Origin of the sequence: Streptomyces sp. NPDC026092 (genome assembly GCF_040638605.1) — a bacterium.
Lineage (GTDB): Bacteria > Actinomycetota > Actinomycetes > Streptomycetales > Streptomycetaceae > Streptomyces.
The window spans coordinates 57,672-113,887 of sequence record NZ_JBEZYN010000023.1 but is presented as its reverse complement, the minus strand read 5'-3'; the positions used below and the strand labels follow the sequence as shown (position 1 = coordinate 113,887).

Annotated in this window: 54 protein-coding genes and 1 tRNA gene (2 of these 55 cut by a window edge); 29 read left to right on the top strand and 26 right to left on the bottom strand. The window is 70.1% G+C overall.

Annotated elements, in window-relative coordinates; translation table 11 throughout:
• On the bottom strand, window positions 1-1,928 hold the 5' portion of the coding sequence (locus tag AB0F56_RS30335) for an MFS transporter (RefSeq protein WP_362015367.1). 52 nt of this gene lie to the left of the window's left edge; only the first 1,928 of its 1,980 coding nucleotides appear in the window; the start codon lies at window positions 1,926-1,928; the stop codon falls past the left edge of the window.
• Window positions 1,929-2,376: 448 nt separating this feature from the next.
• Between AB0F56_RS30335 and AB0F56_RS30330 the strand changes: the two genes are divergently transcribed.
• Window positions 2,377-3,252, top strand: a complete 876-nt coding sequence (locus AB0F56_RS30330; protein ID WP_362015310.1) for a peptidoglycan-binding protein — start codon at window positions 2,377-2,379, stop codon at window positions 3,250-3,252.
• Between the two features lie 192 nt (window positions 3,253-3,444).
• Window positions 3,445-4,095 (top strand): HAD-IA family hydrolase, encoded by a 651-nt coding sequence (locus AB0F56_RS30325; protein ID WP_362015307.1) that lies wholly within the window; start codon window positions 3,445-3,447, stop codon window positions 4,093-4,095.
• A 54-nt stretch (window positions 4,096-4,149) separates the two neighbouring features.
• Here the strand turns inward: AB0F56_RS30325 and AB0F56_RS30320 are convergent, their stop codons facing one another.
• Window positions 4,150-4,926 carry an ABC transporter permease gene (locus tag AB0F56_RS30320; RefSeq protein WP_362015304.1) on the bottom strand — a complete coding sequence of 259 codons (777 nt, stop codon included), beginning with the start codon at window positions 4,924-4,926 and terminating at the stop codon, window positions 4,150-4,152.
• Between the two features lie 255 nt (window positions 4,927-5,181).
• Between AB0F56_RS30320 and AB0F56_RS30315 the strand changes: the two genes are divergently transcribed.
• The 4 genes from AB0F56_RS30315 (at window position 5,182) to AB0F56_RS30300 (ending at window position 9,073) form a co-directional block, all read left to right on the top strand.
• Complete coding sequence (locus AB0F56_RS30315; RefSeq protein WP_362015301.1) at window positions 5,182-5,880, top strand: HNH endonuclease family protein; 699 nt, start codon at window positions 5,182-5,184, stop codon at window positions 5,878-5,880.
• A 133-nt stretch (window positions 5,881-6,013) separates the two neighbouring features.
• Window positions 6,014-7,738, top strand: a complete 1,725-nt coding sequence (locus AB0F56_RS30310) for an alkaline phosphatase D family protein (protein ID WP_362015299.1) — start codon at window positions 6,014-6,016, stop codon at window positions 7,736-7,738.
• 143 nt (window positions 7,739-7,881) lie between these two features.
• Window positions 7,882-8,352, top strand: coding sequence for a DoxX family protein (locus AB0F56_RS30305; protein WP_362015296.1), 471 nt, complete (start codon window positions 7,882-7,884; stop codon window positions 8,350-8,352).
• A gap of 91 nt (window positions 8,353-8,443) precedes the next feature.
• Complete coding sequence (locus AB0F56_RS30300; RefSeq protein ID WP_362015365.1) at window positions 8,444-9,073, top strand: VTT domain-containing protein; 630 nt, start codon at window positions 8,444-8,446, stop codon at window positions 9,071-9,073.
• Here the strand turns inward: AB0F56_RS30300 and AB0F56_RS30295 are convergent.
• Together AB0F56_RS30295 and AB0F56_RS30290 are read right to left on the bottom strand one after the other, a co-directional pair.
• Complete coding sequence (locus AB0F56_RS30295) at window positions 9,027-9,281, bottom strand: DUF2277 domain-containing protein (RefSeq protein ID WP_362015293.1); 255 nt, start codon at window positions 9,279-9,281, stop codon at window positions 9,027-9,029. The two genes, AB0F56_RS30300 and AB0F56_RS30295, sit on opposite strands and share 47 nt — an antisense overlap.
• A 63-nt stretch (window positions 9,282-9,344) precedes the next feature.
• Window positions 9,345-9,569 (bottom strand): hypothetical protein, encoded by a 225-nt coding sequence (locus tag AB0F56_RS30290; protein ID WP_362015290.1) that lies wholly within the window; start codon window positions 9,567-9,569, stop codon window positions 9,345-9,347.
• Window positions 9,570-9,760: 191 nt separating this feature from the next.
• Here AB0F56_RS30290 and AB0F56_RS30285 point away from each other — a divergent pair, with 191 nt between their 5' ends.
• Complete coding sequence (locus tag AB0F56_RS30285; protein ID WP_362015287.1) at window positions 9,761-10,519, top strand: GntR family transcriptional regulator; 759 nt, start codon at window positions 9,761-9,763, stop codon at window positions 10,517-10,519.
• On the opposite strand, the gene AB0F56_RS30280 is transcribed toward AB0F56_RS30285, so the two are convergent.
• Entirely contained in the window at window positions 10,516-11,046 is a 531-nt protein-coding gene (locus AB0F56_RS30280; protein ID WP_362015284.1) for a DUF4231 domain-containing protein, read from the bottom strand. The genes AB0F56_RS30285 and AB0F56_RS30280 overlap by 4 nt on opposite strands.
• A 96-nt stretch (window positions 11,047-11,142) precedes the next feature.
• Between AB0F56_RS30280 and AB0F56_RS30275 the strand changes: the two genes are divergently transcribed.
• A complete protein-coding gene (locus AB0F56_RS30275) occupies window positions 11,143-11,619 on the top strand; it encodes a hypothetical protein (RefSeq protein WP_362015281.1) in 477 nt (158 codons plus the stop codon).
• A 118-nt stretch (window positions 11,620-11,737) separates the two neighbouring features.
• Here the strand turns inward: AB0F56_RS30275 and AB0F56_RS30270 are convergent, their stop codons facing one another.
• Window positions 11,738-12,028 carry a hypothetical protein gene (locus tag AB0F56_RS30270; protein ID WP_362015278.1) on the bottom strand — a complete coding sequence of 97 codons (291 nt, stop codon included), beginning with the start codon at window positions 12,026-12,028 and terminating at the stop codon, window positions 11,738-11,740.
• Window positions 12,029-12,990: 962 nt separating this feature from the next.
• Between AB0F56_RS30270 and AB0F56_RS30265 the strand changes: the two genes are divergently transcribed.
• The 7 genes from AB0F56_RS30265 (at window position 12,991) to AB0F56_RS30235 (ending at window position 21,583) form a co-directional block, all read left to right on the top strand.
• Window positions 12,991-13,542: a hypothetical protein gene (locus tag AB0F56_RS30265; RefSeq protein ID WP_362015275.1), complete on the top strand. Its 552-nt coding sequence runs from the start codon at window positions 12,991-12,993 to the stop codon at window positions 13,540-13,542.
• 378 nt (window positions 13,543-13,920) lie between these two features.
• Entirely contained in the window at window positions 13,921-14,241 is a 321-nt protein-coding gene (locus tag AB0F56_RS30260; RefSeq protein WP_362015272.1) for a hypothetical protein, read from the top strand.
• A 614-nt stretch (window positions 14,242-14,855) separates the two neighbouring features.
• Window positions 14,856-15,632 (top strand): hypothetical protein, encoded by a 777-nt coding sequence (locus AB0F56_RS30255; RefSeq protein WP_362015269.1) that lies wholly within the window; start codon window positions 14,856-14,858, stop codon window positions 15,630-15,632.
• 520 nt (window positions 15,633-16,152) lie between these two features.
• Window positions 16,153-18,786, top strand: a complete 2,634-nt coding sequence (locus tag AB0F56_RS30250; protein WP_362015266.1) for a hypothetical protein — start codon at window positions 16,153-16,155, stop codon at window positions 18,784-18,786.
• 382 nt (window positions 18,787-19,168) lie between these two features.
• Window positions 19,169-19,792, top strand: coding sequence for a hypothetical protein (locus tag AB0F56_RS30245; protein WP_362015263.1), 624 nt, complete (start codon window positions 19,169-19,171; stop codon window positions 19,790-19,792).
• A 163-nt stretch (window positions 19,793-19,955) separates the two neighbouring features.
• Complete coding sequence (locus AB0F56_RS30240) at window positions 19,956-20,462, top strand: hypothetical protein (protein WP_362015260.1); 507 nt, start codon at window positions 19,956-19,958, stop codon at window positions 20,460-20,462.
• 290 nt (window positions 20,463-20,752) lie between these two features.
• Complete coding sequence (locus AB0F56_RS30235; protein WP_362015257.1) at window positions 20,753-21,583, top strand: hypothetical protein; 831 nt, start codon at window positions 20,753-20,755, stop codon at window positions 21,581-21,583.
• A 114-nt stretch (window positions 21,584-21,697) separates the two neighbouring features.
• On the opposite strand, the gene AB0F56_RS30230 is transcribed toward AB0F56_RS30235, so the two are convergent.
• From AB0F56_RS30230 to AB0F56_RS30220, 3 genes are all read right to left on the bottom strand, one after another.
• Window positions 21,698-21,808, bottom strand: a complete 111-nt coding sequence (locus AB0F56_RS30230) for a DUF6104 family protein (protein WP_362015362.1) — start codon at window positions 21,806-21,808, stop codon at window positions 21,698-21,700.
• A gap of 564 nt (window positions 21,809-22,372) precedes the next feature.
• Window positions 22,373-23,065 carry an ATP-binding protein gene (locus AB0F56_RS30225; protein ID WP_362015255.1) on the bottom strand — a complete coding sequence of 231 codons (693 nt, stop codon included), beginning with the start codon at window positions 23,063-23,065 and terminating at the stop codon, window positions 22,373-22,375.
• 290 nt (window positions 23,066-23,355) lie between these two features.
• Window positions 23,356-23,430: transfer RNA gene (locus AB0F56_RS30220), tRNA-Val, on the bottom strand.
• A 316-nt stretch (window positions 23,431-23,746) separates the two neighbouring features.
• Between AB0F56_RS30220 and AB0F56_RS30215 the strand changes: the two genes are divergently transcribed.
• From AB0F56_RS30215 to AB0F56_RS30205, 3 genes are all read left to right on the top strand, one after another.
• Window positions 23,747-24,337: a DUF4097 family beta strand repeat-containing protein gene (locus AB0F56_RS30215; protein WP_362015252.1), complete on the top strand. Its 591-nt coding sequence runs from the start codon at window positions 23,747-23,749 to the stop codon at window positions 24,335-24,337.
• A 213-nt stretch (window positions 24,338-24,550) separates the two neighbouring features.
• Window positions 24,551-25,864, top strand: a complete 1,314-nt coding sequence (locus AB0F56_RS30210) for a hypothetical protein (protein WP_362015249.1) — start codon at window positions 24,551-24,553, stop codon at window positions 25,862-25,864.
• A gap of 74 nt (window positions 25,865-25,938) precedes the next feature.
• On the top strand, window positions 25,939-26,148 hold the full coding sequence (locus AB0F56_RS30205; protein ID WP_362015246.1) for a zinc ribbon domain-containing protein: 210 nt from the start codon (window positions 25,939-25,941) through the stop codon (window positions 26,146-26,148).
• Window positions 26,149-26,166: 18 nt separating this feature from the next.
• Here AB0F56_RS30205 and AB0F56_RS30200 read toward each other — a convergent pair whose 3' ends face one another.
• The 5 genes from AB0F56_RS30200 to AB0F56_RS30180 form a co-directional block, all read right to left on the bottom strand.
• Window positions 26,167-26,814 (bottom strand): response regulator transcription factor, encoded by a 648-nt coding sequence (locus AB0F56_RS30200; RefSeq protein ID WP_362015244.1) that lies wholly within the window; start codon window positions 26,812-26,814, stop codon window positions 26,167-26,169.
• Complete coding sequence (locus tag AB0F56_RS30195) at window positions 26,805-28,007, bottom strand: sensor histidine kinase (protein ID WP_362015241.1); 1,203 nt, start codon at window positions 28,005-28,007, stop codon at window positions 26,805-26,807. Before AB0F56_RS30195 ends, AB0F56_RS30200 begins: the two co-directional genes overlap by 10 nt.
• Window positions 28,008-28,145: 138 nt before the next feature.
• Entirely contained in the window at window positions 28,146-29,003 is an 858-nt protein-coding gene (locus AB0F56_RS30190; protein ID WP_362015360.1) for an HAD family hydrolase, read from the bottom strand.
• A gap of 20 nt (window positions 29,004-29,023) precedes the next feature.
• Complete coding sequence (locus tag AB0F56_RS30185; protein ID WP_362015238.1) at window positions 29,024-31,498, bottom strand: phosphoribosyltransferase; 2,475 nt, start codon at window positions 31,496-31,498, stop codon at window positions 29,024-29,026.
• A gap of 18 nt (window positions 31,499-31,516) precedes the next feature.
• Window positions 31,517-32,698, bottom strand: coding sequence for an HpcH/HpaI aldolase/citrate lyase family protein (locus AB0F56_RS30180; protein ID WP_362015235.1), 1,182 nt, complete (start codon window positions 32,696-32,698; stop codon window positions 31,517-31,519).
• 201 nt (window positions 32,699-32,899) lie between these two features.
• Between AB0F56_RS30180 and AB0F56_RS30175 the strand changes: the two genes are divergently transcribed.
• Complete coding sequence (locus AB0F56_RS30175; RefSeq protein WP_362015232.1) at window positions 32,900-33,769, top strand: TerD family protein; 870 nt, start codon at window positions 32,900-32,902, stop codon at window positions 33,767-33,769.
• A gap of 9 nt (window positions 33,770-33,778) precedes the next feature.
• Here the strand turns inward: AB0F56_RS30175 and AB0F56_RS30170 are convergent, their stop codons facing one another.
• From AB0F56_RS30170 to AB0F56_RS30145, 6 genes are all read right to left on the bottom strand, one after another.
• Window positions 33,779-34,519 carry a Tellurium resistance gene (locus AB0F56_RS30170; RefSeq protein WP_362015229.1) on the bottom strand — a complete coding sequence of 247 codons (741 nt, stop codon included), beginning with the start codon at window positions 34,517-34,519 and terminating at the stop codon, window positions 33,779-33,781.
• 96 nt (window positions 34,520-34,615) lie between these two features.
• Window positions 34,616-35,758, bottom strand: coding sequence for a DUF475 domain-containing protein (locus tag AB0F56_RS30165; RefSeq protein ID WP_362015227.1), 1,143 nt, complete (start codon window positions 35,756-35,758; stop codon window positions 34,616-34,618).
• A 29-nt stretch (window positions 35,759-35,787) separates the two neighbouring features.
• Window positions 35,788-36,363, bottom strand: coding sequence for a TerD family protein (locus tag AB0F56_RS30160; RefSeq protein ID WP_362015224.1), 576 nt, complete (start codon window positions 36,361-36,363; stop codon window positions 35,788-35,790).
• 185 nt (window positions 36,364-36,548) lie between these two features.
• Window positions 36,549-37,124, bottom strand: a complete 576-nt coding sequence (locus AB0F56_RS30155) for a TerD family protein (protein ID WP_260226644.1) — start codon at window positions 37,122-37,124, stop codon at window positions 36,549-36,551.
• A gap of 113 nt (window positions 37,125-37,237) precedes the next feature.
• Window positions 37,238-37,696, bottom strand: coding sequence for a peroxiredoxin (locus AB0F56_RS30150; RefSeq protein WP_362015221.1), 459 nt, complete (start codon window positions 37,694-37,696; stop codon window positions 37,238-37,240).
• A gap of 101 nt (window positions 37,697-37,797) precedes the next feature.
• Window positions 37,798-38,220, bottom strand: coding sequence for a DUF3052 domain-containing protein (locus AB0F56_RS30145; protein ID WP_362015218.1), 423 nt, complete (start codon window positions 38,218-38,220; stop codon window positions 37,798-37,800).
• A 409-nt stretch (window positions 38,221-38,629) separates the two neighbouring features.
• Here AB0F56_RS30145 and aceE point away from each other — a divergent pair, with 409 nt between their 5' ends.
• Together aceE and AB0F56_RS30135 are read left to right on the top strand one after the other, a co-directional pair.
• Window positions 38,630-41,362 (top strand): pyruvate dehydrogenase (acetyl-transferring), homodimeric type, encoded by a 2,733-nt coding sequence (aceE, locus tag AB0F56_RS30140; RefSeq protein ID WP_362015215.1) that lies wholly within the window; start codon window positions 38,630-38,632, stop codon window positions 41,360-41,362.
• Window positions 41,363-41,428: 66 nt separating this feature from the next.
• Window positions 41,429-42,217: an ion channel gene (locus AB0F56_RS30135; protein WP_362015212.1), complete on the top strand. Its 789-nt coding sequence runs from the start codon at window positions 41,429-41,431 to the stop codon at window positions 42,215-42,217.
• Here the strand turns inward: AB0F56_RS30135 and AB0F56_RS30130 are convergent.
• Together AB0F56_RS30130 and AB0F56_RS30125 are read right to left on the bottom strand one after the other, a co-directional pair.
• On the bottom strand, window positions 42,198-42,593 hold the full coding sequence (locus AB0F56_RS30130) for a peptidase inhibitor family I36 protein (protein WP_362015210.1): 396 nt from the start codon (window positions 42,591-42,593) through the stop codon (window positions 42,198-42,200). The genes AB0F56_RS30135 and AB0F56_RS30130 overlap by 20 nt on opposite strands.
• Before the next feature lie 184 nt (window positions 42,594-42,777).
• Entirely contained in the window at window positions 42,778-44,400 is a 1,623-nt protein-coding gene (locus AB0F56_RS30125; protein ID WP_362015207.1) for an MFS transporter, read from the bottom strand.
• 126 nt (window positions 44,401-44,526) lie between these two features.
• On the opposite strand from AB0F56_RS30125, the gene AB0F56_RS30120 reads away from it, so the two are divergent.
• The 7 genes from AB0F56_RS30120 to AB0F56_RS30090 all read left to right on the top strand — a co-directional run bounded on the left by AB0F56_RS30120 (window position 44,527) and on the right by AB0F56_RS30090 (window position 52,116).
• Window positions 44,527-45,156, top strand: a complete 630-nt coding sequence (locus AB0F56_RS30120; RefSeq protein WP_362015205.1) for a TetR family transcriptional regulator — start codon at window positions 44,527-44,529, stop codon at window positions 45,154-45,156.
• Window positions 45,157-45,357: 201 nt separating this feature from the next.
• Window positions 45,358-46,569 carry an alpha/beta hydrolase gene (locus tag AB0F56_RS30115; protein ID WP_362015202.1) on the top strand — a complete coding sequence of 404 codons (1,212 nt, stop codon included), beginning with the start codon at window positions 45,358-45,360 and terminating at the stop codon, window positions 46,567-46,569.
• A 120-nt stretch (window positions 46,570-46,689) separates the two neighbouring features.
• On the top strand, window positions 46,690-47,565 hold the full coding sequence (locus tag AB0F56_RS30110; RefSeq protein WP_362015200.1) for a DUF4429 domain-containing protein: 876 nt from the start codon (window positions 46,690-46,692) through the stop codon (window positions 47,563-47,565).
• 156 nt (window positions 47,566-47,721) lie between these two features.
• Window positions 47,722-49,017 carry a sensor histidine kinase gene (locus AB0F56_RS30105; RefSeq protein WP_362015197.1) on the top strand — a complete coding sequence of 432 codons (1,296 nt, stop codon included), beginning with the start codon at window positions 47,722-47,724 and terminating at the stop codon, window positions 49,015-49,017.
• Window positions 49,014-49,700, top strand: a complete 687-nt coding sequence (locus AB0F56_RS30100; protein WP_362015195.1) for a response regulator transcription factor — start codon at window positions 49,014-49,016, stop codon at window positions 49,698-49,700. The genes AB0F56_RS30105 and AB0F56_RS30100 overlap by 4 nt, the downstream gene beginning before the upstream one ends.
• 233 nt (window positions 49,701-49,933) lie before the next feature.
• Window positions 49,934-50,914, top strand: a complete 981-nt coding sequence (locus AB0F56_RS30095; RefSeq protein WP_362015193.1) for an alpha/beta hydrolase — start codon at window positions 49,934-49,936, stop codon at window positions 50,912-50,914.
• Window positions 50,911-52,116 carry an acyltransferase gene (locus AB0F56_RS30090; RefSeq protein ID WP_362015191.1) on the top strand — a complete coding sequence of 402 codons (1,206 nt, stop codon included), beginning with the start codon at window positions 50,911-50,913 and terminating at the stop codon, window positions 52,114-52,116. Before AB0F56_RS30095 ends, AB0F56_RS30090 begins: the two co-directional genes overlap by 4 nt.
• A gap of 32 nt (window positions 52,117-52,148) precedes the next feature.
• Here the strand turns inward: AB0F56_RS30090 and AB0F56_RS30085 are convergent, their stop codons facing one another.
• A complete protein-coding gene (locus tag AB0F56_RS30085; RefSeq protein WP_362015188.1) occupies window positions 52,149-53,162 on the bottom strand; it encodes an aldo/keto reductase in 1,014 nt (337 codons plus the stop codon).
• Complete coding sequence (locus AB0F56_RS30080) at window positions 53,159-53,590, bottom strand: MerR family transcriptional regulator (RefSeq protein WP_362015185.1); 432 nt, start codon at window positions 53,588-53,590, stop codon at window positions 53,159-53,161. The genes AB0F56_RS30085 and AB0F56_RS30080 overlap by 4 nt, the downstream gene beginning before the upstream one ends.
• Window positions 53,591-53,642: 52 nt before the next feature.
• On the opposite strand from AB0F56_RS30080, the gene AB0F56_RS30075 reads away from it, so the two are divergent.
• Window positions 53,643-54,470 (top strand): serine hydrolase domain-containing protein, encoded by an 828-nt coding sequence (locus AB0F56_RS30075; RefSeq protein ID WP_362015184.1) that lies wholly within the window; start codon window positions 53,643-53,645, stop codon window positions 54,468-54,470.
• A gap of 21 nt (window positions 54,471-54,491) precedes the next feature.
• On the opposite strand, the gene AB0F56_RS30070 is transcribed toward AB0F56_RS30075, so the two are convergent.
• Window positions 54,492-55,106, bottom strand: coding sequence for a hypothetical protein (locus AB0F56_RS30070; protein WP_362015182.1), 615 nt, complete (start codon window positions 55,104-55,106; stop codon window positions 54,492-54,494).
• Window positions 55,103-56,216, bottom strand: partial view of a HAMP domain-containing sensor histidine kinase gene (locus AB0F56_RS30065; protein WP_362015179.1) — the 3' portion only. Its footprint extends 314 nt past the window's final position; only the last 1,114 of its 1,428 coding nucleotides appear in the window; its start codon lies off the right edge, out of view; its stop codon occupies window positions 55,103-55,105. Before AB0F56_RS30065 ends, AB0F56_RS30070 begins: the two co-directional genes overlap by 4 nt.

Here is a 56,216-nt window from a genome sequence, read left to right as displayed (position 1 = left end):
GAGCCGCTCAGTTCGGCCGTCAGCTCCTCCACCAACTGCACCAGGTCCGTGGGCCGGTCCGGCCCCCACCAGTCGCCGAGCAGTTCGGCGAGCGACTCCTCGCGCGCCTTCGCCAGCTTGATCGCCGTCGCGAGTCCCTCCTCGGTGAGGATCAGCTGCAGCCCCTCCCGGCGCGCCAGATGGCACTCCTCGACCTGCCGGGACGCCTCCGTGATGGCCCGCAGCGGTACGGGCGTGGTCTCAGCGAGCCGGGCGGGTTCCACGGTCCCGTGGCGGCGAATCCGCAACACCAGCCAACTCGCGGCAGGGAGCAGATCGAGCCCCGCCTTCGCGGTGATCTTCTCGTAGATCGCCTTGCGGCCCTCGCGCGAGCCGAGCACGGACAGGGCCCGTGCGCACTCTTCGTACGAGGAGCGCTCCACCGGGTTGGAGGCCAGGGTCTGGCTGGTGTCGGGCGCGGTGACGGAGCCGCGCAGCTTGTCCTCCTTGAGGAACCAGGCGACGACGAAGGCGACGAGGACGACCGGCGCCGCGTAGAGGAAGACGTCGGTGATGGACGTCGAGTACGCGTGCACGACGGACTGCTGGAGGTCGGGCGGGAGGGCGTCGATGGCGCGCGGGTCGGCGGCGATCTGCTCGGGTCCGGTCCCCGGCGGGAGCGTCTGCCCGGCGAGGGCGTCGTCGAGTTTGGTGCGGAGCCGGTTGGTGAAGATCGTGCCGAAGACGGCGACGCCGAAGGAGGCTCCGATGGACCGGAAGAAGGTCGCGCCGGAGGTGGCGACGCCCAGGTCCTGGTACGAGACGGCGTTCTGCACGACGAGGACGAGGACCTGCATGACGAGGCCGAGACCGGCGCCGAAGACGAAGAAGTAGAAGCTCATCTCCCAGGTGGAGCTGGTCTCCGTCAACTCGTTGAGCAGCAGAAGGCCGAGGGCCGTGATGCCGGTGCCGGCGATCGGGAAGACCTTCCAGCGGCCGGTGCGCGAGACGATCTGGCCTGAGGCGGTGGAGGTGATGAGCAGGCCGAGGACCATCGGCAGCATGTGCACGCCGGACATGGTCGGGGTGACGCCCTGGACGACCTGGAGGAAGGTCGGCAGATAGGTCATCGCGCCGAACATCGCGAAGCCCACGATGAAGCTGATGACCGAGACGAGGCTGAACGTCCGGATCCGGAAGAGCTTCAGCGGCAGCACGGGCTCGGCCGCGCGCCCCTCCACGTACACGAACCACACCAGGAGTACGGCTCCGAGGACGGCGAGCCCGATGATCTGCGGGGAGCCCCAGGCCCAGGTGGTGCCGCCGAGGGAGGCCACGAGGACCAGGCAGGTGGCGACCGAGGCGATGAGGAACGTACCGAGGTAGTCGATGCGGTGCTTGGTGCCGTGCACCGGGATGTGCAGGACGGCGGCGATCACGAAGAGGGCGACGACGCCGATGGGCAGGTTGATGTAGAAGACCCAGCGCCAGGAGAGGTGTTCGGTGAACAGCCCGCCGAGCAGCGGTCCGAGGACGCTGGTGGCACCGAAGACGGCGCCGAAGAGCCCCTGGTACTTTCCGCGTTCCCGGGGCGAGACGAGGTCGCCGACGATCGCCATGGACAGCACCATGAGCCCGCCGCCGCCGAGGCCCTGGACGGCGCGGAAGGCGATGAGCTGCGGCATGTTCTGCGCGATGCCGCAGAGGGCCGAGCCGACGAGGAAGATGACGATGGCGGCCTGGAAGAGCTTCTTGCGGCCGTACTGGTCGCCGAGCTTGCCCCAGAGCGGGGTCGCGGCGGTCGACGCGAGCATGTAGGCCGTGACCACCCAGGAGAGGTGCTCCATGCCGCCGAGCTCGCTGACGATCGTCGGGAGGGCGGTGGAGACGATGGTCTGGTCGAGCGCGGCGAGCAGCATGCCGAGCAGCAGGGCCCCGATCGCCACCATCACCGAGCGGTGGCTCCCGCCCTCCCCTGGTACCGGGCCGCCACCGCCGAGGTTCGCCGTGCGTTCGTCCTGGGCCATGGGCATTCCTCGCTTCCGTTCCCTGCGACTGCCTCCACTGCCTCCGCTGCCTCCATCCTGAGCGGAATGTCCGATTACGGCCTGCGGAGGGGCACGGCTGTTCGCCTCGCCCACGTGGGCGGGCTGCATAATCGCTGCCAGTTGAACTGGGGAACTGGGGAGGGGACCCGCGATGACCGGACACATATGTCCTGAATGCGGTGGACAGAGACCGGGCTGCGCCTGCTACCAGGCGGAGGTCGCGGCGGCGGAGGACTTCGATCCGCTACGGATCCGTCCGTACGTGACGCTGGAGGAGCCGGGGGCGGGTGGGGCTCCTGGGGCGCCTGAGGCTCCTGGGGCGCCTCAGGCCGGGCCTGGCGAACCGCCGGTGCCGGTGCCGCTGCCGACGGCGGCCGGGCAGGACCCGGCGGAGACGATGCCGCTGCTTCTGCCGGGGATCGCGGATGCGCCGAAGGATGGGGAGGGTCCGGAGGCTTCGGGTCCGGGGCAGAGCCCGGGTCCGGGGCAGAGCCCGGGTTCGGGGCAGAGCCCGGGTTCGGGGCAGAGCCCGGGTTCGGGTCCAGGCCTGGGGGAGCCGTACGACCCGTACGACACCGATCTGTACGGCGAGGAGGGCTACGGCGACGAGCCGTACGAGCCCGAGCGCCCCGTCACGCGGCGGCGCGGCGCCCTCGTGGCGCTGGCGGCGGCGGTCGCGGTCGCCGTGGTCGCCACGGCGGCGATCGCGACGGGGCTGCTCGGCGACGACGGGACGGACGACCGGGCGGCCGTGCCCACGCCCACGGTCAGCGCGTCGGAGAACGTCGTCGTGTCGGAGGCCCCGTCCTCCCCTTCGTCGTCACCCCCGTCGTCCCCCACGGCCTCCGCCTCGCGCTCGGCGTCCCCCTCCGCCTCGCCGACGGCCACCCGGTCGCCGGTGCCCACCTCCACGGCCACCACGCCGACCGGACGGCCGACGCCCTCGGCCACCCGGACGACGACGGCGCCCACACCGACCCGTCCCCCCACCCAGGCCGCACCGGGCCCGACCCTGCGCTACGGGGACACGGGCGCCGAGGTCGAGGAGTTGCAGCGGCGGCTCACGCAGGTGTACGCGTACGACGGCGACATCGACGGCAGGTACTCCCGGCAGGTGCGGCGGGCGGTGGAGTGGTTCCAGTCGTACCAGTACATCGAAGAGGACGAGGAGGGCGTGTACGGCCCGGAGACGCGCCGCGCACTGGAGGCGCAGACGACGGGCTGAGGCCGGCCCGAGGTCACGGGCCGAGGCCGCCCCGGAGGCCGACCGAGGCCGGCCCGAGGTCCGCGATGCGGGACGGATTGGCGGAGAGGGGCCCTCGTTTTGTATCGTCGAGGAACAAAGTGGCCCCGCCCGCACCCCCTGACCGGCGGGCGGGACCGCTCTGCTCTCCCCCCACCCCTCCGGAGAACCCTGATGCCCACGCTCACGACGCACGCCCTCCTCCTCGACATGGACGGCACCCTCGTCAACTCGGACGCCGTCGTCGAACGCTGCTGGCGGCGCTGGGCGGAGCGGCACGGGCTCGACGCGGACGAGGCGCTCAAGGTCGTCCACGGCCGCCAGGGGTACGCGACGATGGCCGTCCTCCTGCCGGACCGGCCCATGGAGCAGAACTACGCGGACAACCGGGTGATGCTCGCGGAGGAGACCGCGGACCTCGACGGCGTGGTGCCCGTACCGGGCGCCCCGGCCTTCATGGCCGCCATCGACGACCTCCCGCACGCCCTCGTGACCTCGGCGAACGAGGCCCTCGCCCAGGCCCGGATGGGCGCGGCGGGGCTGCGGATGCCGGGGATCCGGGTGACGGCGGAGCACGTCGGCGCGAGCAAGCCGGACCCGGAGGGCTTCCTCAAGGGCGCGGCGGAACTGGGCTTCGACCCGGCGGAATGCGTGGTCTTCGAGGACTCCGAGGCCGGCATCCAGGCGGGCCGCGCGGCGGGCATGCGCGTGGTGGGCGTGGGCCCGAGGGCGGCGGCCTTCGCCCCGGACGTCCACGTCATGGACCTCACGGAGGTCACGGTCGAGGCCACGGAGAACGGCATCCGCCTGACGTTCGCGGAGTAACCCCAGAGGCCCACCCTCCAACCTCCGGGGGCCCACCCTCTGCCTCTCCGAGGCTCACCGGGCCCCCATCCCCGCACCACCCGCCGGCCCCCGCTCCCGCACGAAGGCCCCCCGGGCGACCAGCTCCAGCACCGCCGCGACGGCCACTGCCTGCACCACCATCAGTGCCACCAGCACGAACAGCTGCACCGCGCCCGCCTCCCACGGCGACGCGCCGCCCAGCAGCATGCCCACGAACGCGCCCGGCAGCGTCACGAGTCCGACCGTCCGCGTCTGGTCGAGCCCCGGCAGCAGCGCGTCCGACGCGGCCCTCCGCGCCACCTCCAGGCGCGCCTCCCGCTCCGGCAGCCCGAGCGCGAGCCCCGCCTCCACCTCGCCCCACCGCGTCTCCAGCTCGTCCAGCGCCCGCCGCCCGCCCAGGACGGTCGCGGTCAGCGCGCCGCCGATGAGGATGCCGGTGACCGGGATGAGCGCCACGCCCCGTACCGGTACGAGCCCGGTGAGCAGCAGCACCCCGACGACCGGCCCGACGCCCGCCGCGATCGGCACCGCGGCCCACCAGCGGCCGTGCCCCGCGCCGGGGACGACGCGCCGTCCGGCGGTCCAGACTGCGACTCCGTACATCACCACCAGGAAGCCGAGCAGCAGCGGCAGATACCGCATGACCCAGCCGATCACGAGCGACACCGCGATCAGTTGGACGGCCGCGCGCCCGCCCGCGACCAGGGAGTCGCGGGCGCGGCCGAGTTGGGCGAACGCGACGACGCCCGCGGCCACGAGCAGCAGAACGGCGAGAACCACCGCAAAGGTGACGTTCACTTCCAGAAGCACACGCCAACCCTAGGGCCAGGAAACGGAACTGTCGTTCCGTCACACCCCTTGATGTGACGTGCCCATGTCGCCACCCTGTTACCTGGCGCACCCCCCACCGAAACCTGGCGCCGCCACGATGACCGGGCGCCGGGCGCACCCGCCCGCGCAGGCACCCGCCCGCACAGGCACTCGCCCGCACAGGCACCCGGACCGCACCACCAAGGAACCGGCAACCCCCCACACACCCGCACCCCCACCTCCCAGGGAGTCCGCATGCCCGCCGCAAGCGCAACCAGCACCCCCACGATCATCGTCTACGCGCGTGGAACGGCCCGCCGAATAGCCCGCCGCGCGACCGTTCTCGCCGCCACCGCCGCCCTCTCCGTCACCGGTCTCCTCGCCACCGCGCCGAGCGCCCAGGCGGCCATGCCGACGCCGGTCAGCGCGGCCACGGCCCGTACGTACCTCGCCTCGCTCACGGTCAAGGCGGAAGGTTCCTCCTCCGGCTACAGCCGGGATCTCTTCCCGCACTGGATCACCCAGTCCGGCGCCTGCAACACCCGGGAGGTCGTCCTCAAGCGCGACGGCTCCGGCGTCGTCCAGGACTCCAGCTGCGCGGCCGTCAGCGGCACTTGGTTCTCCGAGTACGACGGCGCGACCTGGACGGTCGCCTCCGACCTCGACATCGACCACATGGTGCCGCTCGCCGAGGCCTGGCGCTCGGGCGCGAGCTCCTGGACCACCGCCAAGCGCCAGCAGTTCGCGAACGACCTGACCCGCCCGCAGCTCATCGCCGTCACGGACAACGTGAACCAGTCCAAGGGCGACCAGGACCCCGCCGAGTGGCTGCCGTCGCGCACCTCGTACCGCTGCACGTACGTCCGCGCGTGGGTGCACACGAAGTACTACTGGGGCCTGAGCGTCGACTCCGCCGAGAAGAGCGCCCTCCAGTCCGTCCTGAACGGCTGCTGAGACGGCGGCTGGGACGGTAGCCGAGACGGCAGCCGAGGCCGCCGGCCGAGACGGCGCCCGAGATCGCTTCCGCCACCCCTCTGTCGTTCCGTACGGTACGGGCTTGGAACGACAGAGGGGGACGGGAAGAACGATGGCGGCCGGACTGAGGCTCGGACCACTGCTGCGGTACGTCGACGGGGTCACGGGCGACTCCGCGACGATCTGGGTCGAGACGGACCGCCCGTGCACGGCGGAGGTACGCGGCATCACCAGCACCTCCGGCTCCTTCGGGGCCGGCGGCTCCTCCGGTATCTCCGGGGCCGGTGGCTCCACCCGCACCTTCCAGGTGGCGGGCCACCACTACGCCCTGATACCGGTGACGGGTCTGACCCCCGGCACGACGACGGAGTACGAGGTACGGCTCGACGGCCGCACGGTCTGGCCGCAGCCGGACTCCCACTTCCCCCCGAGCACCATCCGCACCCCCTCCCTCTCCCCCTCGGGTGCTGAGGGCGAGGTCAAGGTGGCGTTCGGCTCGTGCCGCTGGGCGGCTAAGCCCGCCAAGGGCAGGGACCCGGTCGGCCCGGACGCCCTCGACACGCTCGCGACGCACCTCGCAGCCGACCCCGAGGCGGCCGAACGCCCGGACCTGCTGGTCCTGTTGGGCGACCAGGTGTACGCGGACGAGACCTCGGCCGACACCCGCCGCTGGCTCGCGGCCCGCCGGGACCCGCGCGACCCGCCGGGTTCGGAGGTCGGGGAGTACGAGGAGTACACCCGGCTCTACGACGAGTCCTGGGGCGACCCCGAGGTGCGCTGGCTGCTCTCCACCGTCCCCAGCTGCATGATCTTCGACGACCACGACGTCATAGACGACTGGAACACCAGCGCCGCCTGGCTCGCGCGGATGCGGGCCACCCACTGGTGGGGCGAGCGGGTGCTGAGCGGACTGATGTCGTACTGGGTGTACCAGCACCTGGGCAACCTCTCCCCCGCCGAGCTCGACGCCGACCCGCTGTACGCGGAGATCCGCTCCGTACCCGACGGCACGGACCGGCTGCGGCGGTTCGCGGCGGAGGCGGACGCCGATCCGGCGTGCGTGCGCTGGAGTTACCGCAGGGACCTCGGGCGGACCCGGCTGCTGATGATCGACACCCGGGCGGCCCGCCTCCTGACGGAGGGCGCGCGGGCGATGCTGGACCCGGCGGAGGCGGCCTGGGTGCGCGAACAGGCGCTCGTGGACCGGGGCTCGTACGACCATCTCCTCGTCGGCACCTCGCTGCCCTGGCTCATGCCGCCCCTGATCCACGACGCGGAGGCCTGGAACGCGGCCCTGTGCCGGGGCGAGCGCGGCGGCCCCGGGGGCCGCTGGGCGCGGTTCGCCGAGGATCTGCGGCAGCGGGCGGACCTGGAGCACTGGGCGGCGTTCCCGTCCTCGTTCGAGGCCCTGACGCGGCTGCTCACGGAGGCGGGCAGCGGCCCGGAGGCGCCGGCGACGGTGTGCGTCCTGTCCGGAGACGTGCACCACGCGTACGTGGCGGAACCCGACTGGACGGAGGGGGCGGTCGAAGCGCCGCCCGAGGCGCGGGTGGTGCAACTGACCTGCTCGCCCCTGCACAACGCGATCCCGCGCTCGGTACGTCTGGGCTTCCGCTTCGGCTGGAGCCGCGCGGGCCGCGCCCTGGGACGCGCGCTGGCCCGGCACGGCCGAGCGGGCCGCCCGCTGATCGACTGGCGCCGGACGGGGGGCCCGTGGTTCGGCAACCAGCTCATGACGCTGACCCTGCGCGCCCGTTCGGCCCGGCTGACGCTCACCCAGGCGCGGGGGAACGGACGGCTGGAGAAGATCGACGAGCGGAGTCTCGAAAGGAGTTGAGCGGTCGGGGGTGCTCCCCGGGCGACAGGACCGAATGTTGAAGTTGCAAGTACTAGTCAGGCATGCCTAACCTGTCGACCTCATCGGTTCCGTCCCCCCGCGTCCCGACCCCTCGGGACCGACTCGACCGAAGGAGTCTCCCCATGAGCCCCAGCCCCAACTCCCATCCCCATCCCCACTCCCACCCCCTGGGCGACCGACTGACCCAGGCCCAGCCGTACGCACTCGCCGGGTTCCGCATCGTCATAGGCCTGCTCTTCGCCTGCCACGGCGCCGCCACGCTCTTCGGCGTCCTCGGTGACGGGCCGACGGCCACGGCCGGCACCTGGCCGGGCTGGTACGCGGCGGTGATCCAGCTGGTCGCGGGCGTCCTGGTGCTCGTCGGCCTGGGCACCCGTACCGCCGCCTTCCTCGCCTCCGGCTCGATGGCGTACGCGTACTTCTCGGTCCACCAGCCGGAGGGGCTCTTCCCGCTGGAGAACAGCGGCGAGAGCTCGGCGCTGTTCTGCTGGGCGTTCCTGCTGCTCGTCTTCACCGGGCCGGGCGCCCTCGCGCTCGACCGGGTCTTCGGCGGAGCCCGCGAGGAGCGGCGGAGCGAGCCGGTCGCGGCGTAGCGGCGAGGACGGACGTCATCCCTACATGAGCGGATTCCGGCCCCTGCCGGAATCCGACCCCCACCGCCGCGTACGCTTCTGCGCTGTGAACGTGCTCGACAGCATCGGGTCACTGCGGTCGCTGACCGCGGGCCCCTGGATCTACGCGGCGGTGGCCACGTCGGTACTGCTCGACGTCTTCCTGCCGGTGCTGCCGAGCGGAATCCTGGTGATCACGGCCGCGACGGCGGCGGCGACCGCCACCGCGGCCTCCCCGGACGTACCGTCCGTCGTCCCGCTCCTCCTGGTCGCGGCCACGGCCTCGGTGCTCGGCGACTTCGTCGCGTACCGGCTGGCGTGGCGCGGCGGGGCCCGGCTCGACCGGGCGATCTCCCGCTCCCGCAGGCTGACGCGCGCGCAGGAACGTCTCGGCACCGCCCTCGCGCGCGGCGGCGGCCTGTTGGTGGTGATCGCGCGGTTCGCCCCGGCGGGCCGCTCGGTGGTCTCCCTGGGCGCGGGCGCGGCGAAGCGCCGGATCGTCGACTTCCTGCCCTGGTCGGCCCTCGCGGGGGTGGCCTGGGCGAGCTACAGCGTGGCGCTCGGCTGGTTCGGCGGGCTGTGGCTGGGCGCGACCTGGGTGGGCGTGGGCGTCTCCGTCCTCGCCCTGTTCCTGGCGGGGGCGCTGGCGGCCTACGTCATACGGCGTCCGGCTGCGGCTCCCGCACCGGCTCCGGCTTCTTGAGCCCGCGCACTTCGAGCCGGCCGAGGAGCCGGGCGGTCGCGTCGGCGATCTCGTCGACGGCCTGATCGAACACCTCGCGGTTGTGCGCGGCGGGTCTGTGGAATCCGGACACCTTGCGGACGTACTGCAGGGCGGCGGCGCGAATGTCGTCCTCGGTGGCCTCGTCGGGGAGGACCGGGGGCCGAAGGGTCTTGATGCTGCGGCACATGCCTCCAGTGTCGCGCAAGCCACTGACAGCAGCCCGGGGCTACGACGTACGTGTCCGCGGGGGCTACGACGTAAGCCCGCGCCGACTCCTGGCATTGATCTCGGCGGCCCGGGCCCGGAGCTCACGCATGGGAGTGGCGAGCTGGACGTCCCGGGGATCGGCCTCCCACTCACGGCCGCCGTTGACGGGCCGGATGAGGTAGCGGCCGGCGACGCTGTCGACGTAGAAGCCGACAAGCCCGGTGGCAGTGTCGCGTACGAGGTCACCGACCTCGGGAGTTGCCTGCACGAATGCCTCCGTCCCGTAGCGAGGGATCTCTAGAGATACACCCAGAGAAGCCCGATGACTCCCCCCTGTCAACGTATCTCTAGAGATGTCCCCCGATGGATGGATCACTCGCACACGTCGGCGCAGACGCGTGCACCAGGTCGCCGGAGTGCGCCGTAGGGTGTCCCGCAGACGAAGGGAGTGGTCCACCCATGACTGACCAGGACAGCGGTCGTCGGCCCAAGTACCAGCGCATCGCCGACGAGTTGAGAACCGCCATCCAGTCAGGCGCCTTCGCCCCCGGCGACCGGCTCCCCGGTGAGAACGATCTGATGACCACGTACGAGGTGGCGAGGATGACGGCCCGACAGGCGCTCTCGGTCCTGCGCAACGAGGGCCTGGCGGAGGCCCGCAAGGGCGCCGGCGTCTTCGTGCGCACGTTCCGCCCGCTGCGCAGGCGGGGCATCCCCCGGCTGGCGCAGGACCACTGGGGCACGGGCCGCTCGGTGTGGTCGGCGGACATCGAGGACCGCGCACTGGTGGTGGACCAGATCGAGGTGGCCGGAACGACGGCGGACTCCCGGATCGCCGGGGCCCTGGGCCTCCCGACCGGCGCACCCCTGTGCATCCGAAGCCGCCGCTTCGTCCTGGACGACAAGCCGGTCCTGCTGTCGGTCTCGTACCTCCCGGCGACCCTGGCTCAGGACACACCGATCGCGACTCCGGACACGGGCCCGGGCGGCACGTACGCACGACTGGCCGAACTGGGCCACCAGCCGGTCCACTTCCGCGAGGAGATCCGCTGCCGCATGCCGACGGCGGACGAATCGGAGCGACTGGCACTGGAGTTCGGAACCCCGGTGATCCTGATCGCCCGTACGGCGTTCACGGAGAAGGGGGTCGCGGTGGAGCTCAACGAGATGACACTGGACTCGGCGTCATACGTACTGGAATACGACTTCGACGCTTAACCCTGACTGCGAGACCGAGCCCCAGGCACTCCGGTGTTCTGCTGCACATCGGCATTGACCTGCCCGCCAAGCGTCATAACATTCAGGGTCGCCGAATTCTCACTGGCGATGGCCTTCTCGACACGAGCGACAAGAAGGGTGAAGCATTCCCGCTCGGAGAGCCCGTGATAGGGCCCGACGCGCGCCGCGAAATACACCCGTTCATGCCCGAGAAGCTGCTCGGTGGACCGATAGTTCTTCCACTGCTCGCGATACCGATACACGCTCTCCAACGACACGGAGGCGACGACGACAAGGCTGAGCACGGTGGCGGTGACCTTGGCGAACCCAAGATCCAGATTGACGAGCACAGGCACGAGCGCACCACCGACAACAGCCAGCGTGCGCATGCGCAGATGCATGGCCTTCATCTTGGTGGCCTTGACGTCGTACCACTCCTGATACTGCGTCAACCGACTCTCGACATACCGCTCGGCCGTCATCACGCCGCCCACCTCAGCATCCGGCGCATCCCCCACATCAACCATGCCCGGAGTACACCGCCACCCACCTACCGGAGTCAACCGACCCCCGGCCCAAATACCCCATGGCAGCCGCAGGGACGTCAGGACTAACGTGCCCGCATGGACCGCCTACGCCGTGCAGCCCTGAAGCAGGCCCTCGGGGAACAGCCCACCGAGGACCTGCCGATGCTCGCGGCCCTGACGCTGGCCGACGGGGTGGACACCCCGGCCCTGGTCGAACTGGCAGGACTCTCCCGACGCGACCCGCCGGCCGGCATCCGCGACCTCTTCGAGCAGACCTTCGCAGAACTGGGGCTCCCACTGCCGGAAGCCGAGGAAGCGTGGCGCGAACGCATGCTCGACGCCGCGAAAGGCATGCTCAGCGGCTCCCTTTCACCCTACGAGGCGAGCAACGAGATCTACTGGTGCGCCTGCCACCTGGAACGGACGGAGACCACGACCGAGCTAGTGGCCCAGTTCGTAGGGCTGTGGAGCACCTGGGAAGACCACCCGAACAAACGCGGCTCCATAGAACACTCCATGCGCCAGGCCGCCGCCAACCTCCTGCACAGCCACGGCAGCCAGACACCCGCCTGAGCAAGCGACGCGGGCGCCCCGCAGGGCCCCGCGCCAGGTCCAGCCAGCTTGCCCGCGACCGCACGGCACAGCCCTAGTTCACCGCCGTTGCAACGCTGGCGACGCCCGAGGGGCCCACTCACTCTCCGTCGCTGCGCTCAAGGACCAAGGCGACAGACCCGTCCTCCAACCCGTTGCTGTCTTCGAGGTGCAGATGGGCCCCATCGGAAACTCCTTCACCGGCCAGCACCAGAAGATGCCCTGCGAGCGTCCTGAGCCCCGCGGCGTTCGCCTCGATGACGACCTCGTCACCGAGGTTCCGCACCTCGATCCGTGCATCGGCATCCCATGTGAAGTGGAGCCCTGTGCCCTCGAAGGCGGCAGTGACATGCGTACTCTCGCTTGACGCTGAGCCGGTTCCGGAAGTCATGGAACTCATGATGCCGCTACACAGAAAGCCCCCAAGAGACCGGGAGGCACCGACGGAAGCTCAGGGGGCCGTGACCGTGATCTCGGCACGGACCTCTCCTCACGGCAAGCGCGGCCACGTCCCTGCGGATCTCTACCCGATCCCTTGGGGGAAATTCAGGGGCAGACTCCGTAGTGAGACCGTTTGGGAGCGTAGCCGGGCTGTACCCATACCGCAGGCGCACGGCGAAGGCCCAGGTCGAGCAATGCTCTGACCTGGGCCTTCGGTGACCTTTGGCAAGGTCAGCGCGGTGGGCGCGGACGGTTTCGAACCGCCGACATCTGCTTTGTAAGTTCGCCCAACCAGGCAGCCGGCCTCTCGACCACCCTCGTGGTCGAGATTACTCCGGGCGTTATAGGGGGCCCACGACCGCTCACGTCCACCGACGTTGCCGTCACAGACTGCCGTCAGTCACCTCAGGGCCAGGCGCTTAGCGCCACAGATAGCAGGGACAGCCCGAGACTCCGCAGCGGGTCGGCGTGCTCAGTTGAACCGACCAACCCCTTGGGCCCAGCGGCCTCCTCGCCCGCCGGGCTAGCCGAGCCGAGGGTGGGGCACGTCCTCGACATCGGCGTACTCCCAGCTCTCCACAGCATCGTTCCCGCTCGCCGGTCACGACCGGACGGGCGGCGGACGTTCCGTCCCGCACCTGGTGCCCGTCTGCGACGTCCTCCCCACCCCTCTGATCCGGAAGGGGCACCACCAGGACCGCAGGCATACGTACCACTTCGGCCCCAACTACCTCATCGCTCTCCCTGGTTCTTCCCCAACCGGCTCCGTGTCGAGGAGAGTTGCGGCAGGATGCTGCCATGACCGCAGAATCAGCCGCCCTTTGGGCTGCAGTCATCGGGGCGAGCGCAGCAACGCTCGTGGGCGGACTCGCTTTTTGGGCTGCGATGCGAACTGTGAGTAGAACAGCGCTCGTGCAGCGAGAGCAGTCCTTCTGGGCGTCTCGTCGAGACACCTACGCGAAGATGATGACCTCACTTCAATCTCTCGACCGGGCGGGTTGGGAATGTCGTGACGCTTTCAAGAGTGGCGACTTCAGTGATGCGCACCTCAAGAAAATACAGGATGCCGGGCACGCCTTTGAGCAGGTGCGGTTCGTGATGTCGCTAGAAGCTCCTCACGACCCCTTCATCGCAACAGCCCTGAAGACTGCCGCGGGAAGAGTTCTGCGCCTGGTTACGGGAGTCATTGCTTGGCATCAAGATAACGCCAGTTCGACGCCGATGGCCACGGCCGATGAATGGTTCGACGACATTCGTCGCGAGCTAAAGAAGCTCGGGGCCGCCAGGGATTCGCTTTTTCAGACAATGAGAAACGATTTGCATCGAGAGGTCGGCGGCGACCCCGAGCATTTTGGAGTGCGAGTGCGAGTGCGCCGACGGCGGACCCGGCAGCGACGCATCGATCGCCTGCTCATCGACAACGACCTCGTGCCTGTGTCATCTGAAGGCCAGGGCGACGGGTAGGTCGCCACGAGGTCGCGGTAGGCGGAGCCTGTCTCTCGGCGAGGATCGCAACTGGAAGCCTGGAGTGCCACCCAGGCCCCGGCCGCGGTTTGCCGGTCTAGTAGAGAGGGAGTCGAAATGGATGCTGGTGTAGCCGCTGTTCTGGGTGCTGCAGTGGGAACGGCCGGCACAATTGTGACGACCCTGGCTTCGCGGTCACTGGCTAAGACCCAGATGCGCGTTGACTCTGTGAGAGCGCGTAGGGAGCCCAGAAGGTCGTCCTACGAGTCATTCTCATCGGCAGCCACCGCGCTCCACGACCATCTCCAGCCCTGGATCACCTTCGGTCCTCTGCTTCAGTCGACGCAGCTGCCTGAGGCGAGGACAGGTGTGGTCGCGGTGAAGGAGGACGAATTCAAAGAAGGCTACATAACGCGCGCGATCGAGTTGGCTGACGAGGTCAGCCGCTGCGGACGTCGCGTCACGCTAGACGGGCCATCTGATTTGGAATCCTCTGTCAACGCTGTGGCCGGCCTGTCCAGCGACCTGGTTTCTCTGTTCAGGTTCTTCCACAACGTGGGCCACATTGCTGACGCAGGGTCGACCGTAGTTGCCTACGACACATCAAGTCTTCCCGATCAGCTGAAGCAGCTGGAGCAAGGTGTCCGAGACTTCCTGGCCCGTGCCAGTGAGGCCCTGGAACGCGATCCCCTCGCTTGATACGCCTGCAAGTGGGCTGTGTCTCCCAGCCAGGGATTGGGCGGGGTTGATCGGAGAGCCCCACCAATCGGCAAGGCCCGTCCTGCACTCCACACGCTGGGACGACGGGGCACGTGACCCTACCGAGCTTGCCTCAGGCGCCGTGGAGCTGACTGACAAGGAGCTCGTCGAGACCAAAGCTCTCCTGGAGGCCCTCTCCGTCGATCGGCCCGACGAGCCAGAGTTCACCGCAGTTTGTTTCAACGAGTTCTTGATTAATCGCGACTCAAGCGACTCAACGCTCCTCAACGCAGGTCAGAATGGGTGCCTCTGAGAGGCCTGGAACAGCTACGTGCGTCTCAGATCGCGACTCAGACGGTGGCGGTGGCGGTGAAGAGGCCAGCCACCGCCGAGGCGACGGTGGTCTCTTCCGCTATCGCGCATGTGTGTGGCGAGGGCCGTCAGCTCCCTACCCGAGGCCCCACTGTTCGAATGCCAGGAAGAGGCGCGCGGTAGCGCGGCTGCGGCTAACGAGCGAGCAGACCAAGGACGGCCAGGCGCTATCGGTCGCGGCCTGAGCGTCCGGGGGGCTGCCGGGCCTCCCGGAGAGGGCGTTGTACGGGGAGGATCTGCGTGTGATTGATTTCCTCAAGGAGCACCAGACGCTGATACTCGTGTTCCTCCCCATCGCGGTCGGCTTCGCCGGCGCCTGTCTCGGCGCTTGGCTCCAGGCCCGCGGAGGCGTTGCGCAGGCCAAAGCCGCAGAGGCGGCAGCGAAAACGGCTGCGACAGCGACCCTCCAAGCAGTCCGGGAGCAGGCCGACCACGCCGCCACCGCGGCCCACGCCGCTGCTCTGCGCGAGCAGCGAATCAGTGCAGCGACGAACGTGATCCGCGCCGACAGGGCGTTAGGTCGAGTTCTGCACACGATGTTCCGAGAGCCCGACACGGACTCCACCCCCGCCTACGACGAACTTCTCCATGCCTGGGGGGCGGTTCAGCTTGTCGCTCCAACATCTCTCACCACCGCATCGACGCGCGTTCTGAACGCGTCGCAAGACGTCCAGCGCCTCGCTCGCCAACGAGGTGAGGCGTACCGGCTCTACCGGCAGTTGAAGGGCGTCCGGGTTTGGGCTCCCGAGTACGAGGATGCCCGCCGGGCTGTTGAGGCCCTGGATGCCTTCCGCACCGCGTATGCAGGCGAAGCTGCGAACATGATGGAGGTGCACGATGCGGCATCTGCGGCTCTCGACCGGCTACCGGCCCTGAATTCTGAGCAGGCGTCGGCTCTGCTCAACGACTGCTTGGAACCGGAGATCGGTCCCCTGCTCGCCCAGTCCGGGCGGGAGCACAACGAGGCCATGGACGCCTTTGTCAGCTGTGCGCGCGCTGTCCTGGGCATCGACGACTAGGACGAGAGGCCCAGCCTGGGGCAGAGGGGGTCTCTTCCGTATCGGCCGGATCTGGGGGAGGGCCGTCAGCTGCTTCATGTGTTGTGGCTGTGGGCCGCATGGGGGTGTCCGCTCCATGCTCCAGCGTTCGGAGCCGCTCTGATATCGGTGCCCCAGATTCAACGTTGTTGTACCAGCGTACTCAGCGGCTGTTGCTGCGCATGGCCCATCAGAGCGCGGCGAGGGCTGCGGAGCACGCTGCAGCAAGAGTGAGGACAGCCGCGAACGTCGCGCCGGCACGAAGCAGGGCGCTCGGGTATGTAGCTCCATCGAGTCGAGCAAGGACTCCAGCGGCAACCGCAGACAGGATTGCGAACAAGACAGTGACGGCGATGGCGATGGCGAGCAGGACGAGAGCAAGGTGGGGCACTGCAGTCTCCTTGAGGTGTCGAACTGATGCGACCGACGTTCTCGAACTCGCTGTTCGCCGGGGTCCTGTCGAACGAAGATGAACACCGGTGAACACCGGGAGGCGGGGCGCATGAGTGCTGGGCAGATGCGCGTTGGCGAGCAGAGCTCGCGCGATTCGGCATTGGCGGAGCTGCACGACAGGTTGGGTGACGCGTTGGCGCGCCAGCGGCTGAACAAGTCGCAGCTCGCTGCCAGGGCTGGGCTTGGGCGAACTACCGTGTCAGAGGCGTTCCGTGTCGTGCCGTCGGCTGAGACCGTGGCTGCGCTGGCTGGGCCGTTGCGACTGCCGGTAGACGAGTTGCTGATGCTGCGTCGCACGGCAGCCGACGACGATGGGGACGGCCCAAGCGCTGGTACGTGGCTGGGTCGGCCGATCGAAGAGTGGGATCCGCACGCCCTGGAGGTACATCCGGCTGGGTCCGCCGCCGGAGCGCAGGCGATGCCCAGCTATGTTCGCCGCGCGCACGACCAGGAGCTCGCAGCAGCTGTCCGGGAGGCCCGCCATGGGATTAGCCGCATGATGGTGCTGGTCGGCTCATCCTCTACGGGGAAGACGAGGGCGTGCTGGGAGGCAGTACAGCCGCTGGCGGAGGTTGGGTGGCGATTGTGGCATCCCTTCGATCCAACCCGGGCCGCTGCAGCCATGGAGGACCTGCATCAGGTTGAGCCTCGTACCGTGGTGTGGTTGAACGAGGCCCAGCACTACTTCGGTGACAACCGGCTGGGTGAGGAGATCGCAGCCGCGGTGCACGCGCTGCTCACGCAGCCGGAGCGGGGGCCGGTGCTGGTGCTGGGAACCCTGTGGCCCGAATACGCCCGCCAGTACCAGAACCTGCCAGCCGCTGGTGGTTCCGATCCTCACAGCCGGGTCCGTGAACTCCTGGCTGGACGAACGACCACTGTGCCACCCAACTTTGATGCAGAGGCGCTGCGTTGTGCGGCCGGCCTAGCAAGGGATGGCGATCGGCTGCTGGCGGATGCCCTCACCCGAGCTGCCATCCACGGTCAAGTCACCCAGGACTTGGCAGGCGCTCCCCAACTCCTCCAGGCCTACGACCACGGAAGCCCGGCCGCCCGAGCCGTCCTAGAAGCGGCGATGGACGCCCGACGTCTGGGCGTCGGCCTCTACTTACCTCAAAGCTTCCTCATCGATGCAGCCCTCGACTACCTTGCCGAGGCCGACTATGACCACCTTGCCGACGACTGGGCCGAGGCGGCATTTGCCGAACTTGCCCGGCCTGTCCACGGCCGACAGGCACCGTTACGTCGAGCCTCCCCTCGGCCCGTCAGGCGCCCGCCCGGAACGCCGTCATCCAGCTCGCCAAGCCAGACGGCGGGGCCGGCCTTCCGGCTCTCTGACTATCTCGAGCAGCACGGTCGTGACACCCGGATGAAACTCTGTCCGCCCGTCTCCTTTTGGGCTGCCGCGCACGCACACCTCACCCACCCCGAGGACCTTGGAAATCTCGCCGATGCTGCCGCGCGTAGGCATCGCCTGCAATGGGCTCATCACCTATGGCTCGGCGCCGCCGAGGCAGGCAGTATCGCAGCGCTCAGCTACGTGGTCAGAGTCCGGGAAGGGGCAGGAGACCACCAGGGTGCCGAAGAGCTCGCACGTCGGGCCGCAAGGGATGGCAACCCCCGAGCACTAGCTCGGCTGGCCGAGCTTCGGAAGGCAGCAGGGGATCACCAGGGGGCACAGGACCTCGACCGGCAGGCCGCTGACTCGGGCGATGTCTTTGCGCTTGCGCGACTAGCGGAGCTCCACGAGGCGGCTGGGGATCACCTGGGCGCCGAAGCGGCGGCCCGCCGGGGCGCCGCGATCGGCAACACTGACGGCCTCGCGCGCGTGGCACACCTCCGCAGGACCAACGGAGATCACAAGGACGCCGAGCCTCTCTACCAGCAAGCCGTTGCTGCCGGCGACGTCGAGGCACTCTTCTTCCTGGTGGAACTGAAGGAGAAGGCCGGTGACTACAGGCAAGCAGAAGCTTTCGCCTTGCAAGCGGCAGAAGCTGGCGAGAGCCTGCCACTGGAGCACCTAGTTTCGATTCGAGAGTGGAAGGGGCGCCACAGGGATGCCGAAGCCTTGGCCAAACGGGTCGTCTACACCCACACCAGTGAGGCCTTGTTCAGGCTTGCCCGGTTGCGGGAGCGTGGCGGCTACAACAAGAGCGCAGAACGCCTCTATCGGCAGGCTGCTAGCGCCGGCAACGCCCGAGCGCTCGCCCACTGGGCGTGGATTCGGGAGCGGCGTTCCCGACACGGCGAGGACGCCGAATCCTTCGTCCAGCAGGCCGCAGACGCCGGCAACCCCTACGCGTTCTACTACCTGGCTCATCTGCGGCAGGAACAGGACGGGGATCAAAAAGGCGCCGATCACCTCTACAACCAGGCCATCATTGCCGGGGATGACCGAGCGCTTTATCCCTTAGTGCAGATGCGAGAGGAGGACGAAGACCACGTTGGCGCTGAAGCTCTAGCTGACAAGGCCCTCGGTCACGCTTACGTCCTGGTCCTCATCGAGTTGGCCGCAATTCGCGAACGCGCCGGACACGAAAGCGCAGACAGCATCTACCGGCGCATCGCCGATGCAGGGATTCCATTCCACGACCACGAAGCCGACAATCCATTCCTTGACTTCAACGCGCGGTGGCCTCACGGCCTCGATCCAGATGGATCACCGACACCTTCCTGGCGCTGAGGGCCTGGGAGCAGGATCTCTGGTCTTCGCGACTCAGTGCGTCTCACTTCCCGGCTCAGGTTGCCGAGAGACCACCCGCCGCGCCGCGGAACCTCAGCGTCCCGCGCTGTCGCGCCGGGCGGGATCACGCCGACACCCAGTTGTGGACGACTTGGTGGCCATGCCGTCGGTCAAACTGGCCGGCCTGAGGCAGCCCGCACGCGTCTGTGAGAGAACCGAGGGCCCGTCTCTTCCCTTTTGCTGGCGGCCGTACAGCAGCTCCGTTTGGACGGTGGGGACCCCTCTGTAGCTGGGCAATCGATCCACTCCTTCGGGTCCCACGGGTGGCGGCCCGCATACAACGGGCGTGAACTCATGCCTAGGAACAGCTAGCGGAGGCCTCGTGAATATCGTCTCAGAACTGCTTGCCAGCCCCGAATTCGTCAATCGACTGAGGGTAGATCGAAACGCGGCGAACCTCAAGGAATGCCTCACACTTCTGGGAATCTCGAACTCAGAGCGTATGGAATTTACGCCGGAGGGGATTACTTCTGAATTCGAGCCAATCCCTCTTCCGCAGGCACTAGAGGCCCAATTGATCATCATGTCAGTCAATGCATTCTCCGAGGCAGAGCGCAGGGAACTGCCTACGGACACTCACCACGGCGATCCGCTGTGGTTGCAGGCCAAACCCATCGACCCGGACGCGAAAGAGTTCGCTACTTATCCGGATGAGTATGACCGCACGCCACGACTGATGCTTTATCGATACGGAGAGCAGACCCCTACAGGGGTTGCACTGGATGTCATCAGTGCAGAAATCGAGGAGACCAGAAAAGGAGGGAAACCGCTCCGGCGCCTCCGGGGCCTGTTCCGTCGCCACCAAAAGTGCCCGGCGGGATTGACTGATCATCGAGACGAATTCATCTGCCCTCAGGGTCGATGTCCATTGGGCGGTGTTTGCAAACCCGTCACAGTCCTTGATGATTCCGGAGGGCTTCGTCAAGTATGCGAATGCCAGCACTAGGCTAGGGAGGGATGATCACCCCTAGCCGCGGCGAATGCTGACCACACAAAGTCCGGAGGCGGCAGTGCTAAACGTAGATCCGGGACCTCCATGCCCGCTTGCAGCGCAAAGCACTCTGCCATTTTGGATGCAGGTTGTAAGCGCCATCGCATCATGGGTTGCTTTGATCACCGTCGTAATCGCTGCACTGACGTTCTATAAAGCTCAGTCCCGCCTGAGATTGAGAGGGGTAATCGATGCCGACCGCAAAATTCGAGTGATCGTAGAGAATCGGGGCAGAATCGCAGGTGAGATTACGAATCTTGCAGTAGGGGTGCCGTTTCGAACCTCATGGAAGAAACTGAGGCGTGACTATTGCATCTTGCCAACCCCGCCCATCAAGTTCGTCCCCGGCGAGAAAGTTGGGGAGATGGGACTTCTCGAGCCGGTAGAAGTAGCACCCGGAGGGGCAAGGGATTGGGAAGCGAAATGGCCCGATGAGGAGGTGCACGCCTATGTGCGTGGCTACTGGGGAAGGAAGAAGTCGAAATCCGTCAGCTACAGCGATTTGCGGATTTGCGGTAAATTCAACGGAAAATTCAGAAGCGGGCCCATCAAGAGAGTGGATGGCAGTTTCCTGAAAGCGCAAGACGAGGAGGCCAGGCGTCGAGCGGGGGAAAAAGGTCTTTAGACGCCGCGCGCTCTATCCTGGTCTGCTGGGGCTCCGTCCCAGCCCCGGCTGCGCCACAGGCACCACCCCAGCTTCGGAGCCGAGGTGTACGTCAGCCACACCATGAACAGACCGACATCCCGGCCGGCCGCTGTCCACTCGAGGCCAGTCGCCCGGCACGGCGGGCAGAGTGCGACACCCCTGGCGTAGACCTTGTTGCTCAGCTACGCGCGTCCCGTCCGAGCCGAAGGTTCCGAAATCACGTGAAAACCGGCTGCGCGTGAGGCGTCAGCAAGCGGACCATTGCACCCATGGACATGGCTGCCGCACAGCGGAACGAGACGGCTCGCCAAGGCCTCACGGAACTCGACAACCTCTTGAGTCGTGATGCATCGGGGCACGCACCTAGCCCGTCGGAAGATCGGCGCCCGTTCATCGTCGGCTGGGGGCTGATCGCCGCACTGCACCGGCAGGCGCACGCCGTTGTCGCTCTGCACAAACTGGGGCTAGGGCACGAGGCCGCCCCCAATCGTCGGCTGATGATCGAGTACATGGCCCAGCTCCACTGGCTTGCAGAAGACAGCGGAAGCGCGGTGGATTCCATGAACAAGAAGTTCCAGAAGGACCATGGCAACCTGCGCCAAGCCGTCGATTCGGGAGGGGTGTTCGCGTACGACGCTGACGTGGCTGCACTGGCTGACGAGGTCAGGAACGCAGAGATCGCTCCCGATCCCGCCAACACCTATAACGGCACCAGTCATCTTCTCAATCGTCTCGGTAGCGGTCTCAATGAGATCTGGCGCAGCGAAACGCAGCACTCGCACTCCGGCATCGCCGCCGCACGGGTGTTCTTCGATAACGCTGATGAGTCTTCGGTGCAGCTCTACGCCAATCCCCACTATGGCGAGCAGCAGAACCCTCGGCCTTCATGGCCTTCATGCTCTTGTTCTGCGGTATCGAGGCATTCAACAAGCTCTTGGTCGACTCTCCCTGGTCCAACGACCTTCGGAAGATCGGGATCAGCGCGGGTCTCATCGACCCGACGGATGAGCCAGTTTGAGCACGAGGCAAAGCTCCTGGCCGCAGGAGGCTCATCCCGACGACTGATGCCTGCCCCATGTCCGACTTCGGGTGGCGTATGAACGTCTCGCGTTGTATCGCAGGTGTCGTCGCAATGTTGCGGTGCCCCTCGGAGGGCGGTGGCACCGTCCTGGCGGTTAACGAAGCCCGCGTTGGTCGACGAACATACACACGAGCTATTCAGAGGCAACCTCCTCCTCGCCACGCCGCTTCTCCAGCTCCTCGATGCCACGGCCGGTGAGGTACAAGGTGAGCCCCCGATGAGGTGAGGGAGCTGTGAGGCGCACGGAGAAGAAGCGGGGCCAGCCTGAATCTTCCAGTTCGACCTGCCCCAACGCCCACTACTGAGGCACTGGCTTCTTCATCGCCCCCCGGCTGGGTCCTGACATGCGCAAGGGAATCACCCCCGCCTCGAACTGAGGAGAAGCAGCCGTGACTTCACATGCCCACACCGTATCCGACTCTCAGCCCCATGCCCGGATTCTTGGCTGGGTGACAACCGTGAATGGACTGGTGTCCATATTGCCGTGGTCATCCTGGCTCTGACCGGCCACGGCACCGCGGCCGCCACTGCCGGAGTCATCGGCGGCGGAATGAGTGCTGCCGGTGGCATCCAGATAACCGTCCGCATCCGACGCTGAAGCATTGACATTCTGCTACGCCGTAGCGGGTCGTCTAGCGCAGGGTGCGGCGTAGCAGTCCACGCCTTGGTCCTTCAACAAGGCCGGGGAGAAGCAGAGATCCTCGCCGACGCTCCACGCCGTCGACTCGACGGGGGTCGCGGGGGCCAGTACGCCGAACTTGAGCGCGCGGTCCCGCCAGCGCCCCACCTCACCCGGGCGCCGCCTGGGTTAACGCACCGATTCCAAGGTGCCGCCATAGCCGAGTGTCCTGAGCACTGTCACCGGGCGTCCGTCGTAGATCAGGTGCGGCTCGTCTGCGCTGGGTGGCTCGAAGCGGTTGGCGTGGCGCTGTAGGTCATCTCTGCTGAAGTACATGGAGTTCGGGTCGGCGTAGGTCTGCTGGTTGCGTTCCTCGATGCGCTCCCACAGCTCGTCGTGGGTGGCAGGCAGGTAGACCAGCGTCACGGCTGCGCCGGCCTGTTCGCCGATACGGCGCCACTGCTGGCGCTCGTCCGCGGTCCAGAAGCCGTGGTCCATGACCACGTCACGGCTGGCGGCGAGGGCGGTGCGCAGTTCGGTGGCGATCTCTTCGAGGATGGGGCGCTCCCTGACCTTGTACTCGCCGCGGGGGAAGTCCCGGCCATAGTGCCCGTGCGCGCGCCAGACCCGTTCGTCAGGGCAGAGGCGCAGGAACTGGCGGGCTTCCAGCTCACGGGCGAGCGTGGTCTTTCCCGAGCCGGGGAGGCCAGCCATCAAGACCAGTCGGGCAGGGCCGGGCCGTCCTGCGAGTGTGCGCATGATGCGCGTGATCTCGACCTTGCCGTCGGGAGGCAGGGTGCCGAGACGCTCGGCTGCCAGGAGAGCGTCCAGGCGCCCCTCGGCTACGTGGACGAGGCTGTCGTCGAGGTACGGGGCGGTCATTCGACGGACTCTGCTCTAGCCCAGCGGCAGCCGGGTCCACCCACGTCGACGCCGTACTCGATCGTCATTCCGCTGGTGTCGACGACCCGCACGGTCATCACGATGACGGCGGGCCGTCGCTGCTGGAGTCGGGGGAGATCTGGATGCGGGCTCGGGATTCGGATGGAGTCCGACGCGGACCTGATGAAGGTCTCCGGCAAGGACCTGATCCGGGCGCCGGTGTCAACGCGCTCTGCAGTGCAATCCTAGGAAAGTGGCCCCCGCAGCATGAGCTGCGGGGGCCTTTGCACTGGTGGGCGCGGACGGTTTCGAACCGCCGACATCTGCTTTGTAAGAGCAGCGCTCTACCCCTGAGCTACGCACCCGTGGAGTGAGGCAACAGCGTACATGGCCCATGGGTGGGTCCCGCAAACCGGTTCTTCACGGGGGATAGCCCCACCATCGAGGGGGTGGTCGCCGGATCGTCCCGGGTGGGGGGCGTGCGTAGGTTGGGGGCGTCCGTTTGTGGGGTTGGGGGTTGTTGTGCGTCGTGGTCGTGCGTTGGTCGTTGCCGGGGTGGTCTTGCTGGGGGGTGCTGGGTGTGGGAGTGGTGATGTCGGGCGGGCTCCCGTTGAGGAGAAGAGCTTCGGCTTCTCCGGGGACACGCTCGTCGTTGATTCCGACGACTCCGAGCTGGTGATCGTGCCCGCCGACGTCAAGGACGTGCGGGTCAGTCGGCAGGTCGACGGGTGGGTGTTCCTGGGTAATGGGCCCGATGCCTCCTGGGGGCTCAAGGACGGGCGGCTCACTCTGCGGGTCGAGTGCGATGCCGTTGCCTCCGACTGTGAGTCCGTCCATCGGATCCAGGTGCCCCGCGGTGTCGCCGTCACCGTCGAGGACGACAACGGGAAGGTGACGGCCGAGGGCTTCGAGACCGATCTGAAAGTGCGGTCGAACAACGGGGCCGTCCTCGTGCGGGGGTCCTCCGGGGCCCTCGATCTGACCAGCGACAACGGGGAGGTCGTCGTCGAGGGAGGCACCACCTCCGAGCGGGTTGTCGCGCGGTCCGACAACGGAGCCGTACGGATCGCGCTGAGTGCTGTGCCCGCCCGCGTGGATGTCGTCAGTGACAACGGGGAGATCGACATCGCCCTGCCCGACGCCTCCTACGACGTCGACGGTCGCAGCGACAACGGGGACGTCCGCGTCGACGTGCCGACCCGCAAGGGCAGCGGCCATGTCGTGACCGCGCGCAGCGACAACGGGGAAGTCGTCGTCCGTACCGCGAACTGACAGGCCCGTGTGTTCGTCCTTACCTGGTGGGAGAATGAACCGGACCGGGGCAGGGCGGACACAGCACGGGAGAGGGACGTGGCGGCGACTCACGCTAGGGGCGGTTCCACGAGCGCCGTGACGGCCGGGGCTGATACGGGGGTGGGGGGTCGAGCACGAGGTGCGGGTGCGCGCCTTCCGCAGTCCGTGCGGCCCTCGCGCCTTCCTCAGTCTGTGCGGCTCGCGCTCTTTCTGCCTCTGCTCGCCATCTCCCTGCTGCCCGCCGCCTTCGCCTCGGGTGGCAACCGGCGTTGGTTCGGTGGGCGTGGTGAGAGTCAGCGGGCCGAGGCGCAGGCCGCCAAGGACGCCGCAGCCGCCGCGTTCTACGAGCTGGACACCGCCCAGCGCGATCTGCGGATCTCCATCGAGACGATCACCGCCGTCGACGACTCCCCCGGCGCCCGTCGGGCCGTCGACGGCTTCGCCGCCCTCGGCCGGCGGATCGACGAGGTCAGCCACGCCTACATCACCGCCGTCGACGCCCACGACCTCGACCGCGACGAGCTCGACGCGGCCACCGCCAACCGCGCCCGCGGCGAGCTGACCCGTGCCAAGGACGAGCTCGTACGGGTCAAGGGCGAGCTCGACCGGTTCGAGCAGGGGCTCGGGCCGCTCCTCGACACCGCCGAGACCCAGCTCGCCCGGCTGGCCCCCGCCGTGGAGCGGGCGCGACAGGCGCTCCGGAACGCGAGCACCGCTCTCGACACCGCCCGCCTGGCCGGGCTCCGCGCCGACGACCTCGCCACCCGGCTCGCCCGCCTCGGCCCCGAGCTCACCCGGCTCAACGAGGGCGCCGGCCGCCACGGCGTCGCCGAGACCCTCCAGCGCGCCGACCGCGTCCTGCGCGACGCAGAAGCCGTCCGCACCGAGGCCGAGCGCCTCCCCGAGCGGGCCGCCGAGACCAGCAGGCGCCTGGTCTCCCTCCGTACCCGCGCCGAGGCGCTCACCACCCGGGCCGGCGGCGTCGAGCCCATCCTCTCCGAGCTCCGCCGCCGCTTCTCCGCCGCCTGCTGGCAGGACCTCCAGCACGTGCCCGACCAGGCCGCCGAGACCGTCCGCAAGGCCGAGGAGAAGCTCACCGAGGCCGCCAAGGCCCGCGACGAGCAGCGGTGGCCCGACGCCACCAGCCTCCTCACGACCGCCCGCGCCCTGCTCAACTCCACCGACGAGGCCGTCTCCGCCGCCGGCGACCGGCTCCGCCGCCTCGACGCCGTCGCCAAGAACCCGCAGGACGAGATCGACCGCGCCCGCTTCGCCGTCCGCGACGCCCAGCGCCTCGCCATGGCGGGCCGGAACACCCCCGACCCCCGCCACGCCCGCCCCCTCGACGACGCCGTCGCCCGGCTCGACCGGGCCGTCCATTCCCTGGAGGAGGGCCGCCACCCCGACTACTGGCACTTCCTCACCGAGCTGGAGGCCATCCGCGCCTCCGCCGCCCACGTCGTCGAGCAGATCCGGGAGGACCGGGGCGGCGGCCGGCACCACTGACCTCGGCCGGTACTGCTGGCCTCGGCCTTCGGTCGACACCACCGACCTCGGCCGGCACCGCTAACCTCGTCACCATGCCTCGTTACGAGTACCGCTGCCGCTCCTGCGGAGACACCTTCGAGCTCAACCGGCCCATGGCCGAGTCCTCCGCCCCCGCCTCCTGCCCCGCCGGGCACGAGGACACCGTCAAGCTCCTCTCCGCCGTCGCCGTCGGGGGGACCGCCCAAGCAGCCCCCTCCCAAGGTGGTGGCGGTGGGTGCTGCGGTGGCGGCTGCTGCGGCTAGCCTCCGCGTCGGCAGGCCCTAGCTGCCCAGGTGGCGCAGGACCGCCAGGACCCGTTTGCTGTAGCCCTCGCCCCCGACCGTCAGCTCCAGCTTGTCGAAGATCGCGTTGATGTGTTTCTCCACCGCGCTCCGCGACACGTGCAGCCGGCCGGCGATCGCCGCGTTCGTGTGGCCCTGGGCCATGGCCGCGAGCACCTCGCCCTCCCGGGGCGTGAGCCGCGCCAGTGGATCGGTGTGCGTGGTGCGGACGAGCAGCCTGCGGACGACCTCCGGGTCGAACGCCGTCCGCCCCTCGCCCACCCGTTCCAGGGCGTCCAGGAACTCGTCGACCTGCGCCACCCGGTCCTTGAGCAGGTAGCCGACCGCGCCCGAGTCGCCCGTCAGCAGCTCGGTGGCGTACCGCCGCTCCACGTACTGGGAGAGCACGAGCACCCCGACCTCCGGGCGCTCCCGCCGGATCTCCAGGGCCGCCCGCAGCCCCTCGTCGGTGTGCGTGGGCGGCATCCGGACGTCGGCGACGACCACGTCCGGCGGGTCCGCCCGGACCGCCGCGAGCAGCTCGGTCCCGGTGCCGACCGCCGCCGTCACCTCGTGGCCCTCCTCGACCAGGAGCCGTACAAGCCCCTCCCGTAGCAGCGTGGAGTCCTCCGCCAGGATCACGCGCACGGCAGGACCGCTCGTACGACCGTCGGCCCGCCCACCGGGCTGTCCACCGCGAACCGCCCGTCCAGCGCCGCCGCCCGGCTCGCGAGCCCGCTCAGGCCGCTGCCCGACGCGTCCGCGCCACCCACCCCGTCGTCCGTCACCCGTACGCTCAACTCCTCACCTTCCAGGGTTACTTGTACGTCGATACGGGTCGCGCCCGCGTGCTTGACCACATTGGTGACCGCCTCCGAGACGAGGAAGTACGCGACCGTCTCCACCGCCCTCGGGAGCGGCCGCCCGACGGCGTACCCGAGCCGTACGGGCAGCGGGCTCCGCTCGGCGACCGTCTCCAGGGCCGCCCGCAGGCCGCCCTCGTCGAGCACGGCCGGGTGCACCCGCCAGGCCACCTCGCGCAGTTCGGCCAGCGCGCGGCGGCTCTCCTCGTGGGCCTGGAGCAGCAGCGCGTCGGCGGCATCCGGGTCCCGGGCCCGGAGCCGGCGGGCGCGGCCGAGGAGCATGCCGAGGGCCACGAGCCGCTGCTGGACGCCGTCGTGGAGGTCGCGCTCGATCCGCCGCCGCTCGTCGTGCACGACGTCCATCACCTCGGCCCGGCTCGTCGCGAGCTGGGCGATCCGGGCCTCCAGGGCGTCGGCGTGGCGGGGGCCGAGGAAGTACCGGGCAAGGCCGTCCTCCAGGGCGACGACGCCGAGCGCGCCCTGGGCGGAGAGGAAGAGCAGGAAGAACCCGCCGACGCTGCTGAACGCGACCAGCCAGGGGTGGTTGATGTCGGTGATCAGCCAGCCGTAGAAGACAAAGGTGCCCAGGCCGAGTCCGTACGCGGCGCAGCCGAGCACGACCGCGCCGAGGAGGCCCAGCGGCCAGCGGGCGGCGAGGTACCGCGCGGCGGCGCCGTCCTCGTGGACCGGGGGCAGGCGGGTGTCGAGGAGGCGGCCGAGCCGGGCGCGTTCGAGGCGGGTGAGGGCGCGGGCGGCGGCGGTCACCGGGCGCAGCACGGCCCGTCTGCCGCGCGGCCAGGCGAGCACGGGCAGCAGAGCAATACCGGCCAGGACGCAGCCGAGCAGCTCCAGTACGGCGGTCCCTGCACCGAGGCCCAGACCGAGCCCGAGCCGCAGCCAACGGACGAGGTACGCGACGATCCGCGCCCGCCCCTCCTCGGAGGCGGGCGCATCAGCGGTCCGCAGCGCGTTCGTCATGAACCGTCACGCTAGCCCGAGCACGCCACCGCCCGCCCTGCGGAAAACCGCACTACTGACGCGCTACCGACGCACTACCGACGCACTACCGACTTTCAACGCCCGACTCTTCACGCCTGACTCCTCACGCCTGACTCTTCACGCCTGACTCTTCACGCCCGCCTTCGCCTGCTGCCCGGGCAGCGTGACCGACGCGGCGTGCTCCGCCACCGCCGTACGGAACCGGCGGAGGATCTCCTCCCCGGCCGCCACGCCCCGCTCGGCGAGCACGTCGAGGTGCGGGGCGGTCCAGGACGTGTCGGCCAGCTCGCCGTGGCCCGGGCGCCAGGCGCGGTCGGCGGCGAGCAGCAGGTCCGCGTCGAGGAGCGAGTCTCCGGCGGCCAGGACGAGGCCCGCGCCGCAGCGCCGGGCGACCTCGCGCATCGCCGCGCTCTTGGTGAGCGGCTTCGGCACCGCGTACACCTTGCGGCCCTGGAGCGAGACCGTCCAGCCGCGCTCCTCCGCCCACTCGCCGAACCGCTTCAGCCACTCCTCCGGCATCCGCTCGCGCTCCACCACCAGGTACGCGAACAGGTCCTCGGCCACCCGGTGCTTGCGCACCCAGGACAGGTCGGTGGTCGCGGTGAAGTAGGCGCGGATCTCGGAGAGCGGCGCGCACTCCTCGGCGAGCCGGCGCAGGACGGAGGCGTGCCAGTCGTGGTCGGCGACGCCGTCGACGAGGATGTGCCCGCCGTTGGCGCAGATCGCGTACGCCGGCGCGGTGCCGGGGAGCTGGATCCGCTGGTACTGCTTGCGGGTGCGGGTCGTCGTGGGGACGAAGACGGCCTCGGCGGCCAGCTGTTCGAGGAGTCCGGCCGCCTCCTCGGTCAGGTACGAGAGCGGCTTCGACTCGTGCACCTCGACGCTCAGCAGCCGGGGCGCCTGCGCGTCCGGCATGCCGAGCGCGAGCGCGGCAGAGGAGTAGATCAGCGTGCGGTCGAGGTCGCTCGCGACCATCACCGTGCTGTTCACCGAAGTCACTGCGCAACCACCGTCTTTCCGTCGGCGCCCGTGGCGCCCCTTGTGAACTGGGGATGGATCAGGCCCACGCAGGTGTACGGCAGTCCGTCGACCTCCTCGACGGGGACTCCGCGCTGCTCGGCGAGGAGGCGTACGTGGGCGAGGTCGGCGCCCGCGCCGCGCTTCGCGAGGATCTTCCAGGGGACGCGGCGGAGCAGGACCCGGGTGGTCTCGCCGACGCCGGGCTTGACCAGGTTGATGTCGTGGATGCCGTACTCCTCGCTGATCCGCTCGACGGCCGCCCAGCCCTCCCAGGTGGGCGTGCGGTCGGCAGCGAGGAGCTCCTTGACTGCGGTGTCGACGTCCTCGGCGACGTCGTCGTAGTGGGCGGCGACGGCGTCGAGGAAGGCGTTCGAGACGTCGGCGCCGGCCAGTTCGCGGTAGAACTTGCCGCCGTGGAAGTCGTCCGGTCCGACGAGGTCGGCGCGGAGGACGGTCCTCGATATCAGGCCGGAGACGGTCGAGTTGAGGCAGGCGGAGGGGATGAGGAAGTCCTCGCGGGTGCCGTAGGTGCGGACGCAGGAGCCGGGGTCGGCGAGGACCGCGATCTCCGGGTCGAATCCGGGGAACGCGCGGAGCGCCTCGGCCAGTTCGCGGGTGATGGCGCCCTTGCCGGTCCAGCCGTCGACGAAGACGACGTCGGCCGGGTCGTGGTGGGCGGCGAGCCAGCGCAGCGCGTTGGCGTCGATGCCGCGGCCGCGGACGATGGAGACGGCGTAGTGGGGCAGTTCGAGGCCGTGCCGGGCCTGGGCCCAGCGGCGCATGAGGACGCCGACAGGGGTACCGGCCCGGGCGAGGGAGACGAGCACGGGCGTGCCCTTCTTCTCCGCGAGGACGGTCTCGGTGACGGTGCCGACCGCGCGGGCGATCCGGGCGGCGGAGGTCTCCAGCGCGGCGTGGAAGAGCTCCTGGTACTGGTCGCTCGGCTGGTACTCGACCGGCAGCGACTCGGCGTAGTGGGCGCCGCCGCTCTGGATGGCCTCCTCGCGCTCCTCGGTCGGGGCCTCGAGCTCGACGTCCGAGAGGTCCTGGAGCAGCCAGCCGACCTCCTCGGGGGCGTACGAGGAGAAGGCGGGGCCGCGGAGGGGCTCGGACAGCATGGAGCTCCTTTCGGGAGCTTCGGTGGCGGGAGCGGATGCGTGCGCGGGTACGTACGACGGGACCACCGCGAGGACCACCCGCGGGATGTGGCCGGCCAGCTGGGCCAGCAGGCCGTCCTCGGCGTGGAGCTCCGGGGTGTCGGCGACCGAGTCGACGACGGCCACGACCGCGTCGAAGCCGGCGCCGGCCACGTTGTACGCGTACCGCTCGCCGGGGCCGTCGGCGGGCGTGTCGTGGGCGGGGAAGACGAGCCGGGTCCGTATCGCGTAGCCCGGGTCGTCGACCGCGAGGACGGGCGAGCGGGTGGTCGTGGAGTACGAGACGTCCCGTCCGGCCCGTTCCAGGGCGACGGCGAGCCGCAGCGGCGCGTACATCAGCTCCTCGAAGCCGAGCACGAGCACCCGCCGCGCGCTCCCGAGGGCCGCGTCGAGGCGCTCGGTCATGGCGGGCAGGGCCTCGTCCAGGGCGGCGGCGTGGGGCGCGCGGAAGCCGTGCCGACCGCCGTCCGGGACGTCGGCGGGCCAGCCGAGGTCGACCCGTACGGGGGCCGTGCGGGGCGTCCGGGGCTGCGGGACGGGCGCGGACCCGTACACGGTCTCGTGGGCGGCCTCGTGGGCGGCCGCCTGCTGCGCGGCCTCCTCCGCGGCGACCAGCGCCTGGCCCTTCTCCAGGACCCCCTCCGGGAGCCGTACGGTGCCGGCCGCGCCGGTCACCAGGTCGACGCGGGCGCCGATCTCCTGGGCGAAGCCCGCCAGGCGGCCGAGGTCGGCGGCGGAGCGCATGTCGACGAGGGCCACGACCACGTACCGCTCGCGCGGGTAGCGCTCGTGCAGGTCGCGGATGGTGTTGAGGACGGTGTTGCCGGTGGAGAACTCGTCGTCGACCAGGACAAGCGTGCCGTCACCGGCCAGCAGCTTGGGGTCCTCGGGGAGCAGCAGGTGCGAGGTGGCGTGGGAGTGGGACTCCTCGAAGCCGCCCGCGCTCGGCACGCCGTCCACCGGCCGCCGGGTGGAGTGCAGGTACGGGGCGTGGCCGAGGCCGTCGGCGACCGAGTGGCCGAGGCCGGTGGCCGTCTCCGCGTACCCGAGGACGACGGCCCGCGCGGCCTCCTCGTCGCCGAGCAGCTCGCGCACCCGCAGACCGAGCGAGAAGCCCGCGCCGTGGACGACGCTCGGCCGCTGCGGCACGTGCTTGCCGAGCACGTTGGAGACCAGCAGATGCGCGCGCCTGGGGTTGCGGCGCAGCGCGAGGCCCAGCAGGCCAGGGAGCTGCTCGTCGCCGTCCAGTTCGACGCCGAGTCGCTCGGCGACCCACGTTCCCGACCACACCACGTTCCGGTTCACCTTCCGTCAGCCGGCCAGGCCGGCGGTGAGCAGATCGACGAAGCCGACGTCCTCATGGGCGACGCCGAAGACCTCGGCGCGCATGAGGGTCCGTTCGGCCCACGCGCGATGCGGCTTCACCTCGTTCATCTTGTTCGTGTACGCGGAGCGCAGCACGCCGCCCCCGCCGCGCTCGGGGCGCAGGATGTCCTGCGCGTCGCTGTACTCCTCGTGGGTGACCACGGAGAGTGCGTGCACCGGCACCACGTGCGTGGGGTGGATGCAGGTCTTGCCGAGCAGGCCGTTGGCCCGGTCGAGTTCGATCTCGCGCAGCAGCCCGTCGAGGTCGTGCTCGATGAGCGCGGTGCGCAGGTCCTCGGCGCGGCCCTCCAGGAAGGGGCTGCGGCGCAGCTGGGGCTTGAACATGCGCTCGCCGAGCCGGAAGTACTCCCAGACGGGTCCGGTGATGGTGAAGCCGGTGCCGTCGGAGCGGCCGAGGACGTTGACGACGTCGGCGATGACGTTGGCGACGAGCTGGACGTCGTAGGCCGTCATGTCGGGCGAGCGGCGCAGCCCGTAGGCGGAGCAGAAGTCGGTGACGCCGAGGCGGAGCGCGAGGACCCGGTGGCGGTACTTGTCGACGGTGGTGGCGATGCCGGCGAGGGTCTCGGCGCGGGTCTCCAGGTGGAGCAGCTCGGGCGACTCCAGGACGGGCATGGCGAAGAGTCTTCTGCCGCTCGACCGCTCGGCGGTGGTGAGGGCCTCCAGGAAGGCCCGGCCCCGGGTCTCGGTGAATTTGGGCAGTACGAATCCGGACAGCAGACGGACGGTGTCTCCGAGGCGGCTGACCAGATCGGTGATCTGGTGGGGCTCGCGGACCCGGATGAAGAGCAGGGGTACGTCCGGGCCGCCGGGGTCCGCCTCGGTGAGCCGGGCGAGCTCGGCGAACTGGTGGACGAGGTTGCTCTCGGCGGCCTCCACGTCGGCGTCGGCGATGGAGTCCTCCAGGCACAGCACCATGGAGACGACCCCGCGTGCGGCCTGTTTGCGCACGTCGTCGGCGAGGTGCGGGCGGGTCGCCGGGCTGTAGAGAGTGGCTCCCAGCGCGACGGCGAGCGTGCCCGCGGGGGCGTCCGCCGTGAACTCGGCCGGCTCCTGGTGGAAGAGTCCGGCTCTCGCGGAGGCCGGGATGTGCCCGAAATGACGCATGTGACTCCCCGGACTGCCTCGGTGGGCCCTGACAACATGTGGCCGGTAATAGTACGTAGGTGCGGGTGTCCTTAGTTCCCCTCGTGTATGAAATCCAAGTAACTCGTCCGCATACGTCTCAAGCCTCGCACCTGCCGAGGTGGGACGACGCGCGGTTCGGTACGGCCCCCGCGTTGTCCGGCGGGCGGGCGGGAAGGCAGGATGACGGTCATGACGCACGCGATGCTGAAGGGCTCGAACGTCCCTCTCGACACCGCGGCCGTACGGGCCGTGCTCCGCTGGACCCCGGGCCCCGGGGTCCCCGACGTGGACGCCTCGGCGCTGCTGCTCGGCGCCGACGGGCGCGTGCGCTCCGACGAGGACTTCGTCTTCTACAACCAGCCGCGCCATCCCTCGGGACTGGTGCGCCGGCTGCCGAAGAAGCGGGTGGCCGAGGGGCTGACGGACACCGTGGAGGCCGAGCTCGGCCGGCTCGACCCGTCGGTCGACCAGGTGGTGATCGCGGCCTCCTCGGACGGCGACACCTTCGGCCGCGTCTCCGACCTGCGGATCCTGCTGTACGACGCGACCGCGGCGGACCGGGAGCCGCTGGCCCTGTTCGACGTGAAGGCGGAGACGGGCGAGGAGACCGCCATCATCTGCGGCGAGCTGTACCGGCGCGGGGACGGCTGGAAGTTCCGCGCGGTCGGGCAGGGCTATCCGACGGGTCTCGTCGGTCTCGCCACCGACTTCGGGATCTCCGTCGACGACGGCACGGAGGAGGCCGGTACGGCGCCGGACTCCGGCTCCACACCGGCGCGGGGGCAGGATCGTGCCGCGGCCGTCGACCTCGACGCGACGGTCGTCCAGTCGCCCTCGGCCGGCCCCGGCCCCGTACCGCCGGCGCCGCCGACCGTGCCGCCGCAGCCGACCACTCCCCCGGTCTCCGCCCCGCCCGGCTACGGCTACCCGCAGCCGGTCACGGGCGACCGCCCGGGGTACGGCTACCCGCAGCCCGCCGCTGCCGCCGCGCCCGCCCCCGACCCGAACTTCCGGCTGCCGCCGATGGGACCGCAGTTCGCCCGCCCGTGACACCACCGGTCAGGCCTTGGTCTTGTAGCCGCGCCCCCACTGCAGACCCCAGCCGTAGAGCCGGTCCAGCTCGGCCTGGAAGCCGTACACGAACTTCACCTCGCGGCGGACGATCAGCTCGTCCTTGACCTTCTCGACGCTGAACACGGCACAGGAGCGGGCCTGGGGGGCCCGCTCGTCGAGTTCGATCTCGATCCGCGGCCCGTTGCTGGGGTAGAGCGTCACCTTGGCGTGCGTGCGGTCGAAGGCCGGGGTCTGGTCGTAGATGTAGACGAAGAAGAGCAGCCGCTTGATCTCGTCGCGGTGGTCGAGGTTGACGAATATCGTCTCGCCGGACGAGCCGCCGAACCGGTCGTCGCCGCTCAGGTTCACGTACGGCGGGCCGTTCAGCGAGCCGAAGAAGCTGCCGAGCGGCTGGACGACGCCCTTGCTGCCGTCGGCCAGCTCGTACAGGCAGCCGAGGTCCAGGTCGACGTTGACCATGCTCTGGGTGTGCGCCTGGACGACCTCGGGCTTGAAGAGCTTCGAGGGGTGGCGCAGCAGCTGGCCGCTCTGCCGGGAGCGGCCCTCGATGTCGGAGGTGCGCATCCGCCAGGAGAGGTTGACGCGCAGATTGCCGGTGGCGGCGCCCTGTTGGGTGAGGGAGACCGTCGGCCGGCGCTTGGTGAGATCGATGGTGTTGCTGGCGGCGCTGCCCGAATCGAACTGCGCCCACGCCCTCCCCGGAAAAAGGCCGTCCCAGAAGCCCATACGCCCCACCCCCCACTCGGAAACCCGGTCGTACGCCGCGGGGCGGCCGGGTGCACCGGCCGCCCCGCAGTGAAGCGTTCCTCATTGCCGGGGGTGTCACACCCCGGACGACACCTCGGTCTTGCCCGAGGAGTCAGCTTTTCCCTCGGCCGCCGCGAGGGCCTTGTTGCGGCGCACGGAGGACCAGAACGACCAGCCGATGAGGGCGACACCGATGAGGCCGGTGACGAGCTCGGGGATCTGGTACCGGATGCTGACCATCAGGATCAGGGCGAGAGCGCCGATGGCGTAGTGGGCGCCGTGCTCCAGGTAGACGTAGTCGTCGAGGGTGCCCTGGCGGACCAGGTAGACCGTCAGCGAACGGACGTACATGGCACCGACGCCGAGGCCGAGCGCCATGAGGACGATGTCGTTGGTGATGGCGAAGGCGCCGATGACACCGTCGAAGGAGAACGACGCGTCGAGGACCTCGAGGTAGAGGAACATGAAGAAGGCGGCCTTGCCGGCCAGCTGCACGGCGGAGACCTTCTTGCCGCTGCGCTTGGCCTCCTCCTCGGCCTCGTGCTCGCGCTCCTCTTCCTCCTCCAGCTTGTTCTCGAAGAAGCCGGAGAGACCGCCGACGATCAGGTACGTGATGAGACCGAAGACGCCGGAGAGCAGGACGGTCGACGTCTTGTCGGCGTGTCCGGCGTGCTGGTGGGCCTGGGTCGCGAAGGTCATGGCGCTGATCGCCAGGACGATCAGGGCGATGCAGACCGACAGCATGTCGATCTTGCCGAGCTTGGCAAGCGGCCGCTCCAGCCAGCCGAGCCACTTGATGTCACGGTCCTCGAAGATGAAGTCGAGGAAGATCATCAGCAGGAACATTCCACCGAAGGCCGCGATCGAGGGGTGCGCGTCGGTGACGAGCTGCTCGTAGCGCTCGGCGTCGTTGAACGCGAGATCGACGGCCTCGATCGGGCCGATCTTGGCGCTGATCGCGACGATGACGACGGGGAAGACCAGCCGCATGCCGAAGACGGCGATCAGGATGCCGATCGTGAGGAAGATCTTCTGCCAGAAGGCATTCATCTTCTTCAGGATTCCGGCGTTGACCACCGCGTTGTCGAAAGACAGCGAGATCTCGAGGACGCACAGGATCGCGACGATCCCGAACGCTTCCCACCCCCCGTAGAGCACCGCTGCGACCAGTCCGAGCGCCGTGATGGCGAACGACCAGCCGAAGGTTTTCAGTACCACTGTCTACCCCATCGTGTAATTACGCGGCTTTACGAAACGTTGACCCCGAAGTCTAGAGCGATGCCCCGGAGGCCGGACGCGTACCCCTGTCCGACCGCCCGGAACTTCCATTCGCCGCCGTACCGGTACAGCTCGCCGAAGATCATCGCGGTCTCGGTGGAGGCGTCCTCGGAGAGGTCGTAACGGGCGAGTTCCTGGCCGTCCGCGCGGTTCACGACGCGAATGAAGGCATTGCTGACCTGGCCGAAGGTCTGGCCGCGGTTGTCGGCCTCGTGGATCGAGACCGGGAAGACGATCTTGTCGCAGTGGGCCGGGACCTTGACCAGGTCCACGATGAGCGACTCGTCGTCGCCGTCACCCTCGCCGGTGAGGTTGTCGCCGGTGTGTTCGACGGAGCCCTCGGGGCTCTTGAGGTTGTTGTAGAAGACGAAGAACTCGTCTCCCATCACCCGGCCCGACTGGCACAGCAGGGCGCTGGCGTCGAGGTCGAAGGGGGCTCCGGTGGTGGAGCGCGCGTCCCAGCCGAGGCCGACCAGCACCTGGGTGAGGTTGGGTGCGGCCTTGGAGAGGGAGACATTGCCTCCCTTGGCGAGCGTGACGCCCATGTGTGTGTCCTCCCCGGTGAAGCTGCGGTGTGCCCGCTGATGGTCCTGCTGGTGTCCTGCTGGGTCGTGCTCGCGGTCCTGTTCGGGGGCCCGCTGCGTCCTGCTGGTCCTACTGGGTTTCTGCTGGTGAGGCACGTCCGGCGCCGCACGGAGTGTGCGGCGCCGGACGTTCAGTGCTGCGCGACTCAGACGTTGACGCCGAAGTCGGCGGCGATGCCGCGCAGGCCCGAGGCGTAGCCCTGGCCGACCGCGCGGAACTTCCACTCGTCGCCGTTGCGGTACAGCTCGCCGAAGACCATGGCGGTCTCGGTCGAGGCGTCCTCCGAGAGGTCGTAACGGGCGATCTCGGCGCCGCCGGCCTGGTTCACGACGCGGATGAACGCGTTGCGGACCTGGCCGAAGGACTGCTGGCGGTTCTCGGCGTCGTAGATCGAGACCGGGAAGACGATCTTGGCGACATCGGCGGGCACGGTGGCCAGGCTGACCTTGACCTGCTCGTCGTCGCCCTCGCCCTCGCCGGTGAGGTTGTCACCGGTGTGCTCGACCGAGCCGTCGGCGCTCTTCAGGTTGTTGAAGAACACGAAGTCCTGGTCGTTGCGGACCTTGCCCTCCGGGCTGACCAGGATGGCGCTGGCGTCGAGGTCGAAGTCCGTACCGGTGGTGGTGCGGACGTCCCAGCCCAGACCGACGGTGACGGCGGTCAGGCCAGGGGCCTCCTTGGTCAGCGAGACGTTGCCGCCCTTGCTGAGGCTGACTCCCACGAGTCCCTCCATGTGGTTTCCAGGGGCAGCGCCCCCGTCGTGCGTTGGCATTCGGATCAACGAGTGGATCCTAGTGACGGGTTCCCGGCCTGGACAGACGATTCGCCCGGATCTCAGAGAGTGTCGAGCGCCTTGACGTAGTCGTCGATGTCGCGGGCGTCCGGAAGGTCGTTGACGACGCTCCAGCGGACGACGCCTTCCTTGTCGATGATGAAGGTGCCGCGCACCGCACAGCCCTTGTCCTCGTCGAAGACGCCGTAGGCGCGGGAGGCCTCGCCGTGCTGCCAGAAGTCGGAGAGCAGCGGGTACTCCAAAGCCTCCTGCTCGGCGAAGACGCGCAGGGTGTGGATGGAGTCGGTGGAGACGGCGAGGAGCTGGGTGTCGTCGTTGACGAACTGCGGCTGGTTGTCGCGCAGCTCGCCCAGCTCACCGGCGCAGACGCCGGTGAAGGCGAACGGGTAGAAGAGCAGGACCACGTTCTTCTCGCCGCGGAAGTCGGACAGGCGCACGGTGCGGCCGTGGTTGTCCTTGAGCTCGAACTCCGGGGCCTTGGTCCCGACCTCGATGGCCATGACGGACGTTTTCCCTTCCCTGGGCCGAATCGGTGAGCCCACCCTACGCACGGAGCCCCCGCCGAGCGTATTCGGCGGGGGCTCCGGTGCAGGGTTTTGGATCAGCGCTTCGGGGCGGCCAGGCGGGTGCCCGTCCAGTCCTTCGCGACGCTGATGCTCTTGGTCTGGGAGAGACCAGCGGTCTGCGCGGCATCTTGAATGTCGCTCGGCTCGATGTAGCCGTCGCGACCCGTCTTCGGCGTCAGCAGCCAGATGTTGCCGCCGTCGTCCAGGAAGCCGATGGTGTCCACCAGTGTGTCGGTGAGGTCTCCGTCCTCGTCACGGAACCAGAGCAGGACGGCGTCGGCGACGTCGTCGTAGTCCTCGTCCACGAGGTCCGAACCGATGGTGGACTCGATGCCTTCACGGAGATCGAAGTCGACGTCTTCGTCGTAACCGATCTCCTGGACCACCTGTCCGGGCTCGAACCCCAGCCTCGTGGCCGGGTTGGTCCGCTCCTCCGCGTGGTCCGCGGTCGCGCTCACGGCTTGCCTCCTGATCATGTATCGGAAAATGCTTCAGCCGCACGCGTACGCGCGGCACTGGCCGTAGTCCACACGGGCGGGGCGGATCGCGCAAGTACCCGGCCGCCGAGACCGCCGAAACGGTGACGTTTGGGGCCGTCTCGCCGCATCCTCCAAGTCGGTTCCACTCCGCTCCGTGACATATGGCACACGCTTCGTCCCACTTTGCGAACTTCCGCGGCTTCAGTCTGCCGAACGTCCTGACGAAACGCATGCGCGGGTTGGGCGTAAGGTTGCGATTTGACCCGACCAGGCGCCCGAGAGGGGTTACCCCTCGGTAGAGATGACGTTTGACTCCGACGGGGTACACGATGGACATCCCGGCCGGCGTCCGGCCTCCGTGGGCTCCACCGACAAGTGAAGGAACAGCGTGGCTTCCGGATCCGATCGCAACCCGATCATCATTGGCGGCCTTCCCAGCCAGGTCCCGGATTTTGATCCCGAAGAGACCCAGGAATGGCTCGACTCCCTCGACGCGGCCGTCGACGAGCGGGGTCGCGAGCGAGCCCGCTATCTGATGCTCCGGCTCATCGAGCGCGCCCGCGAGAAGCGCGTCGCCGTGCCGGAGATGCGCAGCACGGACTACGTCAACACCATCGCGACCAAGGACGAGCCGTTCTTCCCGGGCAACGAGGAGATCGAGCGCAAGGTCCTCAACGCGACCCGTTGGAACGCGGCGGTCATGGTCTCGCGCGCCCAGCGCCCGGGCATCGGGGTCGGCGGCCACATCGCCACCTTCGCCTCCTCCGCCTCGCTGTACGACGTCGGCTTCAACCACTTCTTCCGGGGCAAGGACGAGGGCGACGGCGGCGACCAGATCTTCTTCCAGGGCCACGCCTCGCCCGGCATCTACGCCCGCGCCTATCTGCTCGACCGGCTCGGCGAGACCCAGCTCGACGCGTTCCGCCAGGAGAAGTCGAAGTTCCCGAACGGTCTCTCCTCGTACCCGCACCCGCGGCTCATGCCGGACTTCTGGGAGTTCCCGACCGTCTCGATGGGCCTCGGCCCGCTCGGCGCGATCTACCAGGCCCGGATGAACCGCTACATGGAGGCGCGCGGCATCGCCGACACCTCCAAGTCGCACGTCTGGGCGTTCCTCGGCGACGGCGAGATGGACGAGCCGGAGTCGCTCGGCCAGCTGTCCATCGCGGCCCGTGAGGGCCTGGACAACCTGACCTTCGTCGTCAACTGCAACCTCCAGCGCCTCGACGGCCCGGTGCGCGGCAACGGCAAGATCATCCAGGAGCTGGAGTCGCAGTTCCGCGGCGCCGGCTGGAACGTGATCAAGCTCATCTGGGACCGCTCCTGGGACCCGCTGCTCGCCCAGGACCGCGACGGCATCCTGGTCAACAAGCTGAACACCACGCCCGACGGCCAGTTCCAGACGTACGCCACGGAGACCGGCGCGTACATCCGCGACCACTTCTTCGGCGACGACCAGCGACTGCGCTCGATGGTCGAGTCCATGACGGACCACCAGATCCTGCACCTGGGCCGCGGCGGTCACGACCACAAGAAGATCTTCGCGGCCTTCGCGGCGGCCAAGGCCCACAAGGGCCAGCCGACCGTCGTCCTCGCGCAGACCGTCAAGGGCTGGACGCTCGGCCCGAACTTCGAGGGCCGCAACGCGACCCACCAGATGAAGAAGCTGACGGTCGACGACCTCAAGCGCTTCCGCGACCGGCTGCACATCCCGATCACGGACGCGCAGCTGGAGAACGGCGCGCCGCCGTACTACCACCCGGGCCGGAACTCCGAGGAGATCCAGTACATGCACGACCGCCGCAAGGCGCTCGGCGGGTACGTGCCGACCCGTGTCGTGCGGGCGAAGCCGCTGGTCCTCCCCGAGGAGAAGACCTACGCCCCGGTGAAGAAGGGCTCCGGCCAGCAGTCGATCGCCACCACGATGGCCTTCGTCCGGCTGCTCAAGGACCTCATGCGGGACAAGGAGATCGGCAAGCGGTTCGTGCTGATCGCCCCCGACGAGTACCGCACGTTCGGCATGGACTCGTTCTTCCCGAGCGCCAAGATCTACAACCCGCTGGGCCAGCAGTACGAGGCCGTGGACCGCGAACTGCTCCTCGCGTACAAGGAGTCCCCGACCGGCCAGATGCTGCACGACGGCATCTCCGAGGCCGGCTGCACGGCCTCGCTGATCGCGGCCGGTTCGGCGTACGCCACGCACGGCGAGCCGCTGATCCCGGTCTATGTCTTCTACTCGATGTTCGGTTTCCAGCGGACCGGCGACCAGTTCTGGCAGATGGCCGACCAGCTCGCGCGCGGCTTCGTGCTCGGCGCCACCGCCGGCCGTACGACGCTGACCGGTGAGGGCCTCCAGCACGCGGACGGCCACTCGCACCTGCTGGCATCGACCAACCCGGGCTGCGTCGCCTACGACCCGGCGTTCGGTTTCGAGATCGCGCACATCGTCCAGGACGGCCTGAAGAGGATGTACGGCCCCGACGCCGAGGACGTCTTCTACTACCTGACGGTCTACAACGAGCCGATCCAGCACCCGGCCGAGCCCGAGAACGTGGACGCCGACGGCATCCTCAAGGGCATCTACCGCTACAAGGCGGGCGAGGGCGGCGCGATCCCCGCGCAGATCATGGCCTCCGGTGTCGCCGTGCCGTGGGCGGTGGAGGCGCAGCGGATCCTCGCCGAGGAGTGGAACGTCCGCGCCGACGTCTGGTCGGCCACGTCCTGGAACGAGCTGCGCCGCGAGGCCGTGGAGGTCGACCGGCACAACCTGCTCCACCCGGAGGAGGAGCAGCAGGTCCCGTACGTGACGCGCAAGCTGTCCTCCGCGCAGGGCCCGTTCGTCGCCGTCTCCGACTGGATGCGCTCGGTCCCGGACCAGATCTCCCGCTGGGTGCCCGGCACGTACACCTCGCTCGGCGCCGACGGCTTCGGCTTCGCGGACACCCGGGGAGCGGCCCGCCGCTTCTTCCACATCGACGCCCAGTCGATCGTGCTCGCGGTCCTCACCGAACTCGCCCGCGAGGGCAAGGTCGACCGGTCGGCCCTCAAGCAGGCCATCGACCGCTACCAGCTGCTCGACGTCGCGGCCGCCGACCCGGGCGCGGCGGGCGGCGACGCGTAGCGGCGTACTCGTGGGGTGTGGGTGCGGGGGACAGTGCGCCCCCGCACCCCCCATACGATTCCCGGCATGAAGGAAAGCTGGGAGAAGCGCACCCAGACGCCACTGCTGATCATGGCAGTGGCGTTCGGCGTCGCGTACGCCGTACCGATCGTGGCGCCGGACGCGAACCCCTGGATCCACGAACTCTGCCTCGCGGTGGAGTGGGTGGTGTGGGGCACGTTCGCCCTCGACTACGCCGTACGACTGGCGCTCGCTCCTAGCAAGCGGCACTTCGTCCGCCACCACCCGCTGGACCTGCTGGCCGTGGTGCTGCCTCTGGTGCAGCCGCTGCGGCTGCTGCGCTTGGTCTCGACGCTCCTCCTCGTGGGCCGGCGGGCCCGGATGGCCCCGCAGATAACGCTCACCACCTATGTGGCGGGCGCGGTGGTCGGGCTGATGATGTTCGGCTCGCTGGCCGTGCTCCATGTGGAGCGGTCCGCCCCGGACGGCAACATCAAGACCCTCGGCGACGCCGTCTGGTGGTCGTTCACGACGATGACGACCGTGGGGTACGGAGATCACGCCCCCACCACGGGACTCGGCCGCGTCCTCGCGGTGGGGCTGATGCTCTCCGGGATCGCCCTCCTCGGTGTGGTGACCGCCAACATCGCGGCCTGGTTCATCTCCCGCTTCGAGCGGGACGACGCCGTCGAGCGCCGGCAGACCGAACTCCTGGAGGCGCTGACCATGGAGGTCCGGGAGCTGCGCGCCGAGGTGTCCCGGCTCTCCGCCCCGGCTCCCGCGGCGAGCGCGGTGCCGAGCGCCGTGCCGCCGCAGGGGGAGATCCTCGCAGGGCCTAGCGCTCCCAGATCTTGAAGGCTCTGACCTGGTACGGCGTCTGGGGCACCCATGTCCCGCGCCCCGGGTAGGTCTCGAACTCGCCCGTCTCCGCGCACTCCGCGGACTGGTACGTGGTGACCGGCCGCCCCGTCCGGTTGGCGAGGGCCCGGGCGCTCGCGCCCGCGGGCAGGGCGACACAGCTCTCGATGTCGGTGTCGGCCAGCTCGTGCGTCCATGCCGGGCCCCGGAAGTCCTCCTTGGGCCAGAGGCAGAGCTGCCCGGGTCCGCAGGCGCCGAGCTTGGGTGCGGGAGCCGCGGCGGCAGCGGCAGCCGCAGGTAGGGCGGTGCCCGCCGTCAGCACGATGGCGGCCAGTGCGGCCAGGAGTGCGTAGGCCGGTCGTGCGTGCTTCATTTCCATGTCGGTGAACCCCCCGTTTCGTCACTCTCCGTAATCAGAACTCTGACGGACGTCACCGCCTGTTGGGAAGAGGCCAAGGCTTGATTCACCCGGACAGGTGAAAGCCCCGCCGGACGAACGCCCGGCGGGGCTTTCACCTGCGTACAGGGGCTTTCACCTGCGTACCAAAAACGCCAGGTCAGATGTGGGCCGCGCCCGCACCCGCCTCCGCGTTCTCGCCGCGCTTGGTCAGCGTGGCGACCAGGGCCGCGACGACGGCGACGACGCCGGCGACGGTGAACGCGAGGCCCATGCCGTCCAGGAAGGTGCCGTGGATGACGCCGCCGATCCGGTCGAGCATGTCCGGGGTCATGTTGGGCGCCTTCGCCAGCTCCTGCGGGACCATGCCGAACTCGGCGGCCTCCTCGAGACCCGGCGCGGGAGCGCCCGGGATCCCGGCGGCCGTCCAGTTGTCCGCGAACGCGCTGGAGACCTTGGAGGACATGACCGCGCCGAGCACCGCCGTACCGAGCGCGCCGCCGACCTGCATCGCGGCCTGCTGCAGACCGCCGGCCACACCGGAGAGCTCCAGCGGGGCGTTGCCGACGATGACCTCGGTCGCACCGACCATGACCGGGGCGAGGCCCAGGCCGAGCAGCGCGAACCAGAGCGACATCGTGAACGTACCGGTCTCCGCGGAGAGCGACATCATGCCGAACATCGCCGCGGCGGTGGCGACCATGCCGCCCACCAGCGGGATGCGCGGGCCGAACCGGGTGATCAGCGCACCGGCCAGCGGCGAGGAGACGATCATCATCGCCGTCAGCGGCAGCAGGTGCAGACCGCTGTCGATCGGGCTCAGGCCCTTGACGCCCTGGAGGTAGAACGTCACGAAGAACAGGCCGCCCATGAAGGCGAAGGCCATGAGCACCATCAGCACCACACCCGCGCTGAGCGGGACGGAGCGGAACATGGCCAGCGGGATGAGCGGCTCCTTGACCTTCGTCTGCCAGAGGGCGAAGACGAAGAAGAGCAGGACCGAGGCGCCCAGGCAGCCCCAGGTCTTGCCGCCGGTCCAGCCCCACTCGGCACCGGCGTTGATGAGGCCCCAGACCAGGGACCCCATCGCACCGGAGAGCAGCACGATGCCGAAGATGTCGAAGGAGCGCGGGGCGTTCTCGGCGCGGTGGTCCTTGAGGATCACCAGGCCGAGCACCAGCGCGAGGACACCGACCGGCACGTTGATGAAGAAGACCGACTGCCAGCTGACGTGCTCGACGAGGAAGCCGCCGAGGATCGGGCCACCGGCCGTCGAGGCGCCGATGACCATGCCCCAGATGCCGATGGCCATGTTCAGCTTCTCGGCGGGGAAGGTGGCGCGCAGCAGGCCGAGCGCGGCCGGCATCAGCAGGGCGCCGAAGAGGCCCTGCAGCACGCGGAAGGCGATGACGAGGCCGATCGAGTCCGAGAGGCCGATCGCCCCGGACGCGGCGGCGAAGCCCGCGATGCCGATGAGGAAGGTCTGGCGGTGGCCGAAACGGTCACCGAGCTTGCCGGCCGTGATCAGGGCGACGGCGAGCGCGAGGAGGTAGCCGTTGGTGATCCACTGGAGCTGGTCGAGCGTGGCTCCGAGGTCGGCCTGGATGGCCGGGTTGGCGATCGCGACGATGGTGCCGTCGAGCGCCACCATCATCACGCCGGCGGCGACGGCGAACAGGGTCAGCCAGGGGTGGCCGCGCAGGCCTTTCGACGGAGCCGGGGCGGGGCTCCGGTCACCCCCCTGACCCTGCGGGGCCTTTTCCACGGTGGTCTGACTAGTCATGCGAAAGAGGCTAGTGTCAGCGACTGACAATTGACAAAGCAATTCATGCGACAGTAACTGTCACTTAGCTCACAGGTACGCTGAGCAGCACGAAGCGACGGAAAGTGGCGGAAAGGGGGCCAGCGGGTGACGATTGCCGGTCTGCGGGAGCGGAAGAAGCAGCGCACACGGAACGCGCTGCTCCGAGTGGCCCTGGAGCTCTTCACGACCCAGGGGTACGAGCAGACCACCGTGGACGAGATCGCCGACGCGGTCGAGGTCTCCCAGCGCACGTTCTTCCGCTACTTCGCCTCCAAGGAGGAAGTCGCCTTCGCCGTCCAGCAGACGGTCGAGGAGCGCTTCGTCCAGGCCCTGGCGGAGCGGCCGCCCGAGGAGGGCCCGCTCGACGCCCTGCGCAACGCGGTGCTCTCCGCCTGGGACAGCATCGGCGAGGCGATCATGGAGGTCGTGCCCGTCGAGCTGTATCTGCGGACCTTCCAGATGATCGAGTCGACCCCGTCCCTACTCGCCACGCACCTGCGCCGCTCCATGGAGATGGAGGAGGCCGTCGCCCGCCTCGTCGCCGCGCGCGAGGGCGTCGACGTGGACGGGGACCCGCGGCCGAGGATCGTGGTCGCCGCGTTCAGCGGCGTCATGCGGGTGACGGGCCAGCTCTGGGGCCGGGGTACGGACCTGAGCCTGGAGGGCATCCGCGCTCTGACCGAGGACTACATGGACCACCTGGGGCCGGCGCTGGCGCGGGACTGGCGGAGCTGACGTACCCGCGAGCTCGCGAGTTCGCGCCAGGAAGCGTCCCCTACGTCGTATACGAAACGCACCCGCCGTTCGTCTCGTACGCCGTACACGGACCGGGCCGTACGTCCTCCCGTACGGAGCGTTACCACATCGCGCCTCCCCGCGTGATCCCCCTCACTCGGGCGCCCGGGCCGCCATCCCCGTCTCCTAGGGTGTGGCGCAGTGACTTCCTTCGACTCCTCCCCCACCCTCTCCGTCTGGCGCCTGCTGCTCGCGCTCGCCGTCGTGTTCGTCATGCTGGCGACCACCGGCTGGACCACGATCAGCCATCAGCGCGGGCCAGGGGAGTCCCGCGAGGCCGCGCTCGCGTCCTGGGCGCACGGCAGGATCGGTCACCGGGCGCTGCCCGACCCGGCCGGACCCGCCCGTACGATCGCCGCCTTCTTCGACGCGATCGGCCCCTCGCAGGGCGCCTTCCTCGCCGACGCGCACCCGCTCGTCGTCGGCAACCTCGACGGCGCTCCGGTCACCCTCCGCTACCGCGCCAACCGGGTGTCCCTGGAGCGGGCCCTGGACTCCGAGCGGAAGAGGGTCGACAACGCCCGGCTGACCACCGACGGGCGGCGCGAGGCCGTGCGCAGGGCGCACCGGTTCGCCGCGCTCATGGAGCCCGGCCGGCAGATCCTCTCCTTCGACCCGACCGGCGGCGGCCGCATGGCCGAGGTCCTCGGCGATCTGGACCGGGCGCGGCGGGTCTCGGTGATCGTGCCGGGCGTCGACACCAACCTGCTCACCTTCCAGAAGACCGCCCGCCGGTACTCGGCCCCCGTCGGCATGGCGCAGTCGCTGTACGCGGCCGAGCGCAAGGCCGCGCCCGGGAGCCGTACGGCCGTCATCGCCTGGGCCGACTACACCACGCCCGTCGGGGTCGGCATCGACGCCATGACGGGGCGGCTCGCCTCGGCCGGCGCGGTACGGCTCGTGCGCATGACGGACGCGCTGCCGGGTGACGCGCGCGTCAGCCTGTTCTGCCACAGCTACGGCTCCGTGCTGTGCGGGGTCTCCGCCCCGAACCTGCCCGCCCGGGTGACGGACGTCGTCGTGGCCGGGAGCCCGGGGATGCGGGTGGAGCGCGCCGCCGAGCTGTCCACCCGTGCCCGGGTGTGGGCGATGCGGGACGCCGACGACTGGATCGCGGACGTGCCGCACCTCGCGGTCGGCGGGGTCGGGCACGGGGCGGATCCGGTGGAGCCGGAGTTCGGCGCGCGGCTGCTGTCGGCGGCGGACGCGGTCGGCCACACCGGCTACTTCGAGCCGGGCACGAAGAGCCTCGACAACTTCGCGGCCATAGGGGTCGGGGCGTACGAGAACCTGACGTGCGCGAGCGCCGACAGCAAGTGCCGCCGGGGGATTTCGGGCACGGACGGGGTCTGACGCGGGCTGACCCGGTCTGACGCGGACCAAGGGAGTCCGGTGCGGACTCAAGGACTCCGCACCGCCCGGCGTGCGCGGACCACCGGCGCAGGGGCGACGCGCGGGCGCACGCCGCCTACGATGAGGCCCATGGGTGATGTGCTGGCCGGAATTCATGCCACCTGGGAGTTCGAGAGCGACGCCGTCGTCATCCGGTTCGAACGGGGGATCCGCACACCGAAACTCTTCCAGGCGCTCGGCGAACGGCGTGTCCCGCACGAGGCGTTGGCGTCCGTGACGCTCACTCCCGGCAAGCGGGGCACGGTCGTGCTGCACGCCGAACCGCGGCGGGGCGCCGATCCGCTGATGGAGGCGGCCGCGGGGCAGTTGCACGAGGGCAGCGACCCGTACCGGCTCGTACTGCCGGCGGAGCGGGAGACGCTGGCCGAGTACTACCGGGACGAGCTGCGGGAGCGGCTGGTCTGCGGCCCGGGGGACGAGGCCGCCTCCGGCTTTCTGGTCGCCACGCAGCAAGGGCCGCAGTCCTTCAAGGCGTACGACGGGACGGCGAGCTTCGACGGCTCGTCGGAGGTGTCGTTCCGCTGGTTCTGGACGGGCGCGTCCTCGGAGAAGTGGAAGGCCGGCGACCAGACGTTCTCGGTACGGGACCTCAGCGGGGTCGAGTGGCGCTCGCCGGACGTCTTCGACGGGTACCTGCGGCTGCTGCCGCGCTCCGGGAAGCCCCGGTCCGCCCAGGCGGACCGTGACCCGGCGGCCGTCGTCTTCGGCCTCGGCTACGGCTCGGTCCACAAGTCGCTGCCGTTCGCCGCGGCGGTCCTGGCGTCGATCCGGGGCGCGGGCCGCACGGCCCCGTCCCCCGTGGACGCGCTCCCGGAGGCACGCGACCCGGCCGGGATCGCGGAACGCATCCGGCAACTGGGCGAGCTCCACCGGGCGGGCCTGGTGACGGACGACGAGTTCGCCACGAAGAAGGCGGAGCTGCTGGCGGAGCTGTGAGGGGCCTGCCCGGGCCCCCGCCCGAGGGCCCGGGCGAGCCCTGGCCGCCGCAAGACCCCCAGGTCCATGCCCCCGCCTCATACCCCGGTATCACCCCCCGGTCCGCCCCCAGGTATGACGTACGTTCCGCTCCGGGCTGCCTAATCTGGGCTGGTCATGAAGAAGACATCCCTCTCCCCCGGCCTCGTGGCGCGCATCGCGCCCGCGCGGACGGCCCTGCGGTCGTTCGGGGTCGCGCTCGCGACGCCCACCGAGCCCGGTGCGCCGCTCTTCGCCGATGTGGGCAACCGGTGGCTGCGGCTGCTCCCGTACGTCCTCGCCCTCGGCTTCGTCTGCTCGCTGCTGCCCGTCACGGTCACGGTCCTCGCCAACGACTACGGCGTGAACGGCGCCCTCGCCGGGGCGCTCGCCACCGCGCAGACCGCGCCGCTGCTGCTCGCCGTCACCCGCCCCCTCCAGGCCTGGTGGATCATCGGGGTCGCCGATGTCCTCGGCGCGATCGTGCTGCTCCAGGCGGACGGTCTCGACGGCCGGTCCTGGCCGTGGACGCCCATGGTCGTCGTCGGCTACCTCGCGCTGATGCTCGCCCTCGCGCTCCGCGAGTCCCGCAAGGCGCTGCTCGGGGTGTGGCTGGTCACCGGGGCCGCCGGGTTCGTGCTCGTGGCCCTCGCCCCGCGGCACGACGACGGCGTCCACGTCCTCCTCTTCGTCCTGAGCGGGATCGTCCTGCTCCTGACGGCGACGCTGCGCGAACGCGGGGACGCCGAGCGCCGCACGCAGGAGGAGCGGGCCCGGACCACGCTCCTGGAGGAGCGCGCCCGGATCGCGCGGGAACTGCACGACGTCGTGGCCCACCACATGTCCGTGATCACCGTGCAGGCGGACTCCGCGCCGTACCGGATCCCGGACCTGCCGGAGGCGGCGCGCGAGGAGTTCACCTCGATCGCCGCCAGCGCGCGGGAGTCGCTCACCGAGATGCGCCGGCTGCTCGTGGTGCTGCGCAGCGAGGGCACCGAGGGCGAACGGGCGCCGCAGCCCGGTCTCGACCGGGTGCAGCAGCTGATCGAGGCGTCGGTACGGGCCGGGGTGCCGGCCGAGCTGTCGATGGCGGCAGACCTCCAGAATCACAGTGACGTACCGCAGGCGGTGGATCTGTCGGCGTACCGGATCGTGCAGGAGGCGCTCGCGAACATCGTCCGGCACGCGCCGGGCGCGAAGACCCGGGTGTCGGTCAGGTCCGAGGACGGCGCGCTCCTCGTCGTGGTCGTCAACGGGCCCGCCCCCGGCCCCACTTCGCCGCTGGAGCGCGGGGACGGGACGGGCCACGGCCTGGTCGGCATGCGGGAACGCGTACGGTTGACCGGCGGCACGCTGGACACCGGGCCGCTGCCGGACGGCGGCTTCCGTGTCGCCGCACGGCTTCCGCTGCGTACGGAGGAAGACGGCACGTGACCATCCGGGTGATCATCGTCGACGACCAGGCCATGGTGCGGGCGGGGTTCGCCGCGCTGTTGTCGGCGCAGGCCGACATCGACGTGGTGGGCGAGGCGCCGGACGGCCGGCAGGGCGTGGACGTGGCCCGGTCGACGCACCCGGACGTGGTGCTCATGGACGTACGGATGCCGGAGATGGACGGGCTCGCGGCGGCGCGCGAGATCCTGGACCCGCCGGTGGGGGTCACGCACCGCCCGAAGGTGCTGATGCTGACCACCTTCGACGTGGACGACTACGTGTACGAGGCGCTGCGCGCGGGCGCGTCGGGGTTCCTCCTGAAGGACGCGCCGCCGGCGGATCTGATCGCGGCGGTACGGGTGGTGGCGGCGGGCGAGGCCCTGCTCGCGCCGTCGGTGACGCGGCGGCTCATCGCCGACTTCGCGGCGTCGCGGCCGGCCCCGCGCGCGGATCGCGCGGCGCTGCGGCTGAACGGTCTGACGCCGCGTGAGACCGAGGTACTGGAGCTGATCGCGCGGGGCCTGTCGAACCAGGAGATCGCGGACCGGCTCGTCCTCGCGGAGCAGACGGTGAAGACCCACATCGGCCGGGTGCTCGCCAAGCTGGACCTGCGCGACCGCGCGCAGGCCGTGATCTTCGCGTACGAATCGGGCCTGGTCACCCCGGGGGACGCGGGCCGATAGCCCCGGCCTCCTCCTCCCTCACCCCGGGGGGACGCAGGCCGGTAGCCCCCAGCCCCCTCCCCCCCTGCGCGCTACGGGGGAAAACCCCACCCCCGCGCGGGGGTTCGCTCCTCGTCCGCCCCCTACCCCGGTATCAGTCGGGACTTGGCTCCCCGGTGTGACGTGCCGTCATGCGTCCTCTTCCTACCTTCCTCTCGCCAACGCCGAGAGACACGAAGAGGGAGGGACGCCCCATGCGTCGCTACACGAGGACCCTGGTCGCCGCCGCGATCGTCACGACCGTGGTGGCCGGGACCGCGGGATGGGCGTCCGGGCACGCGCAGCAGGCCGTGACCGGGGCGCCCGTGGGGGCGGAGGCCTGGCGGGCGGACGGGCTGCCGGACCCGGAGCGGACGAGCCCCGCCGAGACGGCCGCGTTCTTCGAGGAGCTGAGCCCCGCACGGCAGCAGGAGTTGGTGCGCGCCCACCCCTCCGTCGTCGGCAACCTCGACGGCGTTCCGCCGCGGCTGCGGTACGAGGCGAACGCCCGCACCCTCGGCGGGCAGTTCGCCGGTCAGCAGGTCCTCGCCTCCGACCCGCGCGGCCGGGGCCAGATCGCCCTCGTCTACGGCGACCTCGACACCGCCGAGCACGTGGCCGTCGTCGTACCCGGGTCCGACATCGACGCCGGGAACGTCCGGCCCCTCACCGACATGGCCGAGTCCCTGCGCCGCGCCACCCACGGCCGTACCGCCGTCGTCGCCTGGGCCGGGTACACCACGCCCCTCGGCGTCGGGGTCGACGCCGCCACCGGCGAGCTCGCAGAGGCGGGGGCCGAGCGGCTGACCCGGCTGACCGACGGGCTCGCGGCCGTCGGGGCGCCCGCGCCGTCCCTGTTCTGCCACAGCTACGGCTCCGTCGTCTGCGGTCTCGCCGCCGACCGGCTCAAGGCCAAGGACCTCGTCGTCTTCGGCTCCCCCGGCATGCGCGCCGCGAACGTCGGCGAACTGAACACCTCCGCCCGCGTGTGGGCCGCCAAGGACCCGTCCGACTGGATCGACCGGATCCCGAACGTCGAGTTCGCGGGGCTCGGGCACGGCGAGGACCCCACCGACCCCGCCTTCGGCGCCCGCCGCGTCCCCGCCGACGACGCCCGTGGCCACAACGGCTACTTCGCGCCCGGCACGCAGTCGCTCCGTACCTTCGCCGCCATCGCCCAGGGGGACGTCCGATGAACGCCGTCAGCACACTCGCCCGGCGCATCGAGTCCCGTACTCCCGCCCATCGCGACCGCGCGATCGACGGCCTGCGCGCCCTCGCCCTGCTCGCCGTGCCGACCGGGCACTGGCTGCTCGGCGGGTTCACGCTCTCCGCCGACGGCGCGATCCACAACGCCAGCCCGCTCGCCACCTTCGGCGGTCTCGCGCCGGTCAGCTGGATCCTGCAGATGCTGGGGATCTTCTTCCTGGTCGGCGGGTACGCCTCCGTCCTGTCGTTCCGGCGCCACGAGGGGTCCACCGGTACCTGGCTCAAGGGCCGGCTCGCCCGCCTGGGCCGGCCGGTGCTCGGGGTCACGGCCGTCTGGGCCGCGCTGCTTCCGCTGCTGCACTTCGGGTTCGGGGTGCCGGGCGACACCCTGCGGACGGCGTCCACGCTGGTGATCCAGCCGCTCTGGTTCGTCGGGGTGTACACGGTCGTCACCGCCCTGACCCCGCTGTGCGTGCGCGCCGCCCGCCGGGCGGGCGTGTGGGCCGCCGCGCCGCTGCTCGGCACCGTCGCCGTCGTCGACTTCCTGCGCTACGGGCCGTACGCGGACGCCATGCCGTCCTGGCTGAGCCTGCTGAACATCCTTCCGGGCTGGCTCTTCGCCTACCAGCTCGGTGTCTCCTGGGGCGAGGGCCGGCTCACCCGGCGCCACGCCTGGGGGCTGCTGCTCGGCGGCGCGGCGCTCTTCGCCGCGCTGCTGCTGGCCTTCGGCTACCCGGCGTCGATGGTCGGCGTGCCGGGCGAGGTCCGCACCAACTCCCACCCGCCGTCGCTTCTGGTCCTCGCCCTGGCCGCCGCGCAGAGCGGTGCGGCGATCCTGCTCCGCGACCGGCTCGGCGAACTCCTGAAGCGGCCCGCGCTGTGGGCGCCGGTCGTGGTGATCAACCTGTCCGCGATGACGATCCTGTGCTGGCACCAGACGGCGATGCTCGCCGCCGCGATCCCCGCCTCGTACGTCGGCGAGGTCCCGGGCCTGGTGGGCGCGCCGGACTCGGTCGGCTGGATCCTCGCCCGGCTGGCGTGGATGCCGCTCTTCGCGGGGCTGCTCGTCCTGATCGGGCGGTACGCGCGCCGCTTCGAGGCCCCGTGGACCCGCACCGGCCCCGCCCGCCGCACCGTGGCGGGACTCCTCGCGGCGGGCTTCGCGATGTTCGCGCTGGGGCTGGCGTGAGGGCTGGGGCCGGGGTGACTCCGCAAGGAGCGCTACTCGCGGGCCGCCGAGGTGGAGCTCATGTCCGGGTAGCGGTCGCCCGCGACCTGCCCTGCGATCGGCTCCAGGGCGGCGAGCTCCGCCTCCGTGAGCGTGATCCGCGTCGCCGCCGCGTTCTCCAGGAGACGGCTGCGCTTGCGGGTGCCGGGGATGGGGACGACCGTCAGGCCGTGGACGGCGGCGCGCTGCTGGACCCAGGCGAGGGCGACCTGCGCCGCCGTCGCGCCGTGGTCCGCCGCGATCTTGTGGACCGGGGCGAGCAGGGCCGCGTTCCGCGCCGCGTTCTCGCCCGTGAAGCGGGGCTGGTGCGCGCGGTAGTCGCCGCCCGACAGGTCCTTGGAGGCGTCCGCGAACGCGCCGGTCAGGAAGCCCCGGCCCAGCGGCGAGTACGGCACGAACGTCACGCCGAGCTCCGCCGCCGCGCCGACCGCGCTGCGCTCGACGTCGCGCGAGAAGAGCGACCACTCCGACTGCAGGGCCGCGATCGGGTGCACGGCGTACGCCTCGCGGAGCTCGGCGCCGGTCACCTCGCTCAGGCCCAGCTGCCGGACCTTGCCCTCCTGGACGAGCTCCGCCATCGCCCCGACCGACTCCGCGAAGGGGATCTCCGGGTCGCGCCGGTGCATGTAGTAGAGGTCGATCGTCTCGATGCCGAGGCGGCGCAGGCTCGCCTCCACGGCCTGCCGGATGTACGCGCGGTCGTTGCGGACCGCCCGGTAGTGCGGGTCGTCGGCGCGACGCTCTATGGCGAACTTGGTGGCGAGGACGACCTCGTCGCGGTGGCCCGCGAGGAAGGGCGCCAGGAACTCCTCGTTGGCGCCGCTTCCGTAGATGTCGGCGGTGTCGATCAGGGTGACGCCGGCCTCCAGGGCGGCGTCGAGGGTGTCGCGGGCGGCGGCCTCGTCGGTGTCCCCGTAGAACTCGCTGATGCCCATGGCGCCGAAGCCCTGGATGCCGATCTCGGGTCCGTCCTGACCGCCGAGCCGTACGGTGTCGATGGTGGTCATGAGGTGGTGCCTCCACTGGTGGTTCGGCTGGTGGTTCCGCTGGTGGTCACGTCTGTAGTGCCGTAATGGCCGATCTTGATGTCGAGCACGGCCAGCGCGTCCTGGAGCTCGCCGATCCGGGCGAGCACGTCCCGGCGGGTGCTCTCCAGGAGCTCGCGGCGTTCGTCGCGGGTGTGGTCGCCCTCCCGGATCAGCTCGGCGTACCGCACCATCCCGGCGACCGGCATCCCGGTCAGCCGGAGCTTGCCGACGAACGCCAGCCAGTCCAGATCGCGCTGGGAGAAGCGGCGCTGCCCGGTGTGCGAACGGTCGACGTGCGGCATCAGACCGATCCGCTCGTACCAGCGCAGGGTGTGCGCCGAAAGCCCGGTCAGGGCGGCGACCTCGCTGATGGTGAAGTGGGCGGCGCTGCTCTCGATCACGCTCATGACCTCCACGCTAGAACCTTCGAGCGCGCTCTAAGCAAGTAGGCTCGGCCCCATGTCGTTGCAGAGCCTGGCGTTGATCGAGAACTGGCCCGTCCCCACCGCGGCCGCCGCCGTCGTCCGCGCGGACGGCACCCTGGCCGGGTCGCACGGCCCCACCGGACAGCGGTTCCCGCTCGCCTCGGTCACCAAGCCGCTCGCGGCGTACGCCGTCCTCGTCGCGTACGAGGAGGGGGCGATCGACCTCGACGAGCCGGCCGGGCCCGAGGGCGCGACGGTCCGGCACCTGCTTGCCCACACCTCGGGGCTCGCCTTCGACGAGCAGCGCGTGATGGCCGCGCCCGGCACCCGCCGGATCTACTCCAACACCGGGTTCGAGGCGCTCGGCGACCATGTCGCCAAGGCGACCGACATCCCGTTCGCCGACTACCTCCACCAGGCCGTCCTGGAGCCGCTGGGGATGGGGTCGACGACGCTGGAGGGCTCGCCCGCCAAGGACGGCGTCTCGACCGTCGACGACCTGGTGCGGTTCGCGGCCGAGGTGCAGGCGCCCCGGCTGCTCGATGCCCGCACGGTCCTGGACGCGATGACGGTGACGTACCCCGGTCTGACCGGCATCCTGCCCGGCTACGGGCACCAGAGGCCGAACGACTGGGGGCTCGGCTTCGAGATCCGCGACGGCAAGGCGCCGCACTGGACCGGGGCTTCGTCCTCGCCGCGTACGTTCGGCCACTTCGGGCAGTCGGGCACGTTCCTGTGGATCGACCCGGACGCGCGGGCCGCGTGCGTCGCGCTGACCGACCGGCCCTTCGGGGCGTGGGCGGTCGAGGCGTGGCCGCCGTTCACGGACGCCGTCCTCGCGGAGCTGCGCGCCGGGGCCTGATCGCCTCGGCCGGCCGGCCCGCTACTGGCCGCAGGTCTGGGCGGCCAGGGTGCCGTCCGGGCCGCTGAGGCTGATCGCGGCCAGTCCCGCGGGGTCCTTCGCGAAGACCGTCGTGCAGACGATCTGCTGGACGGCGAGCGGCTCCAGGACCTTCACCGGGCGCGTGGACCGCACCAGGAACGTCGGCATGCCGTACGTCCCCATCTTGGTCGCGTTGTCGCTCACGTACAGCTCGTGCCGCCCCTCCGGGATCCTGGAGCGCAGACCGGCGGCGCGCTCGCGTTGGTTCGGGCCGGCCAGGAGGGCGGCGAGTGCCTTCATGGGGCGGCCCGTGCGGCCTCCCACGTCGGTCTCCCGCAGGTCCGCCGTGCCGGTGGCGGTCGGGTCGGGGTAGTGGCCCTGGTCCATGCCCTGGCCCTCCCGTACCACCGGCGCAAGACGCCCGTCGCCGCCGACGAGGAAGAGCGTCATCCGGAGCGCGGGCGGCGGATGGACGACGACGGACGCCGCGTCGCCGGACTCCACGACGTCGGTGCCCTGGACGCCGCACGCCCCGAGGGTCAGGAGCAGGGCGGCGGCGAGGGCGGCCCGGCGGCAGGCGTGCACGGCGGGTCCGTGCGCGGCGGGATCGTTCACAGCGGGATCCTCACGACGAAGACGGCCCCGCCGTCGGGGCGGTTGGCGGCCAGGACGGTGCCGCCGTGGAGCCGTACGTTCTCCTGGGTGATCGCGAGCCCCAGGCCGCTGCCCGCGGAGCGGGTGCGCGCCGGGTCGGCCTTGAAGAAGCGGTCGAAGACGTGCGGAAGCACCTCGGGCGCGATGCCGGGACCCTTGTCGGCGACCTCGGTGACCACCCACGGGCCTTCGGTGTACAGCCGTACCGTCACCGGCGGGCGGCCGTGCCGCAGCGCGTTGCCGACCAGGTTGGCGACCACCACGTCGAAGCGGCGCGGGTCGAGCCGGGCCCGGATGCCGTCCGGGAGCTCCGGGACCAGCTGTTCCGGGTCGGTCCAGTGGCGGCTGGTCAGGGTCCTGCGGATGGTCTCGGCGACGTCCACCTCGTCCGGGTTCAGCTCGGCGGCGCGGGCGTCGAAGCGGGAGATCTCCATCAGGTCCTCGACCAGGTCGGCGAGTTTGCCGGTCTCGGCGCTGATGAGCCGGACGGCGGCGGCCGTGTCCGAGTGGAGGTGGGCCGCGTCCTCGTCGAGGACCTCGGTGACGGCGAGCATCCCGGCGAGCGGGGTGCGCAGTTCGTGCGAGACGTCGGAGGCGAACCGGCGGGCGCGGGCCTCGGCGCGCTGCAGCTCCGCGACCGAGCGTTCGAGTGCGGCGGCGGACTCGTTGAACGTCCGGGCGAGGTCGGCGAGTTCGTCGCTGCCCTTGGCCTGGATACGGGTGTCCAGCTCGCCCCGCCCCATGCTGTGCGCGGCGCGCCTGAGGTCCCGTACGGGGCGCAGCACGCTCCGGGCGGCGATCAGGGCGGGGACGAGTGCGACGGCGAGGGCCGGCAGGACGCCGCCGCGGGCGGCGGCCACCATGGCGTCGATGTTCTCCTGCTCGCCGCTCATGTCGACGACGGCGTAGAGGACGAGTCCGGTGGGCAGGCCGTCGGCGCCGGGGCCCGGCTTGAGGAGGGCGGGGACGGCGATCGTCAGATAGGCGGTGCCGTTCTTGACGACGCGCTGGAAGCTGGTGTGCGTGGTGCCCTGGGCGCGGGCGCGGAGTTCCGGGGTGAGGACGGTGGAG

Excerpts from the sequence above, each read along its gene's own strand:
- AB0F56_RS30285 (WP_362015287.1), top strand. The coding sequence starts at position 9,761 with ATGACTGACCAGGACAGCGGTCGTCGGCCCAAGTACCAGCGCATCGCC.
- AB0F56_RS30325 (WP_362015307.1), top strand. The coding sequence starts at position 3,445 with ATGCCCACGCTCACGACGCACGCCCTCCTCCTCGACATGGACGGCACC.
- AB0F56_RS30280 (WP_362015284.1), bottom strand. The coding sequence starts at position 11,046 with ATGGTTGATGTGGGGGATGCGCCGGATGCTGAGGTGGGCGGCGTGATG.
- AB0F56_RS30110 (WP_362015200.1), top strand. The coding sequence starts at position 46,690 with ATGAGGCCCATGGGTGATGTGCTGGCCGGAATTCATGCCACCTGGGAG.
- AB0F56_RS30250 (WP_362015266.1), top strand. The coding sequence starts at position 16,153 with ATGAGTGCTGGGCAGATGCGCGTTGGCGAGCAGAGCTCGCGCGATTCG.
- AB0F56_RS30235 (WP_362015257.1), top strand. The coding sequence starts at position 20,753 with ATGGACATGGCTGCCGCACAGCGGAACGAGACGGCTCGCCAAGGCCTC.
- AB0F56_RS30080 (WP_362015185.1), bottom strand. The coding sequence starts at position 53,590 with ATGAGCGTGATCGAGAGCAGCGCCGCCCACTTCACCATCAGCGAGGTC.
- AB0F56_RS30270 (WP_362015278.1), bottom strand. The coding sequence starts at position 12,028 with ATGACTTCCGGAACCGGCTCAGCGTCAAGCGAGAGTACGCATGTCACT.
- AB0F56_RS30180 (WP_362015235.1), bottom strand. The coding sequence starts at position 32,698 with ATGCGTCATTTCGGGCACATCCCGGCCTCCGCGAGAGCCGGACTCTTC.
- AB0F56_RS30125 (WP_362015207.1), bottom strand. The coding sequence starts at position 44,400 with ATGACTAGTCAGACCACCGTGGAAAAGGCCCCGCAGGGTCAGGGGGGT.
- AB0F56_RS30085 (WP_362015188.1), bottom strand. The coding sequence starts at position 53,162 with ATGACCACCATCGACACCGTACGGCTCGGCGGTCAGGACGGACCCGAG.
- AB0F56_RS30195 (WP_362015241.1), bottom strand. The coding sequence starts at position 28,007 with ATGACGAACGCGCTGCGGACCGCTGATGCGCCCGCCTCCGAGGAGGGG.
- AB0F56_RS30170 (WP_362015229.1), bottom strand. The coding sequence starts at position 34,519 with ATGGGCTTCTGGGACGGCCTTTTTCCGGGGAGGGCGTGGGCGCAGTTC.
- AB0F56_RS30225 (WP_362015255.1), bottom strand. The coding sequence starts at position 23,065 with ATGACCGCCCCGTACCTCGACGACAGCCTCGTCCACGTAGCCGAGGGG.
- AB0F56_RS30190 (WP_362015360.1), bottom strand. The coding sequence starts at position 29,003 with ATGGTCGCGAGCGACCTCGACCGCACGCTGATCTACTCCTCTGCCGCG.
- AB0F56_RS30075 (WP_362015184.1), top strand. The coding sequence starts at position 53,643 with ATGTCGTTGCAGAGCCTGGCGTTGATCGAGAACTGGCCCGTCCCCACC.
- AB0F56_RS30160 (WP_362015224.1), bottom strand. The coding sequence starts at position 36,363 with ATGGGCGTCACGCTCGCCAAGGGAGGCAATGTCTCCCTCTCCAAGGCC.
- AB0F56_RS30105 (WP_362015197.1), top strand. The coding sequence starts at position 47,722 with ATGAAGAAGACATCCCTCTCCCCCGGCCTCGTGGCGCGCATCGCGCCC.
- AB0F56_RS30205 (WP_362015246.1), top strand. The coding sequence starts at position 25,939 with ATGCCTCGTTACGAGTACCGCTGCCGCTCCTGCGGAGACACCTTCGAG.
- AB0F56_RS30130 (WP_362015210.1), bottom strand. The coding sequence starts at position 42,593 with ATGAAGCACGCACGACCGGCCTACGCACTCCTGGCCGCACTGGCCGCC.
- AB0F56_RS30310 (WP_362015299.1), top strand. The coding sequence starts at position 6,014 with ATGGCGGCCGGACTGAGGCTCGGACCACTGCTGCGGTACGTCGACGGG.
- AB0F56_RS30305 (WP_362015296.1), top strand. The coding sequence starts at position 7,882 with ATGAGCCCCAGCCCCAACTCCCATCCCCATCCCCACTCCCACCCCCTG.
- AB0F56_RS30295 (WP_362015293.1), bottom strand. The coding sequence starts at position 9,281 with ATGTGCCGCAGCATCAAGACCCTTCGGCCCCCGGTCCTCCCCGACGAG.
- AB0F56_RS30095 (WP_362015193.1), top strand. The coding sequence starts at position 49,934 with ATGCGTCGCTACACGAGGACCCTGGTCGCCGCCGCGATCGTCACGACC.
- AB0F56_RS30090 (WP_362015191.1), top strand. The coding sequence starts at position 50,911 with ATGAACGCCGTCAGCACACTCGCCCGGCGCATCGAGTCCCGTACTCCC.
- AB0F56_RS30175 (WP_362015232.1), top strand. The coding sequence starts at position 32,900 with ATGACGGTCATGACGCACGCGATGCTGAAGGGCTCGAACGTCCCTCTC.
- AB0F56_RS30275 (WP_362015281.1), top strand. The coding sequence starts at position 11,143 with ATGGACCGCCTACGCCGTGCAGCCCTGAAGCAGGCCCTCGGGGAACAG.
- AB0F56_RS30135 (WP_362015212.1), top strand. The coding sequence starts at position 41,429 with ATGAAGGAAAGCTGGGAGAAGCGCACCCAGACGCCACTGCTGATCATG.
- AB0F56_RS30150 (WP_362015221.1), bottom strand. The coding sequence starts at position 37,696 with ATGGCCATCGAGGTCGGGACCAAGGCCCCGGAGTTCGAGCTCAAGGAC.
- AB0F56_RS30315 (WP_362015301.1), top strand. The coding sequence starts at position 5,182 with ATGCCCGCCGCAAGCGCAACCAGCACCCCCACGATCATCGTCTACGCG.